The 57671-nt window shown below is 67.6% G+C and carries 45 protein-coding genes, 2 tRNA genes and 2 pseudogenes (1 of these 49 cut by a window edge); 19 read left to right on the forward strand and 30 right to left on the reverse strand.

The features are described from left to right. Positions 1–42: 42 nt before the first annotated feature. Positions 43–1239, reverse strand: a complete 1197-nt coding sequence (locus AC07NF_RS11665) for a CaiB/BaiF CoA transferase family protein (RefSeq protein ID WP_494626030.1) — start codon at positions 1237–1239, stop codon at positions 43–45. Between the two features lie 124 nt (positions 1240–1363). On the opposite strand from AC07NF_RS11665, the gene AC07NF_RS11670 reads away from it, so the two are divergent. Continuing rightward, positions 1364–1996, forward strand: a complete 633-nt coding sequence (locus tag AC07NF_RS11670; RefSeq protein WP_494626032.1) for a DUF4142 domain-containing protein — start codon at positions 1364–1366, stop codon at positions 1994–1996. A gap of 57 nt (positions 1997–2053) precedes the next feature. Here AC07NF_RS11670 and AC07NF_RS11675 read toward each other — a convergent pair whose 3' ends face one another. Genes AC07NF_RS11675 through AC07NF_RS11685 form a run of 3 tightly spaced genes read right to left on the reverse strand, consistent with a single transcriptional unit; the run spans position 2054 to position 6965 of the window. Then, positions 2054–2479: a PaaI family thioesterase gene (locus AC07NF_RS11675; RefSeq protein ID WP_492816464.1), complete on the reverse strand. Its 426-nt coding sequence runs from the start codon at positions 2477–2479 to the stop codon at positions 2054–2056. After that, positions 2476–6072 (reverse strand): ABC transporter permease/M1 family aminopeptidase, encoded by a 3597-nt coding sequence (locus tag AC07NF_RS11680; protein ID WP_494626035.1) that lies wholly within the window; start codon positions 6070–6072, stop codon positions 2476–2478. The genes AC07NF_RS11675 and AC07NF_RS11680 overlap by 4 nt, the downstream gene beginning before the upstream one ends. 14 nt (positions 6073–6086) lie before the next feature. Beyond that, positions 6087–6965 carry an ABC transporter ATP-binding protein gene (locus AC07NF_RS11685; protein WP_454718389.1) on the reverse strand — a complete coding sequence of 293 codons (879 nt, stop codon included), beginning with the start codon at positions 6963–6965 and terminating at the stop codon, positions 6087–6089. A 190-nt stretch (positions 6966–7155) separates the two neighbouring features. Between AC07NF_RS11685 and AC07NF_RS11690 the strand changes: the two genes are divergently transcribed. From AC07NF_RS11690 to AC07NF_RS11700, 3 genes are read left to right on the forward strand one after another with little or no spacing between them, the layout of a single operon-like run. After that, positions 7156–7848 (forward strand): fumarylacetoacetate hydrolase family protein, encoded by a 693-nt coding sequence (locus AC07NF_RS11690; protein ID WP_494626038.1) that lies wholly within the window; start codon positions 7156–7158, stop codon positions 7846–7848. Positions 7849–7857: 9 nt separating this feature from the next. After that, a complete protein-coding gene (gene maiA, locus AC07NF_RS11695; protein ID WP_492816458.1) occupies positions 7858–8490 on the forward strand; it encodes a maleylacetoacetate isomerase in 633 nt (210 codons plus the stop codon). Beyond that, positions 8491–9153 (forward strand): carbonic anhydrase, encoded by a 663-nt coding sequence (locus AC07NF_RS11700; RefSeq protein WP_494626040.1) that lies wholly within the window; start codon positions 8491–8493, stop codon positions 9151–9153. Here AC07NF_RS11700 and pbpC read toward each other — a convergent pair. The 4 genes from pbpC to AC07NF_RS11720 all read right to left on the reverse strand — a co-directional run bounded on the left by pbpC (position 9150) and on the right by AC07NF_RS11720 (position 17738). Then, a complete protein-coding gene (gene pbpC / locus AC07NF_RS11705; protein WP_494626042.1) occupies positions 9150–11198 on the reverse strand; it encodes a penicillin-binding protein 1C in 2049 nt (682 codons plus the stop codon). The genes AC07NF_RS11700 and pbpC overlap by 4 nt on opposite strands. Then, positions 11195–16255, reverse strand: coding sequence for an alpha-2-macroglobulin family protein (locus tag AC07NF_RS11710; protein ID WP_494626044.1), 5061 nt, complete (start codon positions 16253–16255; stop codon positions 11195–11197). Before AC07NF_RS11710 ends, pbpC begins: the two co-directional genes overlap by 4 nt. A 106-nt stretch (positions 16256–16361) precedes the next feature. Beyond that, positions 16362–17189, reverse strand: coding sequence for a carbonic anhydrase (locus tag AC07NF_RS11715; RefSeq protein ID WP_494626046.1), 828 nt, complete (start codon positions 17187–17189; stop codon positions 16362–16364). Between the two features lie 75 nt (positions 17190–17264). Then, positions 17265–17738, reverse strand: coding sequence for an Lrp/AsnC family transcriptional regulator (locus tag AC07NF_RS11720; RefSeq protein ID WP_492816448.1), 474 nt, complete (start codon positions 17736–17738; stop codon positions 17265–17267). A 119-nt stretch (positions 17739–17857) separates the two neighbouring features. Between AC07NF_RS11720 and ald the strand changes: the two genes are divergently transcribed. After that, positions 17858–18970, forward strand: a complete 1113-nt coding sequence (gene ald, locus AC07NF_RS11725; RefSeq protein ID WP_494626048.1) for an alanine dehydrogenase — start codon at positions 17858–17860, stop codon at positions 18968–18970. A 64-nt stretch (positions 18971–19034) separates the two neighbouring features. Here the strand turns inward: ald and AC07NF_RS11730 are convergent, their stop codons facing one another. Beyond that, entirely contained in the window at positions 19035–19739 is a 705-nt protein-coding gene (locus tag AC07NF_RS11730) for a glycosyltransferase family protein (protein ID WP_494626050.1), read from the reverse strand. Between the two features lie 156 nt (positions 19740–19895). Then, entirely contained in the window at positions 19896–20774 is an 879-nt protein-coding gene (locus tag AC07NF_RS11735; protein WP_492816442.1) for a bifunctional regulator KidO, read from the reverse strand. Here AC07NF_RS11735 and AC07NF_RS11740 point away from each other — a divergent pair. After that, positions 20767–21848 (forward strand): annotated as a pseudogene (locus AC07NF_RS11740) (XdhC family protein). The gene AC07NF_RS11735 and the pseudogene AC07NF_RS11740 overlap by 8 nt on opposite strands. A gap of 109 nt (positions 21849–21957) precedes the next feature. On the opposite strand, the gene AC07NF_RS11745 reads toward AC07NF_RS11740, so the two are convergent. Next, on the reverse strand, positions 21958–22713 hold the full coding sequence (locus AC07NF_RS11745; protein WP_494626052.1) for a creatininase family protein: 756 nt from the start codon (positions 22711–22713) through the stop codon (positions 21958–21960). 156 nt (positions 22714–22869) lie between these two features. Between AC07NF_RS11745 and acs the strand changes: the two genes are divergently transcribed. The 4 genes from acs (at position 22870) to AC07NF_RS11765 (ending at position 26589) form a co-directional block, all read left to right on the forward strand. Further along, a complete protein-coding gene (acs, locus tag AC07NF_RS11750) occupies positions 22870–24813 on the forward strand; it encodes an acetate--CoA ligase (RefSeq protein WP_494627552.1) in 1944 nt (647 codons plus the stop codon). Positions 24814–24868: 55 nt separating this feature from the next. Then, positions 24869–25420 carry an SRPBCC family protein gene (locus AC07NF_RS11755; RefSeq protein ID WP_494626054.1) on the forward strand — a complete coding sequence of 184 codons (552 nt, stop codon included), beginning with the start codon at positions 24869–24871 and terminating at the stop codon, positions 25418–25420. Continuing rightward, positions 25417–25821, forward strand: a complete 405-nt coding sequence (locus AC07NF_RS11760; RefSeq protein ID WP_494626056.1) for a thiol-disulfide oxidoreductase DCC family protein — start codon at positions 25417–25419, stop codon at positions 25819–25821. Before AC07NF_RS11755 ends, AC07NF_RS11760 begins: the two co-directional genes overlap by 4 nt. A 207-nt stretch (positions 25822–26028) precedes the next feature. After that, a complete protein-coding gene (locus AC07NF_RS11765) occupies positions 26029–26589 on the forward strand; it encodes a hypothetical protein (protein WP_494626058.1) in 561 nt (186 codons plus the stop codon). Positions 26590–26863: 274 nt separating this feature from the next. Here the strand turns inward: AC07NF_RS11765 and AC07NF_RS11770 are convergent, their stop codons facing one another. Further along, positions 26864–29380, reverse strand: a complete 2517-nt coding sequence (locus AC07NF_RS11770) for an HWE histidine kinase domain-containing protein (RefSeq protein ID WP_494626061.1) — start codon at positions 29378–29380, stop codon at positions 26864–26866. Next, a complete protein-coding gene (locus tag AC07NF_RS11775; RefSeq protein WP_494626063.1) occupies positions 29367–29957 on the reverse strand; it encodes a biliverdin-producing heme oxygenase in 591 nt (196 codons plus the stop codon). The genes AC07NF_RS11770 and AC07NF_RS11775 overlap by 14 nt, the downstream gene beginning before the upstream one ends. A gap of 162 nt (positions 29958–30119) precedes the next feature. On the opposite strand from AC07NF_RS11775, the gene AC07NF_RS11780 reads away from it, so the two are divergent. Next, entirely contained in the window at positions 30120–32975 is a 2856-nt protein-coding gene (locus tag AC07NF_RS11780) for a M16 family metallopeptidase (RefSeq protein ID WP_494626065.1), read from the forward strand. Positions 32976–33009: 34 nt separating this feature from the next. Then, positions 33010–34239 carry a flavin monoamine oxidase family protein gene (locus AC07NF_RS11785; RefSeq protein ID WP_494626067.1) on the forward strand — a complete coding sequence of 410 codons (1230 nt, stop codon included), beginning with the start codon at positions 33010–33012 and terminating at the stop codon, positions 34237–34239. 7 nt (positions 34240–34246) lie between these two features. Here the strand turns inward: AC07NF_RS11785 and mscL are convergent, their stop codons facing one another. From mscL to aroA, 6 genes are all read right to left on the reverse strand, one after another. Further along, positions 34247–34669: a large-conductance mechanosensitive channel protein MscL gene (gene mscL, locus AC07NF_RS11790; protein ID WP_492816424.1), complete on the reverse strand. Its 423-nt coding sequence runs from the start codon at positions 34667–34669 to the stop codon at positions 34247–34249. A gap of 84 nt (positions 34670–34753) precedes the next feature. Continuing rightward, positions 34754–35044 carry an integration host factor subunit beta gene (locus AC07NF_RS11795; protein ID WP_004617135.1) on the reverse strand — a complete coding sequence of 97 codons (291 nt, stop codon included), beginning with the start codon at positions 35042–35044 and terminating at the stop codon, positions 34754–34756. A 117-nt stretch (positions 35045–35161) separates the two neighbouring features. Continuing rightward, a complete protein-coding gene (locus AC07NF_RS11800) occupies positions 35162–37126 on the reverse strand; it encodes a DUF3857 domain-containing protein (protein ID WP_494626070.1) in 1965 nt (654 codons plus the stop codon). Positions 37127–37285: 159 nt separating this feature from the next. Continuing rightward, entirely contained in the window at positions 37286–38995 is a 1710-nt protein-coding gene (gene rpsA / locus AC07NF_RS11805; protein ID WP_492816419.1) for a 30S ribosomal protein S1, read from the reverse strand. A 159-nt stretch (positions 38996–39154) separates the two neighbouring features. Further along, positions 39155–39787, reverse strand: a complete 633-nt coding sequence (gene cmk / locus AC07NF_RS11810) for a (d)CMP kinase (protein ID WP_494626072.1) — start codon at positions 39785–39787, stop codon at positions 39155–39157. Positions 39788–39789: 2 nt separating this feature from the next. Further along, entirely contained in the window at positions 39790–41121 is a 1332-nt protein-coding gene (gene aroA, locus AC07NF_RS11815) for a 3-phosphoshikimate 1-carboxyvinyltransferase (protein ID WP_494626074.1), read from the reverse strand. A 117-nt stretch (positions 41122–41238) separates the two neighbouring features. Between aroA and AC07NF_RS11820 the strand changes: the two genes are divergently transcribed. From AC07NF_RS11820 to AC07NF_RS11835, 4 genes are all read left to right on the forward strand, one after another. Next, positions 41239–41706: a TIGR02300 family protein gene (locus tag AC07NF_RS11820; protein WP_492816415.1), complete on the forward strand. Its 468-nt coding sequence runs from the start codon at positions 41239–41241 to the stop codon at positions 41704–41706. 337 nt (positions 41707–42043) lie between these two features. Continuing rightward, positions 42044–42119: transfer RNA gene (locus tag AC07NF_RS11825), tRNA-Ala, on the forward strand. Positions 42120–42288: 169 nt separating this feature from the next. After that, complete coding sequence (locus tag AC07NF_RS11830; RefSeq protein ID WP_494626076.1) at positions 42289–42717, forward strand: Hsp20 family protein; 429 nt, start codon at positions 42289–42291, stop codon at positions 42715–42717. A gap of 83 nt (positions 42718–42800) precedes the next feature. Continuing rightward, a complete protein-coding gene (locus tag AC07NF_RS11835) occupies positions 42801–43070 on the forward strand; it encodes a DUF1150 family protein (RefSeq protein ID WP_494626078.1) in 270 nt (89 codons plus the stop codon). A 52-nt stretch (positions 43071–43122) separates the two neighbouring features. Here the strand turns inward: AC07NF_RS11835 and AC07NF_RS11840 are convergent, their stop codons facing one another. The 10 genes and pseudogenes from AC07NF_RS11840 to AC07NF_RS11885 all read right to left on the reverse strand — a co-directional run bounded on the left by AC07NF_RS11840 (position 43123) and on the right by AC07NF_RS11885 (position 50530). Then, entirely contained in the window at positions 43123–43920 is a 798-nt protein-coding gene (locus tag AC07NF_RS11840) for a helix-turn-helix domain-containing protein (RefSeq protein ID WP_494626081.1), read from the reverse strand. An 86-nt stretch (positions 43921–44006) separates the two neighbouring features. Then, the gene (ptsN, locus tag AC07NF_RS11845) at positions 44007–44471 is read right to left on the reverse strand and encodes a PTS IIA-like nitrogen regulatory protein PtsN (protein ID WP_492816408.1); all 465 of its coding nucleotides are present in this window, start codon (positions 44469–44471) and stop codon (positions 44007–44009) included. A gap of 88 nt (positions 44472–44559) precedes the next feature. After that, a complete protein-coding gene (gene hpf, locus AC07NF_RS11850; protein ID WP_492816406.1) occupies positions 44560–45192 on the reverse strand; it encodes a ribosome hibernation-promoting factor, HPF/YfiA family in 633 nt (210 codons plus the stop codon). Positions 45193–45255: 63 nt separating this feature from the next. Further along, positions 45256–45870: an exopolysaccharide biosynthesis protein gene (locus tag AC07NF_RS11855; RefSeq protein ID WP_492816404.1), complete on the reverse strand. Its 615-nt coding sequence runs from the start codon at positions 45868–45870 to the stop codon at positions 45256–45258. A 52-nt stretch (positions 45871–45922) separates the two neighbouring features. After that, positions 45923–47416 (reverse strand): RNA polymerase factor sigma-54, encoded by a 1494-nt coding sequence (gene rpoN / locus AC07NF_RS11860; protein WP_492816402.1) that lies wholly within the window; start codon positions 47414–47416, stop codon positions 45923–45925. Between the two features lie 204 nt (positions 47417–47620). Further along, a complete protein-coding gene (gene lptB / locus AC07NF_RS11865) occupies positions 47621–48379 on the reverse strand; it encodes an LPS export ABC transporter ATP-binding protein (RefSeq protein WP_492816400.1) in 759 nt (252 codons plus the stop codon). 9 nt (positions 48380–48388) lie between these two features. Beyond that, the gene (locus tag AC07NF_RS11870) at positions 48389–48946 is read right to left on the reverse strand and encodes an LptA/OstA family protein (protein ID WP_494626085.1); all 558 of its coding nucleotides are present in this window, start codon (positions 48944–48946) and stop codon (positions 48389–48391) included. Between the two features lie 62 nt (positions 48947–49008). Next, a pseudogene (gene lptC, locus AC07NF_RS11875) lies at positions 49009–49669 on the reverse strand (LPS export ABC transporter periplasmic protein LptC). Beyond that, a complete protein-coding gene (locus AC07NF_RS11880; RefSeq protein WP_492816396.1) occupies positions 49636–50253 on the reverse strand; it encodes a ribonuclease D in 618 nt (205 codons plus the stop codon). Before AC07NF_RS11880 ends, lptC begins: the two are co-directional and overlap by 34 nt. A gap of 190 nt (positions 50254–50443) precedes the next feature. Further along, positions 50444–50530, reverse strand: a tRNA-Leu gene (locus AC07NF_RS11885). Between the two features lie 166 nt (positions 50531–50696). On the opposite strand from AC07NF_RS11885, the gene AC07NF_RS11890 reads away from it, so the two are divergent. Continuing rightward, a complete protein-coding gene (locus AC07NF_RS11890; RefSeq protein ID WP_494627554.1) occupies positions 50697–51662 on the forward strand; it encodes a complex I NDUFA9 subunit family protein in 966 nt (321 codons plus the stop codon). A 79-nt stretch (positions 51663–51741) separates the two neighbouring features. Here AC07NF_RS11890 and AC07NF_RS11895 read toward each other — a convergent pair whose 3' ends face one another. After that, positions 51742–52545 (reverse strand): undecaprenyl-diphosphate phosphatase, encoded by an 804-nt coding sequence (locus AC07NF_RS11895; RefSeq protein ID WP_494626087.1) that lies wholly within the window; start codon positions 52543–52545, stop codon positions 51742–51744. 228 nt (positions 52546–52773) lie between these two features. Between AC07NF_RS11895 and AC07NF_RS11900 the strand changes: the two genes are divergently transcribed. Both AC07NF_RS11900 and gltB read left to right on the forward strand, forming a co-directional pair. Next, on the forward strand, positions 52774–54219 hold the full coding sequence (locus AC07NF_RS11900) for an NAD(P)-dependent oxidoreductase (RefSeq protein WP_494626089.1): 1446 nt from the start codon (positions 52774–52776) through the stop codon (positions 54217–54219). A gap of 18 nt (positions 54220–54237) precedes the next feature. Next, a protein-coding gene (gltB, locus tag AC07NF_RS11905; RefSeq protein ID WP_494626091.1) for a glutamate synthase large subunit crosses the window boundary here: on the forward strand, positions 54238–57671 show its 5' portion. It continues 1090 nt past the right edge of the window; only the first 3434 of its 4524 coding nucleotides appear in the window; the start codon lies at positions 54238–54240; the stop codon falls past the right edge of the window.

Here is a 57671-nt window from a genome sequence, read left to right on the forward strand (position 1 = left end):
CCCCCGACACCTCCCCCGCTAGGGGGAGGATCTAACCTGACCTCAGACCACGCCCTTCGCCCGCAGCCCCTCGACCGCCTCCGCGCTCATCCCCGCCACCTCGGTCAGCACCGCCTCCGTATGCTCCCCCAGCGTCGGTCCCGGCCACCGCACGCCGCCGGGCGTCTCGGTCAGCTTCGGAAACGCGTTCTGCATCTTCAGCTGCCCAAACACCGGATGCGCCACGGTCACGATCGACTCCCGCGCCACGAACTGCGGGTCGTCGATCATGTCGGGCGCGCGATAGATCCGGCCCGTCGCCAGGCCGGCTTCCTGCAGCTTGGGCAACAGGTCGTCGATGTCCTGATCGAGCGTCCAAGCGGCGATGCGAGCGTCCAGTTCGGTCTGGTTCGCGCCCCGCGCGGCGTGGTCGCGGTAGCGGACGTCCTCGGCCAGATCCGGGCGGCCCATCAGGTCGCACAGGCGTTTGAACAGGGTGTCCTGGTTGGCGCCGATCAGGACGAGTTCGCCGGACTTGGTCGGATAGACGTTCGACGGCGCGATTCCGGGCAGCACGGCGCCGGAACGCTCGCGGACATAGCCGGTCAGGTCGTATTCGGTGATCAGGTTCTCCATCACCGTCAGCACGCTCTCGTAGATCGCCGCGTCGACCACCTGACCGCGCCCCGTGCGCTGGCGGGCGTGCAGGGCCATCATCACGCCCAGGGCGGCGTTCAGGCCCGACAGGCTGTCGCCGATCGAGATGCCGGCGCGGGCCGGGTTGCGGTCGGGCTCGCCGGTGATGTGGCGCAGACCGCCCATGGCCTCGCCAACCAGGGCGTAGCCGGCGCGCTTCGAATAGGGGCCCGTCTGTCCGAACCCGGACACCCGCGCCATGACCAGGCCCGGATTGGTCTTGGCCAGGTCCTCATAGCCCATGTCCCACTTTTCCAGGGTGCCGGGACGGAAGTTCTCGACCACCACGTCGGCCTTGGCGATCAGGGCGCGGGCGATGTCGCGACCTTCGTCCGTGCGCAGATCGACGGTGACGGACTTCTTGTTGCGGCCGATCACCGGCCACCAGGGCGACAGGCCCTTGGGCTTGGAGCGCCCCCACTGACGCATCGGATCGCCGACCTTGGGGTCCTCCAGCTTGATGACCTCGGCGCCGAAGTCGCCCAGCACCTGGCCGCAGAACGGCCCGGCGATCAGCGAACCCATCTCGATCACGCGCAGTCCGGCCAATGGACCCTGGGTCATCGCATTCTCCCCCGCCTGCAACGGAACCGTTCACGGCGCCGTGAGGTTTTGTTGATCACCCGGCGCAGTGCGCCGCCGAGCTTTCAAGAACCTCTAAGAAAAACGCGTAGGGAAAGACAGAGCCATGACCCGTCACATTCTGATCAGCGCCGCCGCCGTCGCCGCGCTCAGCCTCGCCGCCTGCGGCCAGAAGGCCGATGAAACCAAGGGCGCCGCGACCCCGGCCGAACAGGCCGCCACGCCGGACGCCAACCCCGCCGCCACCGTGCCGACCCCGGCGGACGAGACCAAGGCCGACGTCTTTGTCGCCAAGGCCGCTGCCAGCGACATGTTCGAGATCGAAGCCGCCAAGGTCGCCGCCAAGCGCTCGACCAACGCCTCGGTGAAGAAGTTCGCCGCGTCGATGGAAAAAGCCCACATGGCCACCACCGAAGAGCTCAAGGCCGCCATCGCCGCATCGGGCGCCGCCCTGACCCCGCCGACCGCCCTGCCGGAAGACCTGCAAGGCAAGCTGGACGACCTGAACAAGGCCGACGCCAAGGACTTCGACAAGAAGTACGCCGACAGCCAGGTCGACGCCCACCAGGCGGCCCTGAACCTGCTGCAGCGCTACGCCCAGGATGGCGACACCGGCGCCCTGAAGGCCTTCGCCGCCGCCACGGCCCCGAAGGTCCAGGAGCACCTGAACATGGCCGAGGGCCTGAAGAAGGGCTTCGACACCGGCGAGGACGTCGCCAAGGCCAAAGAGGGCCACTAAGCGCATCGGCCCGAAAAGTGGGAACCGGTTTTCGGGTTAGCTGATGCGAAGAAAAGACTAGGGAATGGCGTAGGCGACGGTCGCTTTGGCGGCCGCTCGCTCGCGGCCTTCCGTCCACATCAGGACATCGGCCGTCGCGATGCGGCGGCCGAGCTTGAGCAGCGCAGCCTCGGCATAGAGATCGCCGGGCTGGCAGCCCCTCAGGAAATGAATGTTTAGCGAGGTGGTCACCGCCATGGCCACCTCGCCGATGTGCGCCAGGATCACGGCATAGGCCGCCGTGTCGGCCAGGCCCATCAGGGTCGGTCCCGAGATCACCCCGCCCGGCCGCAGGTGCCGGCTCAAATGCGGCAGCTTCAGCAAAGCTCGCCCCGGCCCAACCTCGACCACCGAGGCGATGTGCTCGGGATCGATATCGGGAAAGGCGCGGCGCAGGAACGCGTTCAGCGCTCCGGCGTCCATCTGGATCGCCGCCTCCGTCACTGAGCGCCGACCTTGACCGTGTTGTCATCGCCGTTGCGGTCGATCACCGTGTTGTAAGGATCGATGCCGGCGAAGGTCGGAGCCTTGGCCACCGTGAAGGTGAAGGTCTGGACGCCCGACCGGATCGGCCGGCGCTGATAGGCCACCACGTTCTTGGCGTCGAAGCCCTTGTCGCCCGGCTTGGCCGTGAACAGGCCGATGTCCATGGTCTCGTTCAGCGACGCGGGCGTCTCCTTGCCCTTGCCGTCGGCATATTTCTTGACGGCATCGATCGTGACCGTGACGTCGAACTTGCCGTCGGCGCGCGTCTTCACCACCGCCGACTTGGTCTTCAGGTCGTACAGGGTGATCTTCTCGAACAGGTCGGTGATCAGCGCCTGCTTGTCGGCCGGCGCCTCGGCGCGGAGGATCGTCAGGAAGTCGGTGGTGATCGGATACGGCGCGCCCTTGAAGGCGTGGTCGGCGATCAGCTTGCGCAGGGCGCGGTTGACCGTCTCCTCGCCCAGCTGGTCCTGCAGGCGATACATGACCAGCGAGCCCTTGCGGTAATAGACATAGGGCTGGGTCTCGACCTTGTAGAGCGGCTGTTCGTCCAGGACGTCGCCGCCGCGCGCGCGCAGATAGCTGTCCAGCTCGAACTTCAGGAACCGGCGGATCTGCGCCTCGCCATAGGTGCGCTTCATGACCATCAGGGCCGAGTACTGGGCGAAGGTCTCGCTCAGCATCGCCCCGCCCTGCTGGTCGGCGCCGATCACCTGGTGGGCCCACCACTGGTGGCCGATTTCGTGGGCGCCAACGTAGGTGACCATGTCGATCTTGGTCGGGTCGCGGTAGTCGGAGATGAAGAACATCCCCTCCGACCACGGAATGGTGTTGGCGAACGACTGGGCGAACTGTTCGTAGTCGGGGAACTCCTGGAAGCGCAGCTGGCGGAACTGATAGGGGCTGAAATTGGTCCCCATATAGTCCAGCGAGCGCTTCATCGACTGCTTCATGCGGTCGATGTTCCAGGTGTGCTGGGGATCGTAATAGACCGCCAGCTGGACGCCCTTGTAGGTCTCCTCGGCCACCTTGTAGCGGGCCGACTGGATCGAGACGAACGGCATGATCGGCGCCTCGGTGACGAAGCGGGCGATGCGGCGGTCACCCTTCACCGTGTCCGAGACCTTGTAGCCCGGCGCGATCGGCGTCTGGTCGGCTTCGGTCGAGACGGTGATGTCGGAGGTGACGAAGTCGGCGTCCTTGCGCAGGCCGTTGAACTGGCGGGAGGCGACATCGCCCAGCTTGGCCATGCGCCGCTCGGGCGGCAGGCCGTACTTGCGGCGCTTGGCGCGGTCCTGCAGCAAACCATCGCGCGACATGCCCAGGATCGGCGCGATCTCCATGTTGTTGACGAAGGTGCCGTTGTCGACGACCCGGTGCTCCTGGCCGCTGTTGGGGAAGCCCAGCTGGCCCCGCTGGGTGATGAAGCTCATCTTGCGCCGCTCGCCCGGCGCCATCGGCGTGTCGAAGGCGAAGATGCGGTAGTTGAACTTCTCGAACGTCTTCTTGGGCCGCGCGCCCTCGATCGACAGACCCTTGACCTTGAGGTCGCGGTCGAAGCGGACGTGGATCTCCTTCAGCGCCGCGCCGGTGCGGTTCTCGAAGATGTACGAGCCCTTGGTCTCGATGCTGGGCGTATGCGGCCGCACGTCGACGTCCAGCGTCATGGACACGATCTTGGGCTGGGGGGTGTTCTCGAACGGCAGCAGGGTCTTTTCGTAGTCGGCCTGCCACTTCTCGCCGTCGATGCGGGTCCGGTACTCGTTCCAGACATTGGTGTTCATATAGATGAAGCCGCCCAAGGCCACGAACACGACCAGAGCGCCGCCGGCCAGGATCCCGGCCCCGCCCTTCAGGCGCAGCGGCAGCCGGCGCAGGCGCGGCAAGAGGCGCGTCTCGGTCCCGCGCCGCCACAGGCCATAGGCGGCCACCAGCAGGATCAGGGCAAAGGCGCTCCAATAGGCGCGCAGCCACCAGGCGCCGATCCAGAACTTGCCCAGGCCATTCATGTCCGAGAACGGCGTGTCGGTGACCGCGCCGTAGTTGTAGAGCTTGTGCTCGAAGCCCAGGTTCACGAACGTGATGGTGGTGACCATGTAGATCACCATCAGGCCCCAGCCGATGAACTTGTGCGGGCTGATCGCCTGCAGGAACACGGCGAACACCGCCAGCAGGATCCAGTCGACGGTCTGGGGCAGGACGTACCACAGCAGGTATTTGTCGAGCTCGAAGTTGAAGTAGCCGTGGAACACCTGGCTGACGATCGCGGCCAGCACGCTGACCAGCAGGGTCGAGACCAGCACCAGGCTGATGGCCAGGGTCTTGGGCGCCACGAAGGCCCAGTCGGGCACGGGCGTGGCGTCGATGATCTCGTGGGTCTTCTTCTCGCGCTCGCGCCAGACCAGCTCGCCCGAATAGTAGATGGCGATGATCATCGGGATCAGGCCGAACGAACCCAACAGCGGCTGCAGCAGCACGCGGGTCACCGGATAGACCACGCCGCCGTAACGGCCGGCCTCGGTGGCGAACCACAGCGAACCCATGGCGTTGGCCAACCCTAAGGCCAGCAGCACGAAATAGGCCGGGCTCTTGAACACCTGGCCCATGTCCAGGCGGGTGCGCATCACCAGCTGAGCCCAGGCGGTCTTGCGGTCGAACACCGGCTGCGGCAGCGAGCCGGTCAAAGCTTGTGGCGCGGCCTCATCCTCGGCCTTGGCCTTCTTGCTTTTCTTGACCTTGCGCTGGCCCGACAGGTCGGCCGACTGGAAGCGGAACAGGCCATAGGCGGCGACCAGGAACACGGCCGACAGCACCAGCACGAAGACGCGATTGAACAGCAGCACGCCGGAGAGCGGCGGCACCAGGCTGTTGCGCTCGCTGGCCGTCCAGTACTTGGCGACCAGGCCATAGGCGGCGGTGCCGAGCGGTTCGAAATTGGCGGCGATCTTCTCGTATTCGGGCCGATCCAGCGCGATGTTGGCGATGATCCACAGCACCATGAAGGCGATGACGCCGACATAGGTCCACATCATCGACCGGGTCACCGTGGCCAGGGCGAAGAACAGCGCTGAGGTCAGCAGGATCGACGGCAGGGCCAGGCCGAAATAGGCGAACAGATAGGCGTGCAGGTCGTTGGGGCCCAGGCGCTCGGGATCGATCCACGGCATGAACGAGCCGATCCAGATGGCCAGCGGCACGACCAGGAACGAGATCGCCGCCGCCAGGAACGCGCCCGTGAAGCGGCCGTACAGATAGTCGAACTTCCTGACCTGGGTGGACCGCAGGATCGGTCCGAAGCCGGTCTCGTCGTCACGCACCACCACATTGGCCACGAAGGCCGTAGTGACGAACATGTAGAAGATCGACAGGATCAAGTGGGTCTGGGCGATCGCGAACGGCGCGTTGCGGTGGATGTTGCCGCCGCCCCCGATCTGGATCTGGTCGATCGTCGCCGCCCCGAAGGTCAGCAGGAAAAAGATGGTCGCCACCACCCAGAAGACGGGCGACTTCAATTGGTAACGGAGCTCGAAGCCCGCGATCTTGCCAAACATCAGACCGCTCCCCGTCAGGCCGCCCGCCGCGTCGTCGAGAGAGTGGAGAAATAGACGTCCTCCAGCCCGCCCTCGACAGGGGTGAAGCCCTCGCCGGGATTGTCGTCCGACAGGATGTGGATGACCGTCCGGCCGGCCAGCAGGCGGGTCGAGATGACCTTGTAGCGGGCCTTGGCGGCCTCCAGCTCGGCCTTGTCGATGATCTTCTTCCAGATCCGGCCCTTCAGCTGGCCGACCAGCTCGGCCGGCGCGCCTTCGCGCACGATACGGCCGTCGCAGATGATGGCCATGGCCGGGCACAGGTCGCTGACGTCCTCGACGATGTGGGTCGAGAGAATCACCACTACGTTCTCGCCGATCTCGGCCAGCAGGTTCAGGAAGCGGTTGCGCTCTTCGGGGTCGAGGCCCGCCGTGGGCTCATCGACGATGATCAGGCGCGGATCGCCGATCAGGGCCTGGGCGATGCCGAAGCGCTGGCGCATGCCGCCCGAGAAGCCGGCGATGGCCTTCTTGCGCACGTTCCACAGGTTCACCTGGTTCAATAGGTGCTCGACCGTGGCCTTGCGTTCCTTGGCCCCGGAGACGCCCTTCAGCACCGCCATGTGGTCCAGCATGTCGTAGGCCGAGACGCGCGGATAGACGCCGAAGTCCTGGGGCAGATAACCCAGGGTCTTGCGCAGTTCCTCGGGCGTCTTCAGCACGTCGATGTCGCCGAAGCGGATGTGGCCCGAGGTCGGGGCCTGCAGCGTGGCGATGGTGCGCATCAGGGTCGACTTGCCCGCGCCGTTCGGGCCCAGCAGCCCGTACATGCCGCGTGGAATCGTCAGGCTGACCTCGTCCAGAGCACGCGTACCGTTGCCATAAACGTGAGTCAGATTTTCGATGATGAGCATGCGCGTCCTAAAGCCCCCAATAAGCCGCCAATATCCCCGACCGTGACATGACGCGACGGCGCGGACCGGAGCAAGTGAAAGAACATTTAGGCGAAGACCTCAACCGCAGGATTTCTGAACGGCGACCACTTTGCGGCCTCGATCCCGGCGGGGGTTTTGGCGTACGGATTTTGGGTCTACAGGAGGCGCCATGACGACCTATGCCTTTCCCCCGCACGCCATTCCGACGGTCCCGGTGGAGGGCCAAGGAGGCGAATCTCATTCGGTCTTCCCGGTGCGTCGCATCCTGTGCGTCGGCCGCAACTACGCCGCCCACGCCCGCGAAATGGGCGCCGATACGCGTGACCCGCCGTTCTTCTTCAGCAAGCCCGCCGACGCGATCGCGCCGCTGAAAGGCGAAATCGCCTATCCGCCGGCGACCAGCGACCTGCATCACGAGATCGAGCTGGTCGTGGCGCTGAAAAGCGGCGGCGCGAACCTGACGCCCGAGCAAGCCTTGGAAGCCGTGTTCGGCTACGCGGTCGGCGTTGATTTGACCCGCCGCGACCTGCAAGGCGCGGCCAAGGCCAAGGGCCAGCCGTGGGAAGCCGGCAAGGCCTTCGACGAAAGCGCCCCGATCACCGCCATCCGGGTGATGGACGCTCCGACGCCGGAAGCCGCCGTCACCCTGTCGGTCAACGGCCAGGAACGCCAGCGCGGCGAGGTCGGCGACATGATCTGGAACGTCGGCGAGGTCATCGCCAAGGCCAGCGAACTGTGGACCCTGGCCGCCGGCGACCTGATCTTCACCGGCACCCCCGAGGGCGTCGGCGCCATCGCGCGCGGCGACAAGGTCGTCGGCGAGGTCGAGGGCGTCGGCCGCCTTGAGTTCACCCTCGTCTAGGAGCGCGCCGTGAAGCTCGTCCTGCACAGCGCCAAGCGCGCCGCCGCGCCCTATCGGGTGCGCATCGGCCTGAACCTGAAGGGCCTGCCCTACGAGCTGCGGCCCGTGGACCTGGTGGCCAACGCCCATCACGAAGACGCCTATCGCGCCCTCAACGCCCAGGCCCTGGTGCCGACGCTCGAGGTCGACGGCCGGCCGCTGACCCAGAGCCTGGCCATCCTGGAATGGCTGGACGAGGTCTCGCACGAGCCCGCCCTGCTGCCGGCCACGGCCTATGAGCGCGCCATCGTGCGGAGCATGGCTGAGATCATCGCCTGCGACATTCACCCGCTGAACAACCTGCGGGTCCAGCGCCAGCTGACGGCCTTGGGCGTCGGCGAGACCGACCGCAACGCCTGGACCGCGCGCTGGATCAGCGACGGCTTTCACGCCCTCGAACCCATGGTCGCCCAGCACTCGGGCGGCTTCGCGTTCGGCGACGCGCCGGGCCTGGTGGACTGCTGCCTGGTGCCGCAGGTGTTCAACGCCGGCCGTTTCAATGTCGACCTTTCCCCCTTCCCGGCGATCCAGGCCGCCGCCGCCCGCGCGGCCAAGCACCCGGCCATCGCCGCCGCCCATCCAGACCATCATCCGGAGCGCTAGATGCTTGAAGACCTGAAAGCCAACAACCGCGCCTGGTCGAAGAGCAAGACCCAGATCGATCCGGAGTTCTTCAAGCGCCTGGAGAACCAGCAGAGCCCCGAATATCTCTGGATCGGCTGCAGCGACAGCCGCGTGCCGGCCAACGAGATCGTCGGCCTGGATCCGGGCGAGCTGTTCGTGCACCGCAACGTCGCCAACCTGGCCCCGCCGCAGGACGCCAACTACCTGTCCGTGCTGCAGTTCGCGGTCGACGTGCTGAAGGTCAAGCACGTGATGGTCGTCGGCCACTATGGCTGCGGCGGCGTGGCGGCGGCCATCGACGGCCAGCGCCGGGGCCTCGTGGACCACTGGCTGCACCCGATCCGCGAGGTCCATGCCGAGCACAAGCACGAGCTGGAAGCGATCCCGGAAAAGCGCGACATGCTCGACCGCCTGACCGAGCTGAACGTCGCCCGCCAGGTGCGCAACGTCGCCGCCGACGTCTTCGTCCAGGACGCCTGGGCGCGCGGCCAGCAGCTGGCCGTGCACGGCTGGGTCTATTCGCTGGCCGACGGCCTGGTGAACGACCTCAACATCGGCATCGCCAGCCGCGAGGACTATGAGCGGACCATCGCCGACACGGTGGTGCAGGATCGTCCGTTCTGGAAGCGGGAAGACGGCTAACCGCCCTTGATCCGCACCTTGGCCGTCACCCGGCGGCCTTGGGCGTCGACCACCGCCAGTTTGTAGAAGCCCGGCGCGCTGGGCTTCCAGATGGCGCGGCCGCTGACCGGATCGGGGTCCAGCGGCTGGCCTTCTACATACCAGGTCAGGCCTTCGCCCTCGGCGGCGAGGACCAGGCCCCGCGCCTTGGCGCCCAAGGCGTCGACCTGCACCGACGCGCCGTCGGGCGGGAAGATCAGGCGGGGGCCGGCGTGCTCGGCCTGCAGCTTCTGCAACGCCAGAGGCGCTGACTTCGGCGCGATCGGGCGGGGGGCCGAGGTCTGGGTCCCGATGGCGTCGGCGACGTCGAACAGCAGGGGCAAGGCCGCGTCGCGTCCGGTGAGGCCACCGCGCGCGCCGCCGTCGGCCCGGCCGGTCCAGACCAGGATCGCATAACCCCCGACCACCCCGGCCGCCACCGCATCCCGGAAGCCGTACGAGGTGCCGGTCTTGAAGGCCATCGACGGCCCGCCGCGGGTCAGGGCCGACGGCGCGCGGCCGCGCGGGGCGGGAGCCTCGCGCAGGATGTCCAGAATCTGCTGCGCCGCCTCGGGCCGCACCAGGCGGTGACCGCTCGATCGCTCGCGGGTCTTGGCCTCGTCTTCGGTCCAGGCCAGCGGCTTGGCGATGCCGCTATCGCCCAAGGCCGCGTAGAGCATGACCAGGTCGCGCCAGGTGATGCCTTCGCCGCCCAGGGCCAGGGCCAGGCCGGCTTCCTTCAGCTGCGCTTTCGGACGCGCCAGGTGCGCCCCGGCGGCCTCGATGCGGCCGGCGAAGGTCTCGGGACCCAGCTTCTCCAGGGTGGCGACAGCCGGGACGTTCAGCGAGTGGGCCAGGGCCTCGCGCACCGTCACCTTGTCGTGGAAGACGCGGTCGAAGTTCTCGGGCTGGTAGTCGGCGAAGCGGGTGGCGCTGTCGGCCAGCTGGGTGTCGGCCGCGACCAGGCCGTCATCCATGGCCATGGCGTAGATGAAGGGCTTCAAGGCCGAGCCGGGCGAGCGCAGGGCGCGGGTCATGTCGACCCAGCCGCCGGCCAGGTCGCGGCCCGCCGAGCCGACGGCGGCGCGGACGGCGCGGCTCTTGATCTCGACCACCAGGATGGCGGCGGTGGCGTCCGGTCCTTGCGCGCCCGCCACGGCAGCGGCCATCGGCTCCAGTCGCGATTGCAGGTCGGCGTCGAGGGTCGAGACCACGCTGGCCTGGCTCTGCGGCGCGTTGCGGGCCAACTCGCCGGCGACGTGCCAGGCCAGGGCCGGGAACGGCGTGCGGCGTGGCAGGGGCTCGTTCTCGGCCTCGTAGGCGGCGGCCTGGCTGAGCGCGCCGGCGTGGACCATCTTCTCCAGCACAACGGTCCGAGCGCGCTTGGCGGCGTCGGGTCGGCGATCGGGACGGCGGGCCTCGGGCGACTGCGGCAGGGCAATCAGCATCGCCTGCTCGCCATCGGTCAGGCTGGACGGCTCATGGCCGAAATAGCTGAGACTGGCCGCCCGCGCGCCCTCCAGGTTGCCGCCATAGGGGGCCAGGGTCAGGTACAGGGCCAGGATCTCGCGCTTGGACAGCCGCGACTCCAGCTGCACGGCGCGGACCATCTCGATCAGCTTGGAGCCCAGGGTGCGCGGACGCGGCTCCAGCAGGCGCGCGGTCTGCATGGTCAGGGTCGAGGCCCCGGACGTCACCCGCCCGTGCGCCACCGCCGAGCCGATCGCCCGCGTCAGCGACAACGGATCGACGCCCAGGTGCCACCAGAACCGCGCGTCCTCGACCTTGATCAGGCGCTTCTGGAAGGTCGGGTCGGTGCGCTCAAGGTCGGCCCGGATCCGCCAGCGCCCGTCCTCGACCGGCAGAGCACGCAGCCACGCGCCGCGCCGATCCAGGGTGACCGGCGAGGAGTGTTTGGCCCGCGTCATGTCAGGCGGAAAGACCGCGCTGAGCGTGAACAGCGCGGTCTCGACGGCGAGGGCGATCACCAGGCCCTTGGTGATCGCCCCGACACTGGGTCGCCTCACTGCCCCGGCGCGATCGTCGCGCGCGAGGCTTCCGAGCGGCCGACCACCGCCGGACGGTACATGTCCTTGGCCACCGCGCCCGGCAGGAAGAAGCTGCCCGGCGTCACCGCCCGCGCCACATAGGCCAGGGCGAACGACTTGCCGCCCTCCAGGTCCAGTGCGGCGATGAAGCGGTCGTCGCGGCTTTCCTGGACGTCGGCGGCGGTCAGGGTCCCGAGGAATTTGAACGGGCCGTTCTGGGCGTCGTCGGCGCCCAGGGTGGTCTCGATCTCGAAGCCGGCGGGCAGGGCGTCGTCGACCACCAGGGCCGTCGAGCGGGACTGCTGGTTGGAACCCGAGACCAGCACGATCACCCGGTCGCCCTGGCGGATCGTGCTCGGATCGATCGCGCCGCCGCCCATCGACAGCAGGCGCTTGGACACCGACAGGCCTTGCGCCGTCGCGCCCGGCGCCGAGGTCGGGGTGCCGCGCACGGAGACCGTCCGCCACAGCGTCCCCTTGCCGGTGTTGACGAACTTGGCGTCGGCCAGCTTGCCCACCGCCCAGCGCGGCGCGCCGCCGGCCGGCGGCAGGGCGTTGGCCCCCTTGGCGTCGATCGACATCGGGCCCGAGGCCTGGATCAGGGCGTTGGCCGCGTGCAGCAGCGCCGCCTGTTCCTGGGTGTTCAAGGCGTCGGGGTCCTTGCTGACGTTCTCGAGGCGCGCCTGCATCTGGCGCGCGATGTCCATCATGTTGGACTCGGCCGCCAGGGCGGTGACCACCGCGGTGTCGCGCAGGGTCGACTGGTACCAATCCTGCTCGTCGCGATAGCCCAGCGAAGAGACCGCCTGGCGCATGGCCGAGCGGGCGCGGGCGTTGTCGCCCATGCGGGCTAGGCCGGCGGCCACGTAAGCCTTGGCGACCGGCTGGCTCTCGTCCTTCATCTGCACGTCGTGCCACCAGCGCAGGCGGGCGAGATCCCCCTTGCCGGCCTTGGCCATCACATAGAGGGCGTAGGCGCTGGCGCGGCGGCGCATGCGTTCGGTGGCCTTCTTGGAGGCGTCTTCGTTCGACGCCCACCAACCCGGATACTCCATGCGATAGGCGACCGAGGCCCAGCCTTCCGGCCGGCTGACCTGACGCATGGCCCCGACGGCCTTGTCGATGGCGTTGTCGGGCACGGCCACGCCCTGGGCGCGGGCCTCCAGCAGGAAGTCGACGACATAGGCCCCCAGCCACGGATCAGCCTCGCCGTCACCGACGCGCCACAGGCCGAACGCGCCGTCCATCGTCTGGCGGTCCAGCAGCTTGCCCACTGCGCCGGCCAGGGCGGCCGGGGTGCGCTTCAGTTTCGGGTCGTTTGAGAAGGTCTGGGCGTACAGCAGCGGATAGGCCGTCGAGACCAGTTGCTCGGTGCAGCCATACGGATAACGCTGCAGCGCCACCGCGATCGCCGAGGGGTCGAAGCCCCGGATCGGCGAGTAGCTGACCTGCATGGTCACGTCGCCCGCCGCCAGGCCCGACAGCAGGCTGTAGGGCGGGGTGTAGGCCTCGCCGGGCTTCTGGATCTCGGTGGTGGTGCGCACCACGTCGCCCCAGCCCAGGCGGGTCTGGATCGGATAGTCCTTGCTGGTCGCGAAGCCCGGGCCGGCGACCTTGAAGCCGATCTTGCCGATGCCCGTGACGTCCGGCGCCAGGAAGGGGATCTTCTCGGCGATGCGCTGGCCCAGGATCAGCTGGAACACCTTCTTGAAGGCGACCTTCAGGCCGTTGGTCGAGAACGCCTCGGCCGTATAGGCGCCCGGCTTGCCCTCCACATTGTGCAGCTCCAGCGTGGCATAGGCCTGGTCGCCCGGCGCCAGGAAGCGCGGCAGGTTCAGGTCGGCCACCACCGGCTGGCGCACGGTCAGGGGCTTGGAGGCCGAGCCGACGGCGGTGTCGGTCCAGGCCACTGCCTGGATGCGCAGCTCACCATTGAAGTCGGCGGCCGGCAGCTTGATCACCGCCTTGCCGTCCAACCCGGTCTCCACGACACCTGACCACAGGGCCACGGTCTTGATCGGGGTGGTCGTCAGGCCCTCGCCGCCGACCTCGTCGCCGCCGAAGTTGACGTTCGCCGGCGCGCCCATGTTCGGGTCGAGCAGGCGGCCGTAGTCGTCGCGATAGTTCAGGGTCAGGGCCCGCTTGCCGAAGTACCACTTCACCGGGTCGGGGCTGTCCTGGTGGGTCAGGCGCAGGATGCCCTCGTCCACCGCCGCGATGGTGATCTTGGCCTTCTGGCCAAAGCCCATGCCGGTCACCTTCACCGGGATCTCGACCGGCGCCTTGCTGTCGATCTTGGTCGGGGTCCCGAGATCCACGGTCAGCTTGCGGCCCTTGGGGTCGAGCGGGACATAGACCAGGCCCAGCGCGCGGCGGGGCTTGGGCGAAGCGACCGGGTCACGCGGCTGGATGACGCTGACCATGATATAGGCCCCGCCGCCCCAGGCGGCCGAGGTCTTCAGGCGCACGGTCGTGCCGTTCTCGCCGACCGTGACGGTCTTCAGATCGATCAGACGATCGGTGGCGACCGCGATCTGGGCCTCACCCGCATAAGGCGGCTTCAGCGTGACCTCGACCGTGTCGCCTTGAGCGTAGGACTTTGTGCCAGCGCTGACACGGACGACATCCGGCGCCTCGCCCTCGCGAGCGGGAGCGCCCCAGCCGGCCGAGAAGCGGGTGACGGTCTTGGCGCCATCCGCGCCCTCGATCTCGAGGCGATAGTCGCCCCAGCCCAGGCGGCGGGTAAACTTGGCGGGCGAACCGGCGCCGATATTGACCTGCGCCTTGGCCACGATCGCGTCGCGGCTGCTGCGCCGCCACTGCCAGCGGCCGTTCTGCTGGAACCAGTCATAGTCCCAGCGCTCGGCCACCAGGGTGTAGGTCGCGGTCGCGCCGATGCGCTGGCCGGCGGCGTTGACCGCAATCATGTCGAGGCTGACGGGCGGATCGCCCTTGCCGGCCTCGCCCTGGTCGACCTTGACGCCGTAGTAGACGGACTTGCCGCGCACCTTCAGGTCCAGGCCCTCGCGGACCGGACGGCCGCCCGGCTCGAACACCGAGGCGGTGACCGAGGCGACCAGCGGCTGGGCGGTGTCGCCCGCGTCCGTGGTCCCGACCGACAGGATCGCCCGGCCCTCGCCGTCGGTGACGGTCGAGCCCAGGTCGATATATTTCTCGTCGAAAGCCTTGGACTGGTCGCCCCACTGGAAGCCCTTATAGGCCGGGAACGGGTCGGTGTCGGCGCGCAGGCGGGCCTCGCCTTGCGTCTGCAGGCCAGCGCCGGGCGCGCCGTAGAGGAAGCGGGCCGAGACGTCGACCTTACGGGTCTCGCCGGCCGCGACCGGGACGGATTCCTGGCCCGTGGCGGTGACCGCCAGGCGTTGCGGCGCGAAGTCCTCGACCGAGAACGACAGGCTGCCGGTCTCGTCCTCGATGCCTTCGATATGCAGCTCGGCGGTCCAGCGGCCGCGCGGAGCCGAGCGGGGCAGGGCGATGTCGGCCAGCACCGCGCCGGCGTTTGCCTGGCTGAACGGATAGCGCTTGAATTCGACGCCCGAGGGCCGCTTGACCAGGATCTCGCCCTTGCGGTCGGTCACGGCCTTGGCCATGCGGTCGCGGACCATGGCGGTCAGGTGGACCGTCTCGCCGGGCCGGTAGATGCCGCGGTCGGCATAGAGGTAGCCGTCGATATCGGCCGCCACGCTGCGCCCATCGACGCCGCCCTCGGTGCGGCCGCCCACGCCCTGCTTGGACAGGTCGACCGGCGAGCGGTCCAGGTCCAGCAGCGCCAGGTCGCCTTGCGGGCCATAGGCCATGACCATCTTGGCGCGCTCAGCGCCTTGGCCCTTCAGCAGCGGACGCAGGAACCGCACGCGGCCGTCGGCGTCGCTGCTCGCTTCCGCAAGCGACTCGCCGTCGGCGGCGACCAGGGCCACGCGCACGCCCGACAAGGTCTTGGCGCTCTTCAGCGAGCGGACCACCACGTCCAGGCTTTCCGAACCGTCGTAGCCCAGCAGGGCCATGTCGGTGAACACGATCCAGCGGCGGGCCTGGGCGGGGTTGTTGTCGCCGTTCTCCTCGTCGGGATCGCGGCCGCCCGAGACGTCGCGCGCCTTGATGACAAAGGCGCCGGCCTTCATGTCCTTCAGCACCGCGCCCAGCGGGAAGACGGTGGTCGCCTTCTGGCCGGTCGCGCCGCCGGTGACCGGCACCGTGCCCTTCCAGACGCGGCGGCCGTCATCGCCCACCGAGTCGTCGCCATAGTCGCCGGCCCAGTCGCCCTCGCCGGTCGGATCAGGGGCGCTGATCGACTTGCGGACCAGGTTGCGGTCCGGCACGCGCCAGACCTCGACGGCCAGGGTCTGGACGTTGATCGTCTCGATGGCGACGCCGTCCGACTCCTCGCGCGGCAGGATCACGCCGTCGCCGGCGAAGCCGACATACGGCGGCTTCTCGCCGAAGGTGAAGTCGACATCGGCATTGGCCGTCAGCGTGTCGCCGCCCTTGGCCGGCAGGCCCTTCAGCAGGGTGATGCGGTGATCGGTGAAGCCGATGCCGCCCAGGCACAGCTCGTCGCCCTTCACCCGCACCGACGGCTGGCGGCCGATGTCGGGCGAGACCAGCACGAAGTCGGCATAGGACTTGGACGGATCCAGGTCCTTGCTCATGCGGATACAGGCCAGGGGATCGGAGCCGCTGCTGTCGACGCGGGTCTGCCAGACCGCGAAACCTTCGGGCTTGGGGATGCCACGACGGGGCGCATTGGCGCCGCGCGGCTTGCCGAACAGCGACCAGGCCTCGCCCTTGACCGACTGGACGCCGGCCGGCTTGCCGCCGCCGAAGAACATTCCGGCCTTGCCGACCGCGAAACCGCCGCCAAACCCGACGACCAGCGCCCCGGCCACGGCGATCGCCACCGGACCCTTCAGGGCCTGCGGCCAACGCTCGGCGACCTGCGCGCGGAAGCCATCCCAACGCGTCTTCAAGGAGGACTGGGTGTCGCGACCGCCTTCCGGCGGCGTCTGGTCCGTCGACATCCGTGTCTTCCCTTGATTTGCGCAGATTCCAGGCGAATTGAGCCTAAGCGCGACCAGGGGTCAACGGCAGTCGAATGACAGTGTTACGCTGAATACTTAAGCTTGATCAGGCGTCGAACGACACGACACCGGTGGCCAGATCATAGCAGGCCGAGACCACCTTCAGACGCCCCTCGTGGATGCGCTCGGCGAGGACGCCGTCGGCGACCTTCAGGCGGCCGGCGATGTCGCGGACGTTGCGGCGGATGGCGGCGTCCTGCAGGTCGGCGGGATGGGTCTCGTCGGCTTCCAACACGGCGGGGATGATCGGCAGCACCATCTCGTGCAGGGCGCCGTGCAGCTCGGCGTGCTTCTTGGCGACGTCCACGGCCGCGCCGACGGCGCCGCATTTGGTGTGGCCCAGCACGACGATCAGCGGCGCGCCCAGGTGCTCGACGGCATAGACGATCGAGCCCAGGCCCTCGCGGCCGACGGTCGAGCCGGCCACGCGGATCACGAACAGTTCGCCGAGATTGCAGTCGAAGACCAGCTCCGGCGCGGTGCGGCTGTCGGCGCAGCCGATGACCACCGCGAACGGCTTCTGACCCTTGGAGAGCTCGGCCACGCGGGCAAGGGTCGGCAGCATCAGGTTGGCGCCGCCGCGGGCGAAGATGGCGTTGCCATGCTTCAGACGGCCCAGGGCTTCTTCGGGCGAGACCTCCTGAGCGGGTGCGGCGGCGGCCGGAGCGTGAGCCGGCTCGGCTTCCATCGGTTTGACGCTGGCCAGGGCCTTGTCGAGCGCGGCCTTGTCGGTGGTCTGATGCTTGAGGGCCGAATGCGTGCGGCGGCCCTTCTTGGTCAGGAGGCTGGGCGAAGGGCCATCGCCCTCGGCGAAGGCCAGGGCCGGCGCGGCCATACCGGCCAGAGCCCCCAGCAGGATCCGTCTCGAAACCATCTCGTCCCCCGACGCGGTTTGAATGTCGGGAAGAAGACTAAGAGATCAACCGCTCAGGATTGGTTAACTACGCCCTCACAGCGGCAATTCGGCGCGCTTAACGACAGTTCGCATGGCGATGCTGCTGCTGACACGGACCACGCCGGGGATACGGGTCAGCTCCTGGGCGTGGACCCGCTCCAGGTCGTCGACGTCGCGCACCACCAGCCGCAGCAGATAGTCCGAGCCGCCGGTCATCAGGTAGCACTCGGCCACCTCACGGACATTGGCGATGGCCTTCTCGAAGGCGCTGAGCGTGCCCTCGGCTTGGGACGACAGGGTGACGGTGACGAAGACGCTGAGCGGCAGGCCCACCGCCCGCTCGTCGATCACCGCCGCATAACGGCTGACGACCCCCGCCTCCTCCAGCGCCTTGACCCGGCGAAGGCAGGCGGATTCGGAAAGATTCACCGCCTCAGCCATTTCCACATAGCTGGCGCGGCCTCGTCGCTGCAGCAGGTGCAGGAGCTTCCGGTCGAAACTATCAAGCTCAACGGCGGTTTTCTTCATGCGAATGACATAGCACGCAGGAATCCTGCACAACAGCGGTCACCGGACACGAAATCACCAGGGAAACTGCGCTCGCCTGAGCGCACAGTCCCGGTCAAAGCGCTTTTGGAGGAAGCATCATGCGCGTTGGCGTCCCTTCCGAGATCAAACCGGGCGAACACCGGGTCGGACTCACCCCCACGGCCGTCCGTGAATATGTCGGTCACGGCCATACCGTCCTCGTCCAGTCGGGCGCGGGCCTCGGCGCCGGCTATGCCGACGAGGTCTACGTCAAGGCGGGCGCGACCATCGCTCCCGACGCCGCCGCGGTCTTCGCCGGCGCGGACATGATCGTGAAGGTCAAGGAACCGCAAAAGGTCGAGTGGGAGAAGCTCGAGCCGCGCCACATCCTCTTCACCTATCTGCACCTGGCGCCCGATCCGGCCCAGACCGAGGGCCTGCTGAAGAGCGGCTGCGCGGCCATCGCCTACGAGACCGTCACCGACGCGCGCGGCGGCCTGCCGCTGCTGGCGCCGATGTCGGAAGTGGCCGGCCGGATCGCCGTGTTCTCGGCGGCCGAGACCCTGCTCAAGCACAATGGCGGCATGGGCCTGCTGCTCTGCGGCGTGCCCGGCGTGCCCCCGGCCCGCGTGGTCGTGCTGGGCGGCGGCGTGGTCGGCTCCAACGCCGCCCGCATGGCCGCCGGCCTGGGCGCCGAGGTCGTGGTGCTGGAACGCTCGATCCCGCGCATGCGTGAATTGGACGACCTGTACCAAGGCCGCATCCTGACCCGCTATTCGACCTTCGCCGCGGTGGAAGAAGAGATTCTCAAGGCCGACGTCATCATCGGCGCGGTGCTGACCGCCGGCGCGGCCGCGCCCAAGCTGGTGCGTCGTGAACACCTGAAGCAGATGAAGCCGGGCTCGGTGCTGGTCGACGTCTCGATCGACCAGGGCGGGTGCTTTGAGACCAGCAAGCCGACCACCCACGCCGAGCCGACCTATACGGTCGACGGCGTCGTCCACTACTGCGTGGCCAACATGCCGGGCGCGGCCCCGCGCACCTCGTCGGAAGCCCTGGGTAATGCGACCCTGCCGTTCGGCCTGGCGCTGGCCGACAAGGGCCTGGACGCGCTGAAGACCAACGTCCACCTGGCGCGGGGCCTCAACGTCCTGAACGGCGAACTGACCCACCCGGCCGTGGCCGAGGCGCTGGGCAAGACGTCGGTGGATCCTTACGGGGCTTGGAAGTAGTCCAGACAGCAGAAGGGCGCCGCGCGGAACCGCTCGGCGCCCTTCTTGTATTCGGATAGGGGCTTTAGGCCGCGAAGCGGGCGATGTCCTGGCGGCTTTCGACCAGGTCCAGCACGTCGCCCATACGGAAGCCCGGATCGACCGGATGCAGGGCGTCGTAAACCGAGCGGGCGAAGGCCAGGTCGGCGGCGGTCTTGACCCGCCAGTCCAGCTTCGACCAGTCACGGGCGGCCTTCAGATGGGCTTGGCTCCAGCGCTGCGGCTGGTTGCGGATCGCGGCGGTCGGCGAGATGCGGGCCTGTGGGTCGCGCTCCTCGGCGGCGGCGTCGCGCAGCACATTGGCCTTGATCACCTCGACCTCGAGACCGGCCGGGAAGGTGCGCTGCACGCGGTTGGAGGTGTAGTCGGCGCCGCTGGACAGGGCCATGCGGATGGCGTCGTCGATAATGCCCGGGTCCATGAACGGCGCGTCGCCCTTCAAGCGGACCACATGGCTGACCGAGCTGATCGCCTCGGCGCAGCGAGCGATGCGCGCCAGGATGTCGGCGCCGGCTCCGCGATGGACGGTGTGACCGCGCGAGACCAGGAAGCCGGCCAGGGCGTCGTCGGCCGCGTCGGTGCTGGTGGCGACAATGATCTTGGAGAGACAGCGCGCGCCGCGCAGGCGCTCCAGCTGGCGCACGATCATCGGCTGGCCCTGGAGGGTGGCCATCGACTTGCCTGGCAGGCGAGACGAACCCATGCGGGCTTGCAGGACAGCGAGGATCATGACGCGTTTCCCTTTGTTGGGATAAAGCTAGACCAGAACCATAAAACTCAAGTGAATCAGAAGCTTACAGGGCCTTAATCGACAAGCTTAATTCGCGCGCAAGACTTCGCGCGGCCTTGCGACCGTCACAGTGTCTCTGGTGATTCCAGGTTTAGATCAGGCGACCCAACGTCGCGGGTCGAGCGCGACCGGATCGTCGATGGCCATCTCGTCCCAGTCGAGGTCCGGCGGCGGGCTCGAGGCGGCGGCCACGACAGCCGACAGCTCGGCGGCCGAGTTGACGCCGACCAGCACGGCCGAGCCTTCCGGACGCGACAGGGCAAAGCCCAGGGCGGCCTGGAGCGGATCCGAGCGGCCCTCGGCGATCATGCGGCGCACGCGCGACAGACGGCCCGAGGCGCCCTTCAGCTGGGCCGGGACACGATCGGGCGGCAGGAACAGCAGGCCGTTCAGGAAGATCGAGCGCAGGTGCACCTCGACGCCCATGCCGGCGATGCGTTGCAGCGAGCCGTCGGCCAGCAGGCGCTGGTCCAGCAGCGAGGCCGGGGCTTGCAGGATATCGGGCTTGAAACGACGGGCGACGCCGACCGGATCGTCGGTGGCGTGGGCCGCGACGCCGATCTTGGCGAACAGGCCCTGGTCCTTCAGGCGGTGCAGACGGTCCCACAGGGCCGCGCCGTGCGGGCCGCACAGTTCCGAGGGCGAGTGGACGATGATCGCATCGGCGCGCTCGACGCCGATGCGGCGCAGCGTGGCGCGGGCCTCGGCCTCGACAAAGTCGGGACCCCGGTCGGCGCGGGCGGTGGCCAGGGTGACGCGGAACGGCACCGGGCGCGGAATCAGGTCGCCCAGCACGGTCTCGGCGCGGCCGAACAGGCCTGAGGCGTCCAGAACCGACAGACCGGCGCGAGCGGCGATGTTCAGGATATCGCGCGTCTCGGCTTCGGGCGAACGACCGCGCGGCGCCGACGAGCTACCGCCGTCGAGACCGAACTGGGCCGCAGCCAGACCGAGTTTTGTGACCGAAATGGACATCGCCATCCGTGCGCGAAAACACCAACAGACGCGAACGGTACGCGCCAAGGTTTGAACATCAGGTTTCTGGAAACTTGCCGAGGCGTTAACATCGCCATGATGACCGACGCCTACTCAGACGACGCCTGGCCGATGCACGGCATGGCCGACGACGCCCGCCCGGCCTTGTCCGCCGCGCTTTCCCGGGGGCCGGCGGCCCTGGCCACCATCACCGCCCTGGGCGGCGGCGGACCGCGTCCGGTCGGCGCCCAGATGGTGTTTGGCGAAAATATTGTTTCGGGCTTCCTCTCCGGAGGTTGCATCGAGGCCGATGTCGAGATGCATGCCGAGGCCTGCCTCGCCGATGGCCAGCCGCGCCGCCTCGTTTATGGCGAGGGTAGCCCCTGGCCGGACATCCGCCTGCTGTGCGGCGCGCGGATCGAGATCCTGGTCGAGAAGATCGAAGCTGACGATCCGGCCGTGGCCGAGCTCTTGGCCCTGAACGACGCGCGCAAGACCGCCCACTGGATGAGCGACGGCCTGCGCCGGGTGTGCTCCGAGGCCGAGATCCTGCCCTGGCCTCAGGCGTTTGGTCGCACCTATCTGCCGCCCCCGCGCCTAGTGGTGCTGGGCGGCGACCCGACGGCCCTGGCCGTGGCCAGCCTGGGGGCGCAGTCGGGCTTCGAGACCTTCCTGGTCCGCCCCAAGGGTCCGGTCGCGCCGCCGCCGCTGGCCGGCGTCGCCTATAGCCGCGAGACGCCTGACGCGGCGCTCTCCGGCATCGCCCTGGACGCCTGGACCGCCGTCGCCGTCTGCGGCCACGACATCGAGCTGGACCACGACGCCCTGATGGCCGCCCTGCCCTCGCCCGCGCCCTATGTCGGCCTCTTGGGCGCGCGCCGCCGCCTGCCCGAGCGGCTGGCGCGGCTGAAGGCGGCCGGGCTCACCGACCGCGATCTCGCCAAGCTGCGCGCCCCGATCGGCCTGGATCTCGGCGGCAAGGCGCCGTTCGAAGTCGCCGTGGCGGTGATCGGCGAGATCATGGCCGCCCGGCATGGGCAGCCGGTGATCGCGCGTAGAGTCGTCGAGGCCTGAGGGGCCGTCCTCGTCCTTCGACAGGCTCAGGATGAGGACTACTTTTAAGGCGGCTCAGTAAGAAACCTCATCCTGAGCTTGTCGAAGGACGAGGTTTCGGTCCCGCTGCCTAGATCGGAGCGCGTTCCGACCCGAACGCGGCGATGTCCTCGAGCAGCGCATTGGCCGCCATGTCGACCAGCTCGCCGCCTTTCTCGGGCGTGGCCTGGGCGGGGTCGGAGCCCATGCGGCCGTCGGCGTAGCGGGCGCGGAAGTCCAGAGCCTCGCGGATCGGGCCGGTAGGAGCGATCTTGGGCTCATAGGCCGTGGTCTTGATCGTCTCCGGATAGGCCCACTGGGTCACGGCGATCTCGGACGGGGTGGCGTGCGACCCGTGACCGATCGGGAATTGGCGGTTGGCCAGGGCGTTGACGCCGGCCAGGTCCCACCAGTTCTTCAGCTTCAGCGCGAACGGCGCGCGGGCCTGGCGGAAGCTGTAGTCGGCATAGATCTCCGAGAACGCCGCCTCGATCGAGGCGACATTGCCGCCGTGGCCGTTCAGGAAATAGATCTTCGTGAAGCCGTGCGCGCCCAACGACCGCACCCAGTCGCCGATCGCGGCGATGAAGGTCGAGGGCCGCAGGAAGATGGTGCCCGGAAACGCCAGGTGATGCTGGGCCATGCCGATATTGAAGGTCGGGGCCACCAGGATCCGATCGCCCGCCCGCTTGCTGGCCTCGTGGGCGATGATCTCCGGACACAGCCAGTCGGTGCCCAGCAGGCCCGTCGGTCCATGCTGCTCGTTGGAGCCGATCGGCACGACCACGGTCTGGCTGGTCTGGATGCGGGCTTCGATTTCGGACCAGGTCGACAGGGCGAGCAGCATAGGAAAACTCCGGGCAACATGAGGAGACGACGCTTTACGCCTCTCATATAGGGCCGTCATCTTCCGGCCGTATCGGGGCGAGAAACCGGAATGGTCTTCTTGCGCCGGGCCGGGAGCTTCGCCTATTCCGGCGGCCAACGAGATAAGGGAGTACGGCTGGTGAGCGACGGACAGGTTTTCCCGGTGCCCGACGACTTGGCGAAGTCGGCGCATATCGACGCCGCTGGCTATGAGGCCGCCGTGGCGCGCGTCGAGGCCGATCCCGAAGGCTACTGGCGCGACATCGCCGCCCGCCTGGACTGGATCAAGGCCCCGACCAAGATCAAGGACGTCTCGTACGCCAAGGACGACTTCCGCATCCGCTGGTACGAGGACGGCGTCCTCAATGTCTCGGCCAACTGCCTGGACCGCCACCTGCCGGCCAAGAAGGACGACGTCGCCCTGATCTTCGAGGGCGACGAGCCGGGGACCTCCAGCACCCTGACCTACGGCCAGCTGCACGAGGAGGTTTGCCGCATGGCCAACGTCCTCAAGGATCTGGGGGTCAAGAAGGGCGACCGGGTCACGATCTATCTGCCGATGGTGCCGCTGGCGGCCGCCGCCATGCTGGCCTGCGCCCGCATCGGCGCGGTGCACTCGGTGGTGTTCGGCGGCTTCTCGCCCGACAGCATCGCCGGCCGCATCAAGGACTGCGAGTCGCGCATCGTCATCACCGCCGACCAGGGCCGTCGCGGCGGCAAGCGCGTGCCGCTGAAGGCCAATGTCGACGAGGCCCTGCTGCAGTGCCCCGAGGTCGAGAAGGTGCTGCTGATCCGCTGGACCGGCGCCGATGTGCCGGTCGTCGAAGGCCGCGACGTGGTCTATGGCGATGTCCGCGACAGCGTCTCGGCCGACTGCCCACCCGAGCCGATGAACGCCGAGGATCCGCTGTTCATCCTCTACACCTCGGGTTCGACGGGTAAGCCCAAGGGCGTGCTGCACACCACCGGCGGCTATCTGGCCTGGGCCTCTTGGACATTCTGGGCGGTGTTCGACTACAAGCCTGGTGAAGTGTTCTGGTGCACGGCCGACGTGGGCTGGGTCACGGGCCACAGCTATGTCGTCTACGGCCCGCTGGCCAATGGCGGGACCAGCCTGATCTTCGAAGGCGTGCCCAACTATCCGACCCCCAGCCGCTTCTGGGAGGTGGTCGACAAGCACAAGGTCGAGATCTTCTACACCGCCCCGACGGCCCTGCGCGCCCTGATGCGCGAGGGCGACGAGCACGTGACCAAGAACGACCTGTCGTCCCTGCGCATCCTCGGCAGCGTCGGCGAGCCGATCAATCCGGAAGCCTGGCTCTGGTACCACCGCGTGGTCGGCAAGGAGCGCCTGCCGATCGTCGACACCTGGTGGCAGACCGAGACCGGCGGCATGCTGATCACCCCGCTGCCGGGCGCCACCGCCCTCAAGCCGGGCTCGGCCTCCAAGCCGCTGCCGGGCGTCAAGCCGCAGCTGGTGGACGCCGAAGGTCTTGTGCTGGGCGGCGCGACCGAGGGCAATCTCGTGATCACCGACAGCTGGCCGGGCCAGATGCGCACGGTCTATGGCGACCACCAGCGCTTCTTCGAGACCTATTTCTCGACCTATCCCGGCAAGTACTTCACCGGCGACGGCTGCCGCCGCGACGCCGACGGCTACTACTGGATCACCGGCCGGGTCGACGACGTGATCAACGTCTCGGGCCACCGCCTGGGCACGGCCGAGATCGAAAGCGCCCTGGTCGCCCACGAAGCCGTCGCCGAGGCCGCCGTGGTCGGCTATCCGCACGACATCAAGGGCCAGGGCGTCTACGCCTACGTCACCCTGAAGGCCGGCGTCGAGGCCACCGGCCAACTGCGCAAGGACCTGATCCTGTGGGTCCGCCACGAGATCGGCCCGTTCGCCGCCCCGGACATCCTGCAATGGGCGCCGGGCCTGCCCAAGACCCGCTCGGGCAAGATCATGCGCCGCATCCTGCGCAAGATCGCCGAGAACGAATTGGGCAGCCTGGGCGACACCTCGACCCTGGCCGATCCGTCGGTGGTGGACGATCTCGTGAAAAATCGCGCGGGCGTGTAACGAACGGCAGGCTGGTTGCGTTAGCTTGAGTGTGATGCGCCGGCTTGCTCCCTTTGTGCTCCTGATCGCCCTGGCGGGTCCCGCCCTCTCCAAGGCTGAGGCGGCTGACGCCGAGTGGGAGATGAAGGGCGACGGCATCACGGTCGACGCCCAGGCCGACAATCGCGGCCGCGGCACGGTGCGGGCCAGCGTCGACATCGACGCGCCGCCCAGCGTGGTGTTCCGCATCATCCTGGACTGCGACCGCGCCGCCCGCATGAGCCCGGGCGTCAAGAGCTGCCGCGTCGTCTCGCGCGCCCCGGACGGGACCGAGATCCGCGAGCACACGGTGCGCTGGAGCTTCTTCCTGCCGACCATGCGCTCGACCTCGCGGGTCACCCTGATCCCCGATCGTGAGATCCACTTCACCTGCATCGGCGGCGACATCCGGGCCTGCGATGGCTCCTGGCGTCTGGAACCGCTGGACGGCGGCCAGCGCACTCGCGTCACCTACGACATGTGGGCCAGCTCGCCCTTCGCCGTCCCAGCCGGCATGATCAGCGCCATGATGCGCAAGGACGTGCCCAGCTCGCTGAGGGCGCTGCGGCGCGAGTGCGAGGGACGATGACTCCGGACGGCCTGATGCTGTTCGACGGCGTCTGCCATCTGTGCGACGGGACGGTGCGGACGGTGCTGCGCTGGGACCACAAGGGCGTGATCCGCTTCACGCCGATTCAGTCGCCGTATGGACGCCAGCTGGCCCTGGCGCACGGCCTGGACCCTGACACGCCCGAAAGCTTCCTGTTCTTCGACCACGGCCAGCCCCTGGCCAAGACCGCCGCCATCGGCGCCCTGCTGCGCCGACTGGACGCCCCCTGGCGCTGGCTGGCCTTCATCGACCGCCTGCCGCGCGGGCCGGCCGACGCGACCTATGACTGGATCGCGCGGAATCGCTACCGGCTGATGGGCAAGAAGGATCGCTGCATGGTCCCGACGGAGGAGCAGCGGGCGCGGTTCCTCTTGGATTAAGAGGCGAGGCGGCCAGCAAGAAGCCAACCAACTCAAGGTCCGCAATGGGTGGTTTTCTGACCTACGCCACAGCGAGCCGGCGAGAGCCTCATGTCTCGCACGGTGATGTTCGGACACGAAACCTCGGCCACCCGCAGGGGTGGAAGTCGAGATATTTCAGCTTAGGATGGTCCGAAACGATAGCGGCGATATAGGCTGGAGACCGCCATGCTTGGAGATCTAGTTAAAATTGTCGAGCTTGCGGGCAAGGCCATAGGTTATGGCGACAAGTTGGATCGTCAATTCTTCTCCGATCATGTCGAACCGATGTTCCGGAGTATAGAGAAGATACATGCAAATATGCTTCCGGCACTTGAGAAGCTCGATAGAGGCCTTTCTTCTTCCAAGAACGTGGCTGTTAGACTGAAAATTGCGAAAAAGGCTGGGCAAGAAACTGCGGATCTTAAAGCGTTGCGTTGGGAAATCTGGGAGGCAACTCAAGTCGCGAAAGAATACGCGGAACGTAAGCGTATGAAATCTGTAGGGCATTTTTTCGAGATAGCCTCGACCTATTTTTGGCCCTCAGGCCCGGTGCCGCTCTCCGTAATCCACCCTTCCCTGTCCAACAGCATATTTGCGGCTGAGCGAGCAGTAGACGATGAAACCATCAAATACATGAACGATGGTTCAGAAGGAACGTACGCAGCTGCGGAAATCAAGCGGCTTGAAACAGTTTGGCGAAAATTGGCATCAACATATGCCAAAGTGCGAATTGATCTACTTCATTGATCAGTCCGCCGCGCCAAGGCCTCACTTTAGAGATGGTAGCCGGTCGAGTATTCGGTTCGGTACTTTTCTCAACCGACACACGCCGTGCCCGTCTCAGGATTGGAAGTGGACGCTCCGAATGTCCGCGACAGGTCGGGAGCAGCCATTGACCTGCAGCCAAACTGCCGACCTTACGTCATTCTGACCGTGCGGCCTGACAGCTAGTCCCTTTGGTTGGCGAAGACTTCGGACGTGCTGAATGTCCAACCAGGGGCGCGCCGACCTTGGGATCCGCCTAGAACAGCGCCCGCACGCTCTCGGCGCTGTACGGCTTCTGCAGCACCGGCGTTTCCTTGAACCGCTCCGGAAACGCCGCGCTGTCGCCAAAGCCCGTGCCGAAGGCGAACGGGATGCCGGCGTCCTGCAGGGCCTCGGCCACCGGGAAGCTGGTCTCCTGGCCCAGATTGACGTCCAGGATCGCGAACGGCGGCTTGTCCTCGGCCAGGGCCTCGAAGGCCTGGGCCACGCTGGAGGCGACCGTGATCTGCTTGACGCCCAGGCGGGTCAGCATGTCCTCGAGATCGAGAGCGATGATCATGTTGTCTTCCAGCACCAGCATCTTCTCGGGCGCGCGCACGGGCGTGTCGGCGCGGCGCGGCTGGTTCACGGTCGCGGTGACGCCTTCGCTGCTGACATAACGACCGGGGATGCGGATGCGGGCCTGGAAACCCTCGGGCCGATAGTCCAGCTCGACCTCGCCGTTCAGATCGTGCGGGATCGAGTGCTCGATGATGGTCGAGCCAAAGCCCCGGCGGGTGGGCGGAATGACCAGCGGACCGTCCTTCTCGCGCCAGTCGATGATCAGGTCGCCCTTGGCGTCGCGGGTCCAGTCGATCGTCACCTGGCCGCGCTGGTCGCACAGGGCGCCGTACTTGGCCGAGTTGGTCATCAGCTCGTGGATGACCAGGGACAGGATCGAGAAGGCGTCGGGCGCCAGGGCGGTCGGCGCGCCGTTCAGCTTCACGCGCTCGGCCTTATTGGAGAGATAGGCCTCGGCTTCGGCGGTGATCAGGTCGGACAGCGCGCCCGGCCCCCACTGGTGGCGGGTGATCTGGTCGTGGGCGCGGGCCAGGGCCTGGACGCGGCCACCCACCACCTCGGCGAATTCCTCGACCGTGGCGACCCCCGACCGGCTCTGGGTGATCAGGCCGCGGATCAGACCCAGGATATTGCGCACCCGGTGGTTCAGCTCGGCGATCAGCAGTTCCTGGCGCTGGTTGGCGCGCTGGCGCTCCTCGTCGGCCAGGTCCGTCAGGCGGAAGACGATCTCCAGCAGGCTGGCGCGCATGCTCTCGGCCAGCGACCGCTCGACGGCGGTCCACGGCCGGCTCTGGCCGCGCACGGTCTCTTCCCAGGCCTCGAAACTCTTGCGTGGGGTCAGGCGGTCGCCCATCGGCCCGACCTGGACCAGCTTGGCCGGCTTGCCCGCCCACACCACCGTCTGGGCCGCTTCCTTGCGGAAGAAGATCAGGTAGTCGCGCGGGGCCCGCGACAGCGGCACGGCCATCATCCCGGCCGCTTTGCCCGCCCAGGCCGCCGCCGAGGGCAGCAGGGTCGCGATCTCGTTGGTGGAGAACACCGAGTGGGTGTCCTTGTCCCGCAGCACCCGGATCAGCGTGTGGACGTCGCTGGCGTCGGGCGTGGAGTCGCGCAGGGTCAGCCGCCCTTCCAGCCACAAGGCCAGGCCGTCGCAGCCGACCAGGCGGCTCAGGTCGTCGAGATAGGGGCTAAGGCCGTCGGCCCCGGTATTGGCCTTGACCACCGCGTTCATCAACCGGTCGTGCAGGTTGCGCGCCTCGGCCATGCGCCGGGTTTCGATCTCGCGCTCGCGGCTTTCCAGGGTCAGGGAAAACAGTTGGCCAAACAGCTCGGCGGCCGTGCGGCGCTCATAGCTGATGTGCTTGGGGGCGTAGTGGTGGCAGGCGAACAGGCCCCACAGCTTGCCGTCGCGCAGGATCGAGATCGACAGCGAGGCGGCCACGCCCATGTTGCGCAGATATTCGATATGGATCGGTGAGACGGCCCGCAGCATGCTCATCGACAGGTCGACGGGCTCGCCGGACGGACTGACCTGCGGGATGATCGGCGAGACCTCGGCGTCGACGTCGGCGATGATCCGCAGCCAACTTCTTTCATACAGCGCCCGAGCCTGCACCGGGATGTCCTGGGCCGGATAACGCTGGCCCAGGAACGAGCCGATGCCGGGCCGCACCGATTCGGCGATCACCTCGCCGGCGCCGTCGTGGGCGAAGCGGTAGACCATGACCCGGTCGAACTCGGTCAGGGCGCGCACCTGGCGGGCGGCCTCGTGGCAGAACTCCTCGAAGGTCGGGCGGGCGGCGATGCGCGTCGTCATCGAACGCACGGCCGAGGCGGCCTCGATCAGGACGTCGGCCCGGCTGGGCTCGCCCTCGACGATCAGCAGGCGGCCGGAATAGTGCAAGGCGAGGTCGAAGTCCTCGCCGCCGTCGACCAGGGGCTGGCCGAACATCCGTTCGACCGCGTCGGCCCCGCGCATGATCTGCAGGCGGCCGCGGATGTTGTGGATGGCGTGGCCGCTCATCACCTGGGTCAGCGGCTTGCCCAGCAAGTCGTCGGGCGACAGGCCCAGGTAGCGCAGGCTGGTGGTCGAGGCGTGGACGATCTGCCAGTCGGAATTGACGGCCAGCAGGAAGCCGAACGGCTGGACCGAGCCCAGGATGTGGATCGGCTCCCGGTCGCAGTTGGTCAGGTCGACCTCAAACCCGGACATGGGCGCCATTTCGGACATTCAGGGCTCCAGACGGGGCGAGCCTCTCGAACGCCTCCGAGAAACATCGGAAGCCATATCGCGCGCCCGCCTCGGCGGCGTCTGTCCGAAACCCGACTTTGGGTATCGCATCCAGCCACGCCAGGAACGATCGCCACAGATCCGGACCCTCGCCGTGCGTTAGATAGGCCAGCGGCAGGCCGGCCCCGGCGGCGCGGACCTGGCGGGCCAGGAACTTGGCGCCCAGGCGAGAGCCTTCCAGCACGTAGAGCAGGCCGGCGACGGCCTCCGGGGACAGGACCTTGGCAGGCTCGAACGACGGGGCTTCCAGGCCCAGCTCCGCCAGGTCGGCGGCCAGGGCGGCGCGGCGGGCGCGCTGGGGCCAGTCCGGCAGCTGCTCGGCGACGCCGGCCGCTTCCAAGGCCAGTTCCAGAGGCGCGAGGGCGGCATAGGAGGCGCTGAGAAAGGCGCCGTAGCCGAGGGGCGTCTCGATCCGCCAGCCGGCCACCACGGCGTCCAGCGCTGCGTGATCTTCGGAAGTGGCCGCGCGCAGGCGGTCGCGGAGCGAGATTTCAGACAAGCATTTCCCCCATACGCGTCGACCCTACGGTCATAGGGGGCGAGACAACCAATTGTAACACTGACGGCGCCATTCGGTTCCGGCCACATGACAGCTCGGTAAGGTTTACCGGCGAGGCGGCGGTGCTAGGGTCGCGCCCACGCCTTTCGGAGACCTTCGCGCATGAACCGCACCGCCAAGCTGGCCCTCGTGGCCGCCGCCCTCTCAACGACGGCGCTTTCGCCCTTGGCCATGGCGGCGACGAAACCGAAGCCGAAGCCGGCGGTCGCCGCGCCCGCGTCCATCGCCGTACCGCCGATCGTCTACCAGCAGCGCGTGCTGCCCAACGGCCTGAAGGTCTACACCTCGCGCGATACGACCACCCCGAACGTCTCGGTGCAGGTCTGGTACGGCGTCGGCTCCAAGGACGACCCGCACGGCCGCTCGGGCTTCGCGCACCTGTTCGAACACCTGATGTTCAAGGCCACGCGCAACATGCCCAACGAGACGCTGGACCGCCTGACCGAGGACGTCGGCGGCTTCAACAACGCCTCCACCTGGGACGACTTCACCAACTATTACGAGGTGGTGCCCGCCAACCACCTGGAGCGCCTGATCTGGGCCGAGGCCGATCGCCTGAAATCCCTGGTCATCGACGAGAGCGTGTTTGCCTCCGAGCGCGACGTCGTGAAGGAAGAGCTGCGCCAGCGCGTCCTGGCCGATCCCTACGGCCGCTTCTTCGCGCTTTCGATCCCACAGCAGTCGTACACGACCCACCCCTACCAGCGCCCGGGCATCGGCTCGATCGAGGAGCTGGACGCTGCGACCGTGGACGACGTGCGGGCCTTCCACCGCACCTACTACCGCCCCGACAATGCGGCGCTGATCATCGTCGGCAACTTCGACCAGGCCAAGCTGGACGCCCTGATCGACCAGTACTTCGCCCCGATCACCAAGCCGACGGGCGACATCCCGAAGGTCACGGCGGTCGAGCCGGCCCGCACCGGCCCCAAGAGCGTCAACACCTACGGCCCCAACGTGCCGCTGCCGGCCCTGGCCATCACCTGGCTGGCCCCGGCTGCCGCCGACAAGGACGTCCCGGCCCTGACCGTGCTGGACGCGGTGCTGTCGGCCGGCAAGTCCTCGCGCCTCTATGACAGCCTGGTCTACGACCAGAAGATCGCCCAGTCGGTGTTCTCCAGCGCCCCGAACAACGCCCAGCCGGGCCTGTTCTATGTCGGCGCGATCATGGCCGGCGGCAAGACGGTCGCCCAAGGCGAAGCCGCGCTTCGCGCACAAGTCGCCCGCGTCCGTGACGGCCTGGTCACCCCCGCCGAACTGGCTGAAGCGAAAGCCGGCCTGCTGGCCGACGCCGTCCGTCGCCGCGAGGAGATCGACGGCCGCGCCTTCGCCATCGGCTACGCTCTGGAGACCGAGGGCGACCCCGCCGCCGCCAACACCAGCCTGGCCAAGCTGCAGGCCGTCACCGCCGCCGACGTCCAGCGCGTGGCCAAGAAATACCTGGCCGACGACCGCCGCACGGTGATCCGCTACCTGGCGGAAAAGGACAAGCCGGCCGGCGAGAAGGACGCCACGCCGCCGATCCCCAAGGTCGCCTCGGTCAAGTACGACGGACCGGTCACCGTCCTGGCGCCCGAGGGCGAGCGCGAGAAAATCCCGGCCGTCGCCGCCCCGATCGATGCGGTGCTGCCGACCCCGGCCGAAAAGACCCTGGCCAACGGCCTGCGGGTCATCGTCGCCAAGTCCAGCGACCTGCCGCTGATCACCGCCGACCTGACCGTCAAGGGCGGCGCCAGCTCGGACCCCACGGGCCTGGCCGGCACGTCCAGCCTGACCTCGGAACTGCTGACCGAAGGCACCACCAGCCGCTCGGCCACCCAGATCGCCCGCGAGACCGAGGCCCTGGGCGCCAATCTGGAAGCCGGCTCGGGCTGGGAGGCCGCCTCGCTGACCCTCAGCGTCACGGCCAACAACGCCGCCCCGGCCATGGCCATCATGGCCGACGTCGCCCAGCACCCGGCCTTCTCGACCGAGGAGCTGGACCGCGTCCGCACCGAGACCCTCGACAGCCTGTCGGTCGCCTATCAGCGCCCCGGCAGCCTGACCAGCTACGCGGTCGGTCCGGTGCTGTACGCCGGCTCGGCCTATGGCCACGTGGCGGGCGGCACGCCCGGCTCGCTGCCCAAGGTCAAGCGCACGGATCTGGCCAAGACTCACGCCGCCTACTGGCGTCCGGACAACGCCGTGCTGGTGCTGACCGGCAACCTGACGCCTCAGGCGGGCTTTGCTCTGGCCGAGAAGGCGTTCGGCGGTTGGAAGAAACCCGCTTCGCCGGCGCCCGCCGCGCCGGCCGCGCCGACGGGCTACAAGCCGCGCAACCTGGTGATCGACCTGCCCGGCACCGGCCAGGCGGCCGTGACCCTGGCCAAGCCGGCCATCACCCGCGCCGATCCCAGCTACTATCAAGGCATCGTCGCCAACACGGTGCTGGGCGTGGGCTATTCCTCGCGCCTGAACCAGGAGATCCGCATCAAGCGCGGCCTGTCGTACGGCGCCGGCTCCAGCCTGACGCCCCAAGGCCGCTTCGGCGGCTTCTCGGCTCGGGTGCAGACCAAGAACCCGTCGGCCGGCGAGGTCGTCACCCTGACCCGCGCCGAGCTGACCCGCCTGGGCGCGCAGCCGGCCTCGGCCGGCGAGCTGGCGGCGCGCAAGTCGGTGCTGGTCGGGGGCTTTGGCCGTGACCTGGGCACCTCGGAGGGCCTGGCCAACATCCTGGGCAACCTGGCCGTCTACGGCGTGCCGCTGACCGAGATCCAGAGCTACGCCGCCAAGGTCGAGGCGGTGAGCCCCGCCGAGGTGCAGGCCTTCGCCAAGACCAACCTGGATCCGGCCCAGATGAGCGTCATCGTCGCCGGCGACGCCAAGGCCATGGGCGAGGACCTGACCAAGGCCGCGCCGGGCGCCACGGTGATCGCCGCCGACAAGCTGGACCTCGACGCGGCCAGCCTGCAAAAGTAGGCGCAGTATTGGTCCCACGATCCGATGAGGTCTCATGGACGAGGTCGACATCGCGATCGTGGGCGCCGGCGCCGCCGGGCTCGCCGCCGCTGAATCCGTGGCCGCCAGCGGCCGCTCCGGAATTCTGCTCGAGGCCCGAGATCGCCTGGGCGGCCGGGCCCATACGATCGACACCTCGCTGGGCCCCATCGACCTGGGCTGCGAGTGGCTGCACTCGGCCGACCAGAACCCGCTGGTGGAACGCGTCGAGGCCCTGGGCCTGACGGTCGACAAGACCCCGCCGCCCTGGGCCAATATCGCCGACAACCCGGTCTTCCCCCGCGAAGAGCGCGCCGCGTTCGGCGAGGCCTTCCAGGCCGTGGACGCCCGCATAGAGGCGGCGGCCCGCGACGGCGGCCCCGATCGCCCGGCCTCGGATCTGCTGGATCCGGGCAGCCCCTGGAACCCGCTGCTGAACGCCTTCAGCGCCTTCTACAACGGGGCCGAGTTCGATCAGGTCTCGCTGCACGACTACGCGGCCTATGAAGACACCGAGGTCAACTGGCGGGTCGCCGAGGGCTACGGGACGGCCATCGCTGGCCTGGGCGGCAAGCTGCCGACGCGCCTGTCGTGCCCGGTCACCATGATCCGCCACGACGGCCCGCGCGTGGAACTGGAGACGGCGCTGGGAACGATCTCCGCCCGCGCGGTCATCATCTGCGTGCCGACCACGATCCTGGCCCAGGGCGCCCTGCGCTTCATGCCCGCTTTGCCCGACAAGCTCGACGCCGCCGCCGGCCTGCCGCTGGGCCTGGCCGACAAGGTGTTCCTGCGGCTGGACGAACCGGAGATGTTCGAAGCCGAAACCCAGCTCTATAGCGACCCGCACACCACGGCGACCGGGGCCTATCACCTGCGGCCGCTGCACAAGCCGATGATCGAGGTGTTCCTGGGCGGCGCTCATGCCCGGTCGCTGGAGGGCCAGGGCGAGGGCGCCGCGGCGGCCTTCGCCGTCGACGGGCTGGTCAACGTCTATGGGTCGGGCATCCGCTCGAAGGTCCACGTCATCGCCGAGACCCATTGGGCTACCGATCCGTTCGCCGGCGGCTCCTATTCCCACGCCCTGCCCGGCCATGCCGGCGCGCGGGCGGTGCTGGCCGCGCCGGTCGAACAGCGCCTGTTCTTCGCCGGCGAGGCCTGCAGCCCCAACTTCTTCTCCACCGCTCACGGCGCCTGGCTGACGGGCCAAGCGGCGGCGCGGGCGGCGATCGCTTCTCTCGTTTGAGGGGGCCTTACTTAGCCGGCTTGGCCAGCAGGTCGCGGATCTCGGTCAGCAGCTTCTCTTCCGGGGTCGGGGCCGGCGGGGCCGAGGGCGCGGGTTCGGCGGCGTCGGCGCGGCGGATGCTGTTGACCGCCTTGACCAGCAGGAACACGACGGCCGCGACGATGAAGAACTGGATCAGGGTGTTGATGAAAGCGCCGTACTGGATCGACACCTTCTCGATCGCCTCGGTCGCCGGATTCTCGGGCTTGAGCACCCATTCCAGCTTGGAGAAGTCGAGGCCGCCGGTCAGCAGGCCGATCGGCGGCATGATCACCTGGTCGACCAGGCTCTTGACGATGCCATTGAAAGCCGCGCCGATGATCACGCCGACGGCCAGGTCGATGACGTTGCCGCGCGAGATGAACTCGCGGAATTCCTTGACGACGCTCATGACAGATCCCTCGCTGCCTTAAAAACAAGGCGCAAAGGCTGAGGGCGTTCGCCTCCCAGGGTCAACCCCGGGATACAATCGTTGTTATTCGTCGCCGTCGGCGTTGAGGCGGGCGCGCAGTTCCTTGCCGCTCTTGAAGAACGGCACGTGCTTGGCGCGGACCTCGACGGCCTCGCCGGTGCGCGGGTTGCGGCCGGTGCGGGCGGGACGCGAGCGGACCGACAGGGCCCCGAAGCCACGCAGCTCCACACGGCCGCCGTCTTCCAACGCGCCGATCATACGCTCCAGGATCACGCCGACTACGCGTTCGACGTCCTTCTGCGTCAGGTGCGGATTTTCATTCGCGAGCCTGGCGATGAGTTCAGACTTGATCATCGATATCCCCGGAACGCCCCTGGAGGAGAAAGGCGCGAGCGGACCTTTGCCCAACGACGGCTGAGTCTTCAAGGGGTTGCGTGTGATTCTCGAACGAGGTTCGGTTAATCGCCACCCTCAAGAAGCCTTCGGCGCGCGGATGATCAGAGGCTGGTCGGCCAGCCGGCGGCGCACCTTGTTGGCCTCTTCGGCCTGGTCGAACGGCAGTTCGCGACCCGCGCTCTGGTCGGCCTCGAGGAAGACCGCCTTGCCGCCCTCCATCTGCGCGACCCGCGTGGTGTCGATATTGGCGACCCGGCCGCTATAGACCGGCCCCTTGACCGTGAAGCCGGCCCCGCCGCCGGGCAGGGTCACTTCGATCAGGGCCTTCTTGAAGCTGGGGAACGGCGTGGCGAACGGCGCGTCGGCATTGGGGCCCGGCTCGCGGCGCGGAAACTGCGCGGCCTTGCCCGAGCCCGACATCGGCAGGCGCCATTCCAAGAGGCCGACATCGTCGTTCAGCCGCCAGTCCATGTCGGCCGTGCCGCTGATGGTCATGGTGACGGCGCCGTCGTCGGCGACCGCCCAGTCCAGGGTCTCGATCTTCAGCCAGCTGTTGGAGGCCGAGAAGCTCTGGCGGAAATTGCGCTCGATGTCGGCGCGCGGCGCGCTTTCGATCAGCCGCGCGATCTGCCGGCCCGAGTCGCCGCGCATGATCATGGTCACGACCGACTTGGCCGGCTTGTCGAGGCCCGCCGAAGCATCCAGGCGCATGGCCGCGTCCAGGTCCGGCCGGCTGGGCGCCTGCTGCACGATCGGCTCCAGCATCGCGCCGGAAGCCTTGATCGGCAGGCCCCACAGGAACGGCGGCGCGGCCAGGCTGCTGAGACCGCCCCGGTCGCCGGTGCGCGTGCCGTCCAGCCAGTAGGGCTTGTCGTCGATGAAGGCGCGTACCAGCACGTGGTTGAACTGGCTGGCAGAAGGCACGCGCTGGTCCAGGCCGTCGGCGGCGGGGCTGGCGAAGACCACGACGGGCTCGGCCCGGATGCCCAAGCCCTTCAGCAGGGCCAGGAGCAGCACCGTCTTGCCCTTGCAGTCGCCGAAGCGTCGCGCCCAGGTCTCGTCGGCCGAGGCGGGCTTGTAGCCGCCGTCGCCCATGGACAGCAGCAGGTAGCGGGTCTTGTCCTCGACCAGCTGCAGAGCCTTGAAGGCGCGGACCTTGGGATCGGGGCTGGCGGCGGCGATGGCGGCGATCTCGGCCTTGATCGGCGAGTCCGGCTTCAGGGTCATGGCCTGCGCGTACAGCGGCGCCATCGGCGCGACGACGTCGGCCCAGCCGCGATAGGTGGTGGCCTGGATCTCGCCCACCCGCTGGAAGCGCAGCGGCGCCCCGGCCGGGGGCTTGGGCGCGATCGTGCCCGTCTGGTCGACCAGCAGCTCATTCAGCTCGCCCGCCTTGCCGATCTTCGGGTCGGGGAAGCCCGGCGTGGCCTTCCAGGTCAGCGGCACGCCGTCGGGCCACAGCATCCGCACGCGATGGCGGCCGATCGCGCCGGCCCAGCCCATGCGCTCGAAGTCGCTGGCGCGCGGCCCCAGGATCGGGTCGCGCCGCTCGATGCTGTAGGACCAGTCGATCATGTCGCCGACCCGCAGGTCCTTGAGCTGGATCGTCGCCGTCATGCGGCCGTCCAGCACCGCCTTCTCCAGGTCCTTCTCGCGACGCAGGACCAGGACGTCTTCGCCGTTCTTCAGGAGGTCGATACGCTGGCCGTCGCGGATCAGCGCCAGGCCGTGCAGGGTGACCTTGTCGCGGCTGGGCTCCCAGGTGATCGAGCGTGAGCCCGACGACAGCCCCTCGGGCTTCAGCACCTTGGCGATGCGGCGGTTGTAGTAGTCCAGCCCGTCCTTGCCGAGCAGGGACTGGCTGTCGTCGAGCACGGCCTGGATGGCCGGGGCCTGGGTCGCGTCCGGCGCGGCCGGGACATCGGCGACGTTCACCCAGGCCGCGGGCGGGCCATAGCTGGGCTTGTCGTCGGCCCACGCGGCGCTGGCCAGCGCCACAACCGACACCGCGGCAAACGCCGCCGTCTTCCAAACCCGCACGCCAAGCCTCCCCAAACTCAACCTCAGGCTAGTCTTGGCAGTCTTTCTCGCAAAAGAAAACGGTGGCTGGATTGCTCCAGCCCCCTTGGCTCGCAAAAGAAAACGGCGGCCGGATTGCTCCGGCCGCCGCTGACTTCAAACTCACAAGGAGCGTGAAGACTATTCCTTGGAAGCGCGCTCGCGGAGAGCGGCGCCCAGGATGTCGCCCAGCGAAGCGCCGGAGTCCGACGAGCCGAACTGCTCGATGGCTTCCTTCTCTTCGGCCATTTCCAGCGACTTGATCGACAGCGACACGCGGCGAGCCGCCTTGTCGATGTTGGTGATCTGAGCGTCGACGCGGTCACCCACGGCGAAGCGCTCCGGACGCTGCTCTTGACGATCGCGCGACAGGTCCGACTTGCGGATGAAGGCGGTCATCGGGGCGTCGTCTTCGCCGAAGCGAACTTCGATGCCGCCCGAGGTGACTTCCGTGACGGTGACGGTCACGGTCTGGTTCTTGCGGTAGGTGTCGCCCGACATCGGATCGCCAGCCAGCTGCTTGATGCCCAGCGAGATGCGTTCCTTCTCGATGTCGACATCCAGGACCTTCGCCTTGACGACGTCGCCCTTCTTGTAGCGCGCCATGGCTTCTTCGCCCGGGACGCTCCAGTCGATGTCCGACAGGTGCACCATGCCGTCGATGTCGTTGTCGAGGCCGATGAACAGACCGAATTCGGTCGCGTTCTTGACTTCGCCTTCGACCGACGAGCCGACCGGGTGAGCTTCCACGAAGGCTTCCCACGGGTTGGCCAGGGCTTGCTTCAGGCCCAGCGAAACGCGGCGCTTGGACGGATCGACGTCCAGCACGACGACGTCGACTTCTTGCGAGGTCGAGACGATCTTGCCGGGGTGGACGTTCTTCTTGGTCCAGGACATTTCCGAGACGTGCACCAGGCCTTCAACGCCGGCTTCCAGCTCCACGAAGGCGCCGTAGTCGGTGATGTTGGTGATGCGGCCCGTGAACTTGGCGCCGACCGGGTACTTGGCTTCAACGCCATCCCACGGATCCGACTGCAGCTGCTTCATGCCGAGGCTGATGCGCTGGGTGTCCGGGTTGATCTTGACGATCTGGACCTTCACGGTGTCGCCCACGGCGAGCACTTGGCTCGGGTGGTTGACGCGCTTCCAGCTCATGTCGGTGACGTGCAGCAGGCCGTCGATGCCGCCCAGGTCAACGAACGCACCGTAGTCGGTGATGTTCTTGACGACGCCTTCGCGGATTTCACCCTCTTGCAGCTGCGACACCAGTTCGGTGCGCTGCTCGGCGCGGGCTTCTTCCAGGATGGCGCGACGCGAGACGACGATGTTGCCGCGCGGACGGTCCATCTTCAGGATGGCGAAGGGCTGTTCCTTGCCCATCAGCGGGCCGACGTCGCGGACCGGACGGATGTCGACTTGCGAGCCCGGCAGGAAGGCCGAAGCGCCGCCCAGGTCGACGGTGAAGCCACCCTTCACGCGGCCGACGATGGCGCCCATGACGGGTTCGTTGCGGGCGTAGACGCCTTCCAGACGGGTCCAGGCTTCTTCGCGCTTGGCCTTTTCGCGGCTGATGACCGCTTCGCCCATCGCGTTTTCGAGGCGTTCCAGGAAGACTTCGACGGTGTCGCCGGTCTTGATGGTGGCCTTGCCGTTCTCGTCGACGCCGAATTCCTTCAGCTGGACGCGACCTTCGGTCTTCAGACCGACGTCGATGATGGCGAAGTCCTTTTCGATCCCGACGACCTTGCCTTTGACGACGGTGCCTTCCGCGAAGTCGCGGCCGCCCATCGAGTCGTTCAGCAGCGCTTCGAAATCGTCGCGCGTCGGGTTGAAGCTCATATCGTCAGCCATGCTGATCTTTAGTCTCTAAGGTTGGGGGAAGCCCTGCGATGAGCGCCGCTGGAGAAAGCGGTTCTCGGGATTCCGGATGAATTGGGTTTTCTGCGATCCCGCGATTTCTCTCTATCGCGGCGAGGTCGGCGGTGGATTTGCCCAGAGCCTGAAGGCTCTTTAGCGGGCGCGCGCGTCCTCGACGATACGGCGGGCCGCATCGAAGGCCTGCTCTATACTCATTTCAGAGGTGTCGAGCAAGACGGCGTCGGCGGCCTGCGTCATCGGCGCGTCCTTGCGGCCGCCGTCGCGTTCATCACGCTTGCGGATATCGGCCAGGATCTCGTCGAAGGTGACGTTTTCGCCCTGGCCGACCAGCTGTTTCCAGCGGCGGTCGGCGCGAACCTGCGGGCTCGCGGTGACATAGAGCTTGGCCGGCGCCTCGGGGGCGATGACCGTGCCGATGTCGCGGCCGTCGATCACCGCGCCGCCCTCTTGGGTGGCGAAGGCGCGCTGCAGGTCGAACAGCGCCTTGCGCACGCCCGGATGCACGGCGCAGCGGCTGGCGGCCTCGCCGGCGGTGCGGGTGCGCACCTCCGGCTTTTCCAGCTCGGCTAGCGTCAGGCCGCGCGCCTGGGCCTCGGCGAAGGCGGGATCGTCCAGATCGCCGCCGGCGGCCAGGATCCGCACCCCGACCGCCCGATAGAGCAGGCCGGTGTCCAGCATCGGCAGGCCATAGGCCGCCGCCAGGCGCGAGGCGATCGTGCCCTTGCCTGAGGCGGCCGGCCCGTCGACGGCGATCACGAAGCCCATGTTCAGGCCTCGCTCAGCGTCGCGCCCAGGCCGCGCATCAGGTCGGAGAACCCCGGGAAGCTGGTGGCGATCATGCCCGGCTCGTCGACCGCGACGGCCTCCTGCGCGGCCATGCCCAGGATCAGGTGGCTCATGGCGATGCGGTGATCGCCGTGGGTGACCACGGTCGCGCCGCCCTTGGGCGGCTGGCCGGTCCCGGTGACGATGAAGCCTTCCGGCTCCTCGACCACCTGGACGCCGCAGGCCTTCAGGCCGTTGGCGGTCAGGGCGATGCGGTCGCTTTCCTTGACGCGCATCTCGCCGACGCCGCGCATCACCGTCTCGCCTTCAGCGAAGGCGGCGGCGACGGCCAGGATTGGATATTCGTCGATCATCGCCGGCGCGCGCTCGGGCGGGACGACCACGCCCTTGAGCTTGGAGTAGCGGGCGGTGATGTCGCCGACCTCCTCGCCGCTGGCGACGCGTTGGTTCGAGATCACCAGGTCCGCGCCCATTTCCTGCAGCGTCGTGAAGAGGCCCGTGCGCAGGTCGTTTAGCATCACGCCCTCGACCGTCACTTCCGAGCCCGGCACGATCAGGCCGGCCACCAGCGGGAAGGCCGCCGACGACGGGTCGCCCGGCACCGCCACGTGGGTCCCGGTCAGCTTCTGGCCCTCGGGCAGGCGGATGTGGCGGAAAGTTTTTTCGCCGACGACGCGGTCCTCGACGATCACCTCGGCCCCGAAGGCGCGCAGCATGCGCTCGGTGTGGTCGCGGGTGGCTTCCGGCTCGATGACCTCGACGCCGCCCTCGGCATGCAGGCCGGCCAGCAGCACGGCCGACTTCACCTGGGCCGAGGCCATGGGCAGGGTGTAGTTCAGGCCGCGCAGGGCGCCGCCCTTCAGCGTCAGGGGCAGACGGCCCTTGTCGCGGCCCAGCCAGGTCGCGCCCATGCGGGCCAGCGGATCCAGCACCCTGCCCATCGGACGGCCACGCAGCGAGCTATCGCCGGTAAAGGTGGCGCACATGGCGAAACCGGCGGCCGCGCCCATGATCAGGCGCACGCCGGTGCCGGCGTTGCCGCAATCGATGACGTCGACGGGCTCCTGGAAGCCGCCATTGCCTTCGATGCGCCAGCGACCGGCGCCTTCCTGCTCAATCCGCGCGCCAAAGGCCTGCATGGCCCGCGCGGTGGCGAGAACGTCGTCGCCTTCCAGCAGGCCTTCCACCGTCGTGGTGCCAGACGCCAGCGCGCCCAGGATCATCGATCGGTGGGAAATGGACTTGTCGCCCGGGGCCCGCACGATCCCTCGCAGAGCGCCTGCGGGTGCGCTCTTTAATCCAGCCGACGACATGCCGAAACCGGCTCCTTAGTACTTGGTGGTTTTCGCGAAGGGGTTTGCTTTTGACAGCGGGCTCACGCCATGGCAAGTGACCGGCCGCTTTTCCCATCCGGATCAAAGGGTCGCCAATTGGCCAATCCCGACCTGGGCGCAAAACAAATCTGCCCCAACTGCCAATCGAAGTTCTACGACCTCAATCGCCGTCCGGCCGTCTGCCCCAAGTGTGGTGAGCAGTTCGACCCGGAAGAGGCGCTGAAGTCCCGTCGTGTCCGCGCGCGTTCGATCACGCCGGATTATGACGCCGAGGACGAAAAGGAAGCCCCCGCTCCGAAGGAGCCGGACGGCTACGAGGACGAAGCCGACGAAACGCCGGAAATCGACGAAGCCGCCGAGGCGGATGTCGTCGAGACCGACGATGAGGACGCTGAACCCGGCGTCACGCCCGCGGGCGGTGACGACCTGGGCGTCGACTTCGCCGAGGACGAAGACCTCGCCGAAGACGAAGCCGACGACGTTCCGTTCCTGGAGGACGAGGACGACGACGACAATCTCGACGACGAGATCGAAGGTCTGCCCGGCGAGGGCGACGAAGACTAATCGTCGGGACTGATCCCTTCGTGGCGGAGCGCGTTAGGCGAAAGTGTTAGCGGTTTCGCCGCATAACGCGCTCCCTCTAAGGATTGAGAGCCTGTTTATCCGGTTCAGGTGTCCCACCTGAACCGGACAGGCTCTCCCGGTTTCGGGCTTCTGAAACCGGCTATCCACAGGGGTTTTCCGGGGTGCGACACTTTTCTCGAAAAAAGTTCGCGAAGGGGGTTGATCCCCGAAAAATCCCGGACTAGTTTCCGCGCCTCTTCGGAGGGCGACGCAAGTCGGAAACGCCGAAGAGACCAATGATTTCCGAGAGTTACCGCAAGGTTCTCGAAGAAATTTTGGGGCTATAGCTCAGCTGGTAGAGCGCTTGAATGGCATTCAAGAGGTCAGCGGTTCGACTCCGCTTAGCTCCACCATCAAGGCCCGGACGGAAACGTCCGGGCCTTGTCCATTTCTGGACTCAAGTTCCCCCATCCTCTTGAACCGTCCGGTCACGGTCGCCATTTCTGGATCCGTGTCGTGGGGATCGGCGCCGGTCCTCGGGCTTTTCTCCGCGAACGAAGTCGCTTGAGCGAGGACTTCGCGATGAACCGGACCATCATGTTCGACAGCCCCTTCCTGCTGGGCTTCGAACACACCCGAGACCTGATCGAGCGCGCCGCCAAGGCCGCCTCGGAAAGCTATCCGCCTTACAATGTCGAGCAGGCCGACCACGGCGGCGTGCGCATCACCCTGGCGGTGGCGGGTTTCTCGCCCGAGCAGCTGCAGGTGACGGTCGAGGGCGGCCAGCTGGTGGTCGCCGGCAAGCGCGATAGCGCCGATGGCCGTTCCGAGGCCGAGCGGGCCTTCCTGCACCGTGGAATAGCCGCCCGAGGCTTCGTGCGCACCTTCGTCCTCGCAGAGGGCATGGAAGTGACCGCCGCGACCCTGGAGCACGGCCTGCTGCACATCGACCTGGCGCGCCCCGAACCCGAGCGTCTCGTTAAAAGAATTCCCATTCGCAGCGCGGGCTGAACGCCGCGCGGAACCCGCCCCTTCCGGCTCGGCGCTGAACCGGCCGGTGAGAGGCGCGTTCCCTAGTCAAGGAGGTGGTCATCATGACGCCCAACACCCACCACAGCCCGCTTTTCACGAGCGAAGCTTTCGCGGCCCTCGGCGCGCCCGATCTCGTCTATGTCCGGCCGATCAAGGCCGCCGAGATCCTGGCCGACGTCCCGGAAGGCGTGGAGGACTTCAACCTGGCGCCTGACCAGACCCTCTACGCCGTCTGCCGCGCCGACGGCGCCCGCCTGGCCGTGATGATTGACCGCGACACGGCGATCGCCGCCGCCCTGGCCCATGAACTGGCCCCGGTGTCGGTGCACTAGAGTATCGCCTCAGCGAGCGCCCTGAAGCCCTTCAGGACGCTCGCCGCCGGCTTCAGCGGATGAAGTAGCCGCCCACGACCCAAGCCGTCCCTTCGCGCGCCAGCACCACGGTTTCGACGGCGTCGGACTTGTTGGCGAAAGCGGTGTCGAACTGCACGATCCTGTAGTCGCCGTCCGGCGCGCCTGGCAGCGTCTTGGCGCTGGACACGCTCTTCAACGAACGGGATGAGACCGGTCCAAGCTGGCCACGCAGCGGCTGGATGGTCGACGCCCAGCCGGCCTCGGTGATCTTGGACCTGAACATGGTCGCCGACGCCTTCCAGCTCTCGCCCCAGCGCTGCCCGTCCAGCAGCTTCGCCCAGGCCTCCGCGGCGCCTGCGCTCGCCTTGTCTGAAGCGCTGGGCGACGTCGCCAGCGCCACCGGCGCGGCGGTCGGCCTCGCCCCGCCATCGCCCTGCAATACCGCCGCTACCGCGACCACCGCGACTATCGCCAACATGACCATCATCCCTCGAAAAAGCCACGCGGAGGTCTGACCCTTCCGTGGCGAGTTATCGGATGCGTCATGGTCTCGGCCTGGGAGCGTCGCGGCGGCGACCCCCAAAAGCTTGTCCCCCAAGAAATTTGGATCTGCGAAATTTGGATCCGCGCCCTCGGCCTGCGCCAGCAACCTGGCGGCTTCCCGGCTGCTGCCGACGCCGAGTTTGCGCCGCGCCTCGCGCAGGCGCTCGTTCACCGTATGGACGGACAGGCCGAGCGCCGTGGCCGCCGACTTGGCGTCATGGCCCCTGAGCAGGAGCCGCAACGTCTCCTTCTCACGCTCACTGAGAGTGTGAACACGCCCCTGCATCGCCGCACGCCCCTCCAACCCAAGGTGGATAGGTTAGGGGCGCAGGCAGGAAACCGCTACAGGTTGAAAGGAGGGACCTAAGCCCCCTACGCCGCCGTGCTGGTCGCTTCGTGGGTCAGCAGCACGTGGAGGGCGTCGGCCGAGCGGGCCTGGCGCAGGGCCGCCCGCATCTCGGGCTGGCGCATCATCCGCGCGACGCGGGCCAGGGCGCGCAGGTGCGCGGCATTGGCTTCGCGGGGGGCGAACAGGGCCACCAGAAGGTCGACAGGCTTGTCGTCGAGGGCGTCGAAGGCCACGGGCGCATCCAGGCGCACCACGACGGCGCGGACACGATCCAGGCCGTCTACACGCGCGTGCGGGATGGCGACGCCTTCGCCCACGCCGGTCGAGCCGGCGGCTTCACGATCAACCAGGCCTTCGAGGACCGCATCGACGTCGAGGCCGAGCACGCGGCCCGCCACGTCGGCGACCATCGAAAGGGCTTGGCGTTTGCCAGGAGCGCCAGCGCGCAGCGCCACCGCTCCGGGGTCCAGAAGATCGCCAATGGTCATGGACTTCTAACGCTCGCTCGTTGTCGACCGCCTTGGCGTCGCCGTCGGGGGTCCGCCGACGACGCCATCCCACCATGCCATGGTCGGATTAGCTCGCGGTTGACCCGTGCCCGTTTAGCGACTTCGTGCGTTCGGGGTCGATCCAGCCGATATTCCCGTCTGGACGCCGGTAGACCACGGACAATCCGCCGTGGGCGGCGTTCCTAAACACGATTGCCGGGTAAGCGGTCAAGTCCAGTTCCATGACAGCCATGGAAACGGTCATCGTCTTCACCGCGGCCTGGGTCTCCGCGATGACCATCGCCGCGGGCGCGCCCGTCGGGTGGTCAGCCTCCACATCCCAGTCGTGTTCTTCGTGCTCTTCGACTTCGGGAGCCTTGAGGACGAACATCGCGGCGTTCTCGACCTGCTTGGCCGTGGCCGCCTCGGAGTGGCTCTTCAGCCGCCTCTTGTAGCGCCTGATGCGCGTATCGATCTTGGACAGGGCGGAGTCGAACGCCGCGTGTGCGTCGCCTCCCGATCCATGACTGATGAGCTGCTGGCCCGAAGCCAATTTTACCGAGCAATCGACACGGAAGGCGTAGCCCTCCTTGCTGACCACGACCTCGGCGTTACCGCCGCGATCGAAGTATTTCCCAATGCTCAGGGCGATTTCGTCGGAGACTCGCACTCGCAGAGCCTCACCAACGTCGACATGCTTGCCGGAGACTTGGACTTGCATATCGATACAACGCGCCTGTCCAAGTCGGGTGTCAAGCGGCGCTTTAAAGGCCTGTGGACGACCTCAGACGAGACCTGAAAACACACCCAGAAGCTTGCGCACGGCCATCACGACAACGTGCGCGCTGACGAACAGCAGAGCCCCGCTGCCCAGCGCCATCAGGTAGCCCAACAGCGCCAGAACGCCGTCCCTCTGCAGCAGAGCGAGCGCCAAAACCGCGACCGTCGCGCCGGGCGCCAGGTTGCCCAAAGGGATGGGCAGGACCAGCACCAGGGCCAGCAAGGTGCAGACCACGCCGATGGCCCGCTCGCCCAAGGGTGCGAACATCGGTCGCAGGCGCGGACGGGTGACCAGCTCCATGCTGCGGACGATCGGACCCAGGCGCTTGAACAGGCCACGCAGGTCGGCGCGCTTCAGGGGCTTTTCCATCAGGCCGCGTGGCAGCCACGGCGTCTCGGCTCCCATGGCGATCTGCGGGGCCAGGAACAGGATCGGCAGGGACAGGAGGGTCGAGGAGCCTGGCGGCAGCGGCAGGCAGTTCAGCAGCCCGAAGACCAGCAGCATGGCCCCGAAGGCGCGGCTCTCGAACGCCTCCAGCATCTGACCGACCGTAAGCGTGGGACGAGCATCCTCGCCGAAGCCCTCGATCACGTCCGCCAGACTTTTTTCGCTCATCACAACTGTTCCCACCGCCACGAAACACGCGGCCCAAAAAAGCGGGAGAGGAGCGTTAGACCGCTTCCTTCATCTGACGACGGCGTTCGACCGACGACGGGATCCGCATGGCTTCGCGGTACTTGGCCACGGTCCGGCGGGCGATGTCGACCCCGGCGGCCTTGAGAATTTCGACGATGGCGTCGTCGGAGTGCACTTGGGCCTCGGTCTTCTCGGCATCGACCAGGCCCTTGATCTTGTGACGGACGCTGGCGGCCGAGTGGGCCTCGCCGCCTTCCGACGACTGGATGGCCGAGGTGAAGAAGAACTTCAGCTCGAACACGCCGCGCGGGGTGGCGATGTACTTGTTCGACGTGACGCGGCTGACGGTGCTCTCGTGCATGCCGATGGCGTCGGCGACGGTCTTCAGGTTCAGCGGGCGCAGGTGCTCGACGCCGAAGGCCAGGAAGCCGTCCTGCTGGCGGACGATCTCGCTGGAGACCTTCAGGATGGTCTTGGCGCGCTGGTCCAGGCTCTTCACCAGCCAGTTGGCCGTGGCCATGCAGTCCGAGACGAAGGTCTTTTCCTGATCCGTGCGCGCACCCTTGGAAATGCGGGCGTGGTAGCGCTGGTCGACCAGCACGCGCGGCAGGGTGTCGGTGTTCAGCTCGACGTGCCACATGCCGCCCAGGCCCTCGCGGACCATGACGTCGGGCACCAGGGTCTCGGCCGGCTCGCTGTGATAGGCCGCGCCGGGACGCGGGTTCAGCGACCGGATCTCGGCGACCATCTCGCGCAGGTCTTCGTCGTCCACGCCGCAGAGGCGGCGCAAGCTCGCCATGTCGCGCTTGGCCAAGAGCTCGAGATTGTCGAGCATGGCAGCCATGCAGGGGTCGTAGCGGTTCAGGTCCTTCAGCTGCAGCGCCAGGCACTCGCGCACGTCGCGGGCGAAGACGCCGACGGGCTCGAAGCCCTGCAGGATGGCCAGGGTCTCCTCGACCATCTCCAGCTTGCAGCCGAGGCGCGCGGCCAGCTCGATGACGTCCAGGCGCAGGTAGCCGCCCTCGTCGACGGCGTCGATCAGGATCTCGGCGATGGCGTTGCGGGCCGGCGACAGCGCCGCCTGGACCAGTTGCGACCGCAGGTGAGCGGAAAGGGTAGGAACGTCGGTCAGGGCGCTCTCATAACCCTCGTCGCCTTCGAACGAACCACCGCCGCCGGCGCGCGACCAGTCGATCTGGCCGCCGGCGTGTTCGGCCTCGGCGCCGTCGCCCGTGGCGCGTTCGCCGGGCGAGACGTCTTCGTGCGGGGCGTCCATCTCGCGGCCGGCCGTCGTGTCGGCCACGGCGTCCAGCTGGGTCAGGCTGACGTCGCGTTCGCTTTCGACCTCTTTGGCCGGTTCGGACTCGCCCTCATCACGTTGCAGAAGCGGGTTACGCTCCAGCTCCTGCTCGACGAAAGCGTCGAGCTCGATGTTCGACAGTTGCAGAAGCTTGATAGCCTGCTGCAGCTGCGGGGTGATGACGAGGCCTTGACCCTGACGGATCTCGAGGCGGTGGCTGAGCGCCAATGCGCCCTCCTGACAAATCGAAAAACTTCGATCGCCATTGAAGGGCCTGTTTGGTTAACGGGTCGCCAACGCCTGCAATATCCGGGCCGGTGCGACGTTCCGTCCCGGAAAATATCATGCCAGAGCTATTAGCCCTTGCGGGACAAGCACTTGATCCGGGTGCGGAGGGGTGACGCAGGCTATTTTTGCCCACCCCTGCGCCAATTAATCCCCGAGGCGCGGCTCGCTGAAGCTGTCGCCCAGATAGACGCGCTTAACTTCCGGATTGTCGACGATCTCGCGCGGCGAGCCTTCGAACAGAACTTCACCGGCGTGGATGATCGAGGCGCGGTCGATGATGTCCAGCGTCTCGCGCACATTGTGGTCGGTGATCAGGATGCCGATGCCGCGACCCTTCAGGTAGCCGACGACCTCGCGGATGTCGGCGATGGCCAGGGGGTCGATGCCGGCGAAGGGCTCGTCCAGCAGCATGAAGGACGGCTCGGACGCCAGGGCGCGGGCGATTTCCACGCGACGACGCTCACCGCCCGACAGGGCGACGGCGGGCGACTTGCGGATGTGGGTGATGCGCAGTTCTTCCAGGATGCTGGTGACCTGCTCACGCGCCTTGCGCTGGTCCTTCTGGCGCATCTCGACCACGGCCATGACGTTCTGCTCGACTGTCATGCCCCGGAAGATCGAGGCTTCCTGCGGCAGGTAGCCGACGCCGAGGCGCGCGCGCTGGAACATCGGCTGGGCGGTGATGTTCTCGCCGTCCAGATAGATCGCGCCGTAGTCGGCGGCGATCAGGCCGGTGACCATGTAGAAGCAGGTCGTCTTGCCGGCGCCGTTGGGACCCAGCAGGCCCGCGACTTCGCCGCGCTTGAGACGCAGGGAGACGTTCTTGACGACCGGACGGTCGCCAAACGACTTACCCACGGAATCGACGAACAGGCCGTCCATGTCGTTGGAGGTCAGGGTCATGAACGGGTCCTAGCGCGGAGCGGCGGGCGTTTCAGCGGCCGGCGCGTTTTTGTTCTCGTCCTGATAGAAGACCGCTCGCACCCGCTTGGGCGCGGCGCGACCCGTGCTGTTGGATTCCAGCTTGGCGTCGTTGGTCTTGGTGTTGACCGTCAGGCGGTCGCCGCGCGCCACGTCCTTGCCCTTGACCAGCACCACGTCGCCCGTGACCACGGCGATGTTGTTGTCGAAGGTGTAGACGGCGCGGTCGCCGCGGGCCTGCTGCTGGTCGCTGACCAGATAGACGCTGCCCTCGGCTTCCATGCGCTGGGCGTTGCCGCAGGCATTGGCGTTGTCGGCCGTGGACTTGCGGGCGCTGTACACCGTCACCTGCCGAGCCCGCAGGCGCGAACGGTTCTGCAGGATCTCCACGTTGCCGCGGAAGATCGTGATGCACTTGCTGTTGATCGTTTCCTGCTGATCAGCGGACACGTCGATCGGCGCGCTCGAGTCGCCCACTTGGGCGCTAGCCGCACCGGCCGAGCTGGCCAGGATCAACGCGGTCATCGCCGCAGCCGTCCATCGCTTCATCAGAACCATGTCCTCATCCGTCGCGGTTCGCGTCACGAGCGAACCTGCGCCATTGATTGTCTTTACTGCCGTTCGAACCGCGCGCGAACCCCGCCCCGGAAAACGATGCGATCGCCCTTGTCATATACGGAGTAGGCGCTGGATTGCACCTGTCCGCTGGGACCTTCGCCGTTCATCGTGGTTTCGCCCGTCACGTCGCCCGTCTGGGTATTCACGAAAGCGCCTTCCGACGCGAAGCGGTAACCCGCTCCGTCGTCCATCCGGACATCCTGTTTCAAGGCCAGGCTGAAGTCGTCCTGGCGATAGACGCCGTGCTTGGCGGTCATCCGCGTCGGCGTCGGCGAGCCCAGGTCCAGGGTCAGGGCCGGGTCGTCCAGAATGATGCGGCGCGGGTCGTTGTCGTCGCGGATCGCCGAGCGCGCGGTGATCATGAAGCTGCGGCCCTCGGTCGACTGACCATAGAAGCGCGGCGTGATCAGGCGGATCTCGGTCTTGGCCTCGGTCGGCGGATGGGTCGCGGCCATGTAGGTGCGCCAGCCGACCTGCGTGGCCACGATCAGGACCAGGCCGCCGATCGCGATCGGCAGGATGATCCGCGCAGCCAGGACGCGGCGCGAACGACGGCGCCAGCGCGCGAGATCGGCGCTCAGCGTTCGTTCGGAAATGGCCGCGGCGGAGTGCATGGCTGGTTATGCGTGAGCGAAGATGTCCATCTCCTCCCAACCGGCCAGGTCCAGCGAGGCGCGGTGGGGGAGATAGTCGAAGGCGGCTTGCGCGTGGCCCATCCGGCCTTCGCGCTCGAGCATGATGTTCAGCTTGTCGCGCAGGGCGTGCAGGTGCAGCACGTCCGAGGCGGCGTAGGCGACCTGGTCGGCGCTCAGCGAGGGCGCGCCCCAGTCCGACGACTGCTGGACCTTGGACAGCTCCACGCCCAGCAGTTCGCGCGTCACGTCCTTCAGGCCGTGGCGGTCCGTATAGGTCCGGGCCAGCTTCGAGGCGATCTTGGTGCAGTAGACGGGCGCGGTCACGACTCCCAGATGGAGTTCGAACATGGCGATATCAAAGCGCCCGAAGTGAAAAAGCTTCAGGACGGCCGGATTCGTCAGCAGGGCCTTCAGGTTAGGACAGTCGTAGGTGGCGCGATTCAGGCGCACCACGTGCGCGTCGCCGTCGCCCGACGACAGCTGGACCACGCACAGCGGGTCACGACCCAGGCGCAGGCCCATGGTCTCCGAATCGATCGCAATGACAGTAGCGCCGGCGAAGACGTCGGCGGGCAGATCGCCCTCGTGAACAAAATTGGCCAAGTCTCAGAAATCTCCGGCGAAGAGTCGGGCGCGTCCGCGCGCGAACGCGACGAACCACGCGCTCGATGAAAGCGCGTGACACTTATACTCACGATGAACGGGATATCTATCCGCCAGACCATCAACCGTCGGCGATATCGCCATCGGGAAGTTTGACGCCACCCCCGCTTCAAATGAAGCTGATAAGGGGTGGTGCCCAGGAGAGGACTCGAACCTCCACGACCTTTCGGTCACTGGCACCTGAAGCCAGCGCGTCTACCAATTCCGCCACCTGGGCCCGCTGCGCAACCGGGTAGGTCGCTGCGAGGCCGGGACGTTTAGGGAAAGCTTCTGACGCCGTCAACAGACAAAAATCGACAAAGCGTGATTTCTTGCGAACAAGCCCCGCGTCGTCTAATTCCCCCTTATCGCGGTGGGGTCACCGCAGGCGACGAGGAATGAAGATGCAAGGTCTGGTCACGGTGTTCGGCGGCTCCGGTTTCGTGGGCGGCCAGGTCGTGCGGGCGCTCGCCAAGGCGGGCCATCGCGTACGGGTGGCCGTGCGCCAGCCCAACCTCGCCTACAAGATGCGCATGCTGGGCGATGTCGGCCAGATCGAAGTGGTCCAGGCCAATGTCCGCAACCCGGCTTCCGTGGCCCGCGCCCTGGACGGCGCCGAGGCCTGCGTGAACCTGGTGGGCGTGCTCTGGGAGAGCGGCCGCCAGAAGTTCCAGTCGCTGCACGTCATGGCCGCCCAGAACGTGGCCCAGGCCGCCGCCAAGGCCGGCGTGAAGCACTTCGTGCAGGTCAGCGCCCTGGGCGCCAACGCCGACAGCCAATCCAAGTACTACCGCACCAAGGCCGAGGGCGAAGCCGCTGTGCGCGCCGCCTTCCCGGGCGCGACCATCGTGCGTCCGTCGCTGGTGTTCGGCGTCGACGACAGGTTCTTCAACAAGTTCGCCCAGATCGCGACCCTCGCGCCGATCATGCCGCTGGTCGGCGGTGAGACCCGCGTCCAGCCGGTGTTCGTCGCCGACGTCGCCGCCGTGATCGCCAAGGCCGCGACCAATCCGGCCGCCGTGGGCGTCACCTACGAGCTGGGCGGTCCGACCGTCTACACGATGCGCGAAGTCCTGCAGCTGATCCTGACCGAGACCGGCCGCAACAAGCCGCTGGCCCCGCTGCCCTGGCCGATCGCCTCGCTGATCGGTTCGCTGGGCGACATCCAGGCCTCGGTGATCCCGTGGGCCCCGCCGCTGACGTCGGACCAGGTCGAGATGCTGAAGACCGACAACGTCGCCGAACACGGCCTGCCGGGCCTGGCCGAGGCCGGCGTGCTCGGCACGGCCGTCGAGGCCGTGGTTCCGACCTACCTCTACCGCTACCGCAAGGGCGGCCAGTACGCCGAGACCCCGGCGGGCGCGTTCTAAGGCTCTAGAGCCGACCGAAACGAAGAAGGGCGGGCGCCTCACGGCGCCCGCCCTTTTCTTTGCCCGCTACGGCTCGACCTTAGTGGTGCAGGTAAAGCACCGCCAGGCCGCCGATCCCGACCACGATCCGCCACCAGGCGAACGGGGCGAAGCCGCGCTTGCCGATGAAGTCGAGCATGTACTTCACGACCACCAGGCCCGACAGGAACGACACGACAAAGCCGATGCCGACGATGCCGATATGGCCGGCGTCCAGGGCGTCGCGGTTCTTGTAGACGTCCAGGGCGAAGGCCCCAACCATGATCGGGATGGCCATGAAGAAGCTGAACTCGGCCGCCGCCCGGCGCTCGATGCCAAACAGCATGGAGCCGACGATGGTCGAACCCGAGCGCGAGACGCCGGGGATCAGCGACAGGCACTGGAACAGGCCGACGATCAGCACCTTGTGCAGCGGCAGGTTCATGGCGTCGTGATCGACGGCCGCCGGGGCCTTGCGGTCGATGAACAGCAGGATCACCCCGCCGATCAGCAACGACCAGCAGATGATCAGCGGGCTCTCGAACAGGAATTTCTTGATCACGTCGTGCAGCAGCAGGCCCGCGACGAAGGCCGGGATCACCGCGACGATGACGCTGAGCGCGAACCGGCGCGCCTCGGGCTTGGTCGGCAGGCCGATCAGCACGCCCCACAGCTTCTGGAAGTACAGGGCCACCACCGCCAGGATCGCCCCCAGCTGGATCAGCACGATGAAGGTGTCCCAGCTGGGATCCTTCAGCCCCATGGCCTCCTTGGCCAGCAGCAGATGGCCAGTGGACGAGACGGGAATGAACTCTGTCAGCCCCTCGACCAGACCCAGAATGATGGCGCTCAACCAGTCAGGCATTTTTCCGCTCCAAACCCGGTCCTGGCGTGCGCCCGACACGGTAAATAGGTCGTAAATCCACAAAGTAGACTATATTGAGACCCTCTTGCGAGTCGATCTCAAAGCCCATGGTCAAAACAGGGATATATCGGTCTACTATTTTGACCACCACATTCTTCTTGCCCCAAAGAGTCCGTATGAGGCCCGCGAGAGCAATTTTTCTCCTTCGGGAGATACGGGGAAAGTCGCATGGCCGAACGCATGCTGAAATTCACGACGGTGGCCCGCAAGACGCCTGAAAAGCGTGCGGCCGCCGAGCGTTCGGGCGACTTCCACGAGATCTACGCCGACTTCATCGACGCCAAGGCCAACGAGCAGGCCTCGCGTTGTTCGCAGTGCGGCGTGCCGTTCTGTCAGACCCACTGCCCGCTGCACAACAACATCCCCGACTGGTTGCGGATGACGGCCGAGGGCCGCCTGGAAGAAGCCTACGCCCTGTCGCAGGCGACCAATTCCATGCCGGAAGTCTGCGGCAGGATCTGCCCCCAGGATCGCCTGTGCGAAGGCAACTGCGTTATCGAGCAATCGGGTCACGGCACCGTGACGATCGGCTCGGTCGAACGCTACCTGACCGACAAGGCCTGGGAAAACGGCTGGGTGAAGCCGCTGGTCGCCGGTCCGACCCTCGGCCAGTCGGTCGGCGTCGTCGGCGCGGGCCCCGCCGGCCTGGCCGCCGCCGAGAAGCTGCGCGAAGCCGGCTACGACGTCACCGTCTATGACCGCCACGACCGCGCCGGCGGCCTGCTGATCTACGGCATTCCCGGCTTCAAGCTGGAAAAGGACGTCGTCGAGCGCCGCACGAAGCGCCTGGCGGACGGCGGCGTCGAGTTCAAGCTTGGGTTTGAAGTCGGCAAGGACGCCTCCCTGGAAGACCTGCGCGCCAAGCACGACGCAGTGCTGATCGCCGTTGGCGTCTATGCCGCGCGCGACCTGACTGTGCCAGGCGGCGGCAGCAAGGGCGTGGTGCCCGCGCTGGACTACCTGATCGCCTCCAACCGCCAGGACCTGGGCGACACCGTGCCGGAAATCGAGTCCGGCCTGCTGAACGCCGACGGCAAGGACGTCGTCGTGGTCGGCGGCGGCGACACCGCCATGGACTGCGTGCGCACGGCCATCCGCCAGGGCGCCAGCTCCGTCACCTGCCTCTATCGCCGCGACAAGGCCAACATGCCCGGCTCGATGCGCGAAGTGGCGAACGCCGAAGAGGAAGGCGTCACCTTCGAATGGCTGGCCGCGCCGCGCGCCCTGTCGGGTGAAGCCGAGGCCGTCACCGGCGTGCGCGCCATCCGCATGCGCTTGGGCGCTCCGGACGCCTCGGGCCGCCAGAGCCCCGAGGAAATCCCCGGCGGCGACTTCGACCGTCCGGCCCAGCTGGTGGTCAAGGCCCTGGGCTTCGAGCCCGAGAACCTGCCGGAATCCTGGTCGGCGCCCGACTTGAAGGTCACCCGCTGGGGCACCGTAAAGGCCGACGTCCGCAACCAGATGACCAATCTGGACGGCGTGTTCGCCGCCGGCGACATCGTGCGCGGCGCTTCGCTGGTGGTCTGGGCGATCAAGGACGGCCGCGACGCCGCCGACGCCATCCACCGTTACCTGCAGGCCAAGGTCAGCTCCGCGCTGATCGCGGCGGAATAAGAGAGAGGATTTAAAGCCATGAACGAGATGGACCTCTATCTGAAGAACCGCCAGGCGCTGATCGACGGTCACGCCTATGACCCGACCACCGAGCGCGACGCCTGTGGCGTCGGCCTGGTCTGCGCCATCGACGGCAAGCCGCGCCGCGAGGTCGTCGAACTGGCGATCAAGGCCCTGAAGGCCCTGTGGCACCGGGGCGCGGTCGACGCCGACGGCAAGACCGGCGACGGCGCCGGCGTGCTGGTCAGCGTTCCGCAGGACTTCTTTATCGATCAGGTGCGCCGCACGGGCCACGCCCTGCGCTCCGGTCCGATCGCCGTCGGCCAGATCTTCCTGCCGCGCACCGACCTGGGCGCCCAGGAGACCTGCCGCACGATCGTCGAGGCGGAAGCCCTGCGGTTCGGCTTCTACATCTATGGCTGGCGCCAGGTGCCGGTCGACACCTCGGTGATCGGCGAGAAGGCCAACGCCACCCGTCCGGAAATCGAGCAGATCATGCTGGCCCCGGCGGCCGGCCTGGAAGGCGAGGCGCTGGAACGCGCCCTGTTCCTGTGCCGCAAGCGCATCGAAAAGCGCGTCCACAGCCAGAACATCACCGACTTCTACATCTGCTCGCTGTCGGCCAAGTCGCTGATCTACAAGGGCATGTTCCTGGCCGAGGCGATCGACGAGTTCTATCCCGACCTGAAGGACGAACGCTTCACGGCCGCCGTGGCGATCTTCCACCAGCGCTATTCGACCAACACCTTCCCGCAGTGGCGCCTGGCCCAGCCCTTCCGGATGCTCGCCCACAACGGCGAGATCAACACGATCAAGGGCAACATCAACTGGATGAAGTCCCACGAGATCAAGATGGCCGCCCAGGCCTTCGGCGAGTTCGGGGACGACGTGAAGCCGGTGATCCAGCCTGGCGCTTCGGACAGCGCCAACCTGGACAACACCTTCGAGGTGCTGGTCCGCGCCGGCCGTGACGCGCCGATGGCCAAGGCCCTGCTGGTGCCGGAAGCCGCCAATCCGAAGATGAAGGAGTCGCACAAGGCGCTCTATTCATACTGCAACGCCGTGATGGAGCCCTGGGACGGTCCTGCCGCCCTGTGCGCCACCGACGGCCGCTGGGTCGTGGCCGGCAAGGACCGCTCGGGCCTGCGCCCGCTGCGCGTGGCCTATACCGACGACGGCCTGGTGATCATGGGCTCGGAAGCGGGCATGTGCGGCGTCGAGGAAAGCCGCATCACCCGCAAGCTGGCCATCGCGCCGGGCCGCATGCTGGCCATCGATCTGGCCGAAGGCCGCCTGTACGGCGAAGACGAGATCATCGACGAACTGGCCGACCGCCACCCCTATACGGACTGGCTGGGCAACATGGTCGATCTCGAAAAGGAGATCGGCCCCGGTCCCGAGCCGCGCAAGTACGGCCGTGAAGAACTGACCCGTCGCCAGGCCGCCGCCGGCTATTCGCTGGAAGACCTGGAAATGATCCTCGCCCCCATGGTCGAGGACGGCAAGGAAGCCGTCGGCTCGATGGGCGACGACACCCCGCTGGCGGTGCTGTCGGAGAAGTACCGTCCGCTGTCGCACTACTTCCGCCAGAACTTCAGCCAGGTGACCAACCCGCCGATCGACCCCCTGCGGGAGACCGGCGTCATGAGCCTGAAGACCCGCTTCAAGAACCTGGGCAACATCCTGGCCCAGGACGCCGCGCAGGCGGATGTGTACGTGCTGGAAAGCCCGGTGCTGACCACCGGCATGTACGAGCGCGTCCACAATCTGCTGGGCGAGAAGAACGTCGCGGTCATCGACTGCACCATGCCCCTGCCGGCCGAAGAGGCCCGAGGCGGCGACGCCCTGCGCGCCAATCTCGACCGCATCCGCGCCGAGGCCGAGGACGCCGTGCTGCGCGGCTGCGGGGCCATCGTCCTGACCGACGAGGCTTCAGCCGAAGACCGCGTCGGCCTGCCGATGATCCTGGCCACCGGCGGCGTCCACGCCCACCTGGTCGCCAAGGGCCTGCGCTCGTACGTCTCGATCATCGTCCGCTCGGCCGAGTGCCTGGACACCCACTATTTCGCGGTGCTGGTCGGCGTCGGGGCCACGGCGGTCAACGCCTACCTCGCCCAGGAAAGCTTCCAGGATCGCCTGGAGCGCGGCCTGCTGGGCGACAAGTCGCTGCGCGACACCTGCATTAACTTCAAGACGGCCATCGAGGGCGGTCTGCTGAAGATCATCTCCAAGATGGGCATCAGCGTCATCTCCTCGTACCGCGGCGGCTACAACTTCGAAGCCGTCGGCCTGTCGCGCGCCATGGCCGCCGAGTTCTTCCCCGGCATGCCCTCGCGCATCTCGGGCATCGGCCTGGCCGGCATCGAGAGCAAGACGGTCGAGCTGCACCGCAAGGCCTGGAACCTGACGGCCGTGACCCTGCCGGTCGGGGGCCTGTACAAGTCGCGCCGCTCGGGCGAGGCCCACGCCTTCGAGGCGCGCCTGATGCACACCCTGCAGAGCGCCTGCGACACCGGCGACTACGAACTCTATCGCCGCTGGAGCAACGGCCTGCGCACGCAGAAGCCGATCCAGCTGCGCGACCTCTTGGACTGGCGCTCGGACCGCAACCCGATCGCCACCGACGACGTCGAGAGCGTCAACGAGATCCGCAAGCGTTTCGTCACGCCCGGCATGAGCCTGGGGGCGCTGAGCCCCGAGGCTCACGGCGCCCTGAACATCGCCATGAACCGCATCGGCGCCCGCTCGGTCTCGGGCGAGGGCGGCGAGGACAGCGCGCGCTACAAGCCGCTGCCCAACGGCGACAATCCCAACAGCGCCATCAAGCAGGTGGCCTCGGGTCGGTTCGGCGTCACCGCCGAATATCTGAACCAGTGCGTCGAGCTGGAGATCAAGGTCGCCCAGGGCGCCAAGCCCGGCGAGGGCGGCCAGCTGCCCGGCTTCAAGGTGACCGAGATGATCGCCCGCCTGCGTCACTCGACGCCCGGCGTGATGCTGATCAGCCCGCCGCCGCACCACGACATCTACTCGATCGAGGATCTGGCCCAGCTCATCTATGACCTGAAGCAGATCAACCCGGTCGCCCGCGTCACGGTGAAGCTGGTCGCCGCCACCGGCATCGGCGCCATCGCCGCCGGCGTTGCGAAAGCGAAAGCGGACGTGATCCTGGTCGCCGGCGGCGTCGGCGGCACGGGCGCCTCGCCCCAGACCTCGGTGAAATATGCCGGCGGTCCGTGGGAGATGGGCCTGTCGGAAGCCAACCAGGTGCTGACCCTGAACAACCTGCGCCACTCCGTCGTCCTGCGGGCCGACGGCGGCATGCGCACGGGTCGCGACGTGGTCATCGCCGCGATGATGGGCGCCGAGGAGTTCGGCATCGGCACCGCCTCGCTGGTGGCGATGGGCTGCATCATGGTGCGCCAGTGCCACTCCAACACCTGCCCCGTCGGCGT

The organism is Caulobacter sp. GW821-FHT10A06, assembly GCF_059415805.1.

What these genes read in the sequence shown, in the direction of transcription:
- AC07NF_RS11710 (WP_494626044.1), bottom strand. Translation starts at nt 16,255, where the DNA reads ATGTCGACGGACCAGACGCCGCCGGAAGGCGGTCGCGACACCCAGTCC.
- mscL (WP_492816424.1), bottom strand. Translation starts at nt 34,669, where the DNA reads ATGAGCGTCGTCAAGGAATTCCGCGAGTTCATCTCGCGCGGCAACGTC.
- AC07NF_RS11785 (WP_494626067.1), top strand. Translation starts at nt 33,010, where the DNA reads ATGGACGAGGTCGACATCGCGATCGTGGGCGCCGGCGCCGCCGGGCTC.
- AC07NF_RS11900 (WP_494626089.1), top strand. Translation starts at nt 52,774, where the DNA reads ATGGCCGAACGCATGCTGAAATTCACGACGGTGGCCCGCAAGACGCCT.
- AC07NF_RS11770 (WP_494626061.1), bottom strand. Translation starts at nt 29,380, where the DNA reads ATGTCCGGGTTTGAGGTCGACCTGACCAACTGCGACCGGGAGCCGATC.
- AC07NF_RS11870 (WP_494626085.1), bottom strand. Translation starts at nt 48,946, where the DNA reads ATGAAGCGATGGACGGCTGCGGCGATGACCGCGTTGATCCTGGCCAGC.
- AC07NF_RS11685 (WP_454718389.1), bottom strand. Translation starts at nt 6,965, where the DNA reads ATGCTCATCATCGAAAATCTGACTCACGTTTATGGCAACGGTACGCGT.
- AC07NF_RS11665 (WP_494626030.1), bottom strand. Translation starts at nt 1,239, where the DNA reads ATGACCCAGGGTCCATTGGCCGGACTGCGCGTGATCGAGATGGGTTCG.
- AC07NF_RS11715 (WP_494626046.1), bottom strand. Translation starts at nt 17,189, where the DNA reads ATGGTTTCGAGACGGATCCTGCTGGGGGCTCTGGCCGGTATGGCCGCG.
- AC07NF_RS11840 (WP_494626081.1), bottom strand. Translation starts at nt 43,920, where the DNA reads ATGCAGGGGCGTGTTCACACTCTCAGTGAGCGTGAGAAGGAGACGTTG.
- AC07NF_RS11890 (WP_494627554.1), top strand. Translation starts at nt 50,697, where the DNA reads ATGCAAGGTCTGGTCACGGTGTTCGGCGGCTCCGGTTTCGTGGGCGGC.
- hpf (WP_492816406.1), bottom strand. Translation starts at nt 45,192, where the DNA reads ATGCAAGTCCAAGTCTCCGGCAAGCATGTCGACGTTGGTGAGGCTCTG.
- ptsN (WP_492816408.1), bottom strand. Translation starts at nt 44,471, where the DNA reads ATGACCATTGGCGATCTTCTGGACCCCGGAGCGGTGGCGCTGCGCGCT.
- aroA (WP_494626074.1), bottom strand. Translation starts at nt 41,121, where the DNA reads ATGTCGTCGGCTGGATTAAAGAGCGCACCCGCAGGCGCTCTGCGAGGG.
- AC07NF_RS11680 (WP_494626035.1), bottom strand. Translation starts at nt 6,072, where the DNA reads ATGTTTGGCAAGATCGCGGGCTTCGAGCTCCGTTACCAATTGAAGTCG.
- AC07NF_RS11700 (WP_494626040.1), top strand. Translation starts at nt 8,491, where the DNA reads ATGCTTGAAGACCTGAAAGCCAACAACCGCGCCTGGTCGAAGAGCAAG.
- AC07NF_RS11745 (WP_494626052.1), bottom strand. Translation starts at nt 22,713, where the DNA reads ATGCTGCTCGCCCTGTCGACCTGGTCCGAAATCGAAGCCCGCATCCAG.
- cmk (WP_494626072.1), bottom strand. Translation starts at nt 39,787, where the DNA reads ATGGGCTTCGTGATCGCCGTCGACGGGCCGGCCGCCTCAGGCAAGGGC.
- ald (WP_494626048.1), top strand. Translation starts at nt 17,858, where the DNA reads ATGCGCGTTGGCGTCCCTTCCGAGATCAAACCGGGCGAACACCGGGTC.
- AC07NF_RS11690 (WP_494626038.1), top strand. Translation starts at nt 7,156, where the DNA reads ATGACGACCTATGCCTTTCCCCCGCACGCCATTCCGACGGTCCCGGTG.
- AC07NF_RS11765 (WP_494626058.1), top strand. Translation starts at nt 26,029, where the DNA reads ATGCTTGGAGATCTAGTTAAAATTGTCGAGCTTGCGGGCAAGGCCATA.
- AC07NF_RS11760 (WP_494626056.1), top strand. Translation starts at nt 25,417, where the DNA reads ATGACTCCGGACGGCCTGATGCTGTTCGACGGCGTCTGCCATCTGTGC.
- AC07NF_RS11720 (WP_492816448.1), bottom strand. Translation starts at nt 17,738, where the DNA reads ATGAAGAAAACCGCCGTTGAGCTTGATAGTTTCGACCGGAAGCTCCTG.
- AC07NF_RS11730 (WP_494626050.1), bottom strand. Translation starts at nt 19,739, where the DNA reads ATGATCCTCGCTGTCCTGCAAGCCCGCATGGGTTCGTCTCGCCTGCCA.
- AC07NF_RS11895 (WP_494626087.1), bottom strand. Translation starts at nt 52,545, where the DNA reads ATGCCTGACTGGTTGAGCGCCATCATTCTGGGTCTGGTCGAGGGGCTG.
- AC07NF_RS11830 (WP_494626076.1), top strand. Translation starts at nt 42,289, where the DNA reads ATGAACCGGACCATCATGTTCGACAGCCCCTTCCTGCTGGGCTTCGAA.
- AC07NF_RS11735 (WP_492816442.1), bottom strand. Translation starts at nt 20,774, where the DNA reads ATGTCCATTTCGGTCACAAAACTCGGTCTGGCTGCGGCCCAGTTCGGT.
- rpsA (WP_492816419.1), bottom strand. Translation starts at nt 38,995, where the DNA reads ATGGCTGACGATATGAGCTTCAACCCGACGCGCGACGATTTCGAAGCG.
- lptB (WP_492816400.1), bottom strand. Translation starts at nt 48,379, where the DNA reads ATGACCCTGACCTCCAACGACATGGACGGCCTGTTCGTCGATTCCGTG.
- AC07NF_RS11780 (WP_494626065.1), top strand. Translation starts at nt 30,120, where the DNA reads ATGAACCGCACCGCCAAGCTGGCCCTCGTGGCCGCCGCCCTCTCAACG.
- AC07NF_RS11670 (WP_494626032.1), top strand. Translation starts at nt 1,364, where the DNA reads ATGACCCGTCACATTCTGATCAGCGCCGCCGCCGTCGCCGCGCTCAGC.
- AC07NF_RS11835 (WP_494626078.1), top strand. Translation starts at nt 42,801, where the DNA reads ATGACGCCCAACACCCACCACAGCCCGCTTTTCACGAGCGAAGCTTTC.
- AC07NF_RS11795 (WP_004617135.1), bottom strand. Translation starts at nt 35,044, where the DNA reads ATGATCAAGTCTGAACTCATCGCCAGGCTCGCGAATGAAAATCCGCAC.